At 63.1% G+C, this 57671-nt stretch carries 55 protein-coding genes and 4 tRNA genes (2 of these 59 running past the window's edge); 44 read left to right on the top strand and 15 right to left on the bottom strand.

Annotated features, from left to right (window positions below; genetic code table 11):
- Positions 1-3081, top strand: the 3' portion of a protein-coding gene (locus tag RE4_RS18000; protein WP_060939083.1) for an AfsR/SARP family transcriptional regulator. 168 nt of this gene lie to the left of the window's left edge; the window shows 3081 of its 3249 coding nt (coding positions 169-3249); its start codon lies off the left edge, out of view; the stop codon is at positions 3079-3081.
- Between the two features lie 21 nt (positions 3082-3102).
- Here the strand turns inward: RE4_RS18000 and RE4_RS17995 are convergent, their stop codons facing one another.
- Positions 3103-3930, bottom strand: a complete 828-nt coding sequence (locus RE4_RS17995) for an ABC transporter permease (RefSeq protein WP_003941848.1) — start codon at positions 3928-3930, stop codon at positions 3103-3105.
- On the bottom strand, positions 3927-4934 hold the full coding sequence (locus RE4_RS17990; RefSeq protein ID WP_003941960.1) for a daunorubicin resistance protein DrrA family ABC transporter ATP-binding protein: 1008 nt from the start codon (positions 4932-4934) through the stop codon (positions 3927-3929). The genes RE4_RS17995 and RE4_RS17990 overlap by 4 nt, the downstream gene beginning before the upstream one ends.
- Before the next feature lie 154 nt (positions 4935-5088).
- On the opposite strand from RE4_RS17990, the gene RE4_RS17985 reads away from it, so the two are divergent.
- A complete protein-coding gene (locus tag RE4_RS17985) occupies positions 5089-5982 on the top strand; it encodes a type IV toxin-antitoxin system AbiEi family antitoxin domain-containing protein (protein WP_060939064.1) in 894 nt (297 codons plus the stop codon).
- A 54-nt stretch (positions 5983-6036) separates the two neighbouring features.
- Here RE4_RS17985 and menE read toward each other — a convergent pair whose 3' ends face one another.
- The 5 genes from menE to RE4_RS17960 are packed head-to-tail and all read right to left on the bottom strand — an operon-like array spanning position 6037 to position 9348.
- Entirely contained in the window at positions 6037-7176 is a 1140-nt protein-coding gene (gene menE / locus RE4_RS17980) for an o-succinylbenzoate--CoA ligase (RefSeq protein WP_060939063.1), read from the bottom strand.
- Positions 7173-7475, bottom strand: coding sequence for a DUF3349 domain-containing protein (locus RE4_RS17975; protein ID WP_019744336.1), 303 nt, complete (start codon positions 7473-7475; stop codon positions 7173-7175). Before RE4_RS17975 ends, menE begins: the two co-directional genes overlap by 4 nt.
- A 4-nt stretch (positions 7476-7479) precedes the next feature.
- Positions 7480-7815, bottom strand: coding sequence for a DUF3349 domain-containing protein (locus RE4_RS17970; protein WP_019744335.1), 336 nt, complete (start codon positions 7813-7815; stop codon positions 7480-7482).
- 54 nt (positions 7816-7869) lie between these two features.
- A complete protein-coding gene (locus RE4_RS17965) occupies positions 7870-8133 on the bottom strand; it encodes a membrane protein (RefSeq protein WP_019744334.1) in 264 nt (87 codons plus the stop codon).
- Positions 8134-8148: 15 nt separating this feature from the next.
- Positions 8149-9348 (bottom strand): inorganic phosphate transporter, encoded by a 1200-nt coding sequence (locus RE4_RS17960; protein ID WP_019744333.1) that lies wholly within the window; start codon positions 9346-9348, stop codon positions 8149-8151.
- 284 nt (positions 9349-9632) lie between these two features.
- On the opposite strand from RE4_RS17960, the gene RE4_RS17955 reads away from it, so the two are divergent.
- The 5 genes from RE4_RS17955 to RE4_RS17935 are packed head-to-tail and all read left to right on the top strand — an operon-like array spanning position 9633 to position 15228.
- Positions 9633-11057 carry an ABC transporter substrate-binding protein gene (locus tag RE4_RS17955; protein ID WP_060939062.1) on the top strand — a complete coding sequence of 475 codons (1425 nt, stop codon included), beginning with the start codon at positions 9633-9635 and terminating at the stop codon, positions 11055-11057.
- A gap of 59 nt (positions 11058-11116) precedes the next feature.
- The gene (locus RE4_RS17950; RefSeq protein ID WP_046378220.1) at positions 11117-13375 is read left to right on the top strand and encodes an ABC transporter permease; all 2259 of its coding nucleotides are present in this window, start codon (positions 11117-11119) and stop codon (positions 13373-13375) included.
- Positions 13368-14111 (top strand): ABC transporter ATP-binding protein, encoded by a 744-nt coding sequence (locus tag RE4_RS17945; protein ID WP_007728482.1) that lies wholly within the window; start codon positions 13368-13370, stop codon positions 14109-14111. The genes RE4_RS17950 and RE4_RS17945 overlap by 8 nt, the downstream gene beginning before the upstream one ends.
- The gene (locus tag RE4_RS17940) at positions 14108-14866 is read left to right on the top strand and encodes an ABC transporter ATP-binding protein (RefSeq protein WP_046378221.1); all 759 of its coding nucleotides are present in this window, start codon (positions 14108-14110) and stop codon (positions 14864-14866) included. The genes RE4_RS17945 and RE4_RS17940 overlap by 4 nt, the downstream gene beginning before the upstream one ends.
- A 2-nt stretch (positions 14867-14868) precedes the next feature.
- Complete coding sequence (locus RE4_RS17935; protein ID WP_003942018.1) at positions 14869-15228, top strand: hypothetical protein; 360 nt, start codon at positions 14869-14871, stop codon at positions 15226-15228.
- An 80-nt stretch (positions 15229-15308) separates the two neighbouring features.
- Here the strand turns inward: RE4_RS17935 and RE4_RS17930 are convergent, their stop codons facing one another.
- Both RE4_RS17930 and RE4_RS17925 read right to left on the bottom strand, forming a co-directional pair.
- Positions 15309-15698: a VOC family protein gene (locus RE4_RS17930; RefSeq protein WP_019744328.1), complete on the bottom strand. Its 390-nt coding sequence runs from the start codon at positions 15696-15698 to the stop codon at positions 15309-15311.
- Between the two features lie 28 nt (positions 15699-15726).
- The gene (locus tag RE4_RS17925; RefSeq protein ID WP_024487301.1) at positions 15727-16620 is read right to left on the bottom strand and encodes a 1,4-dihydroxy-2-naphthoyl-CoA synthase; all 894 of its coding nucleotides are present in this window, start codon (positions 16618-16620) and stop codon (positions 15727-15729) included.
- Positions 16621-16703: 83 nt separating this feature from the next.
- Between RE4_RS17925 and RE4_RS17920 the strand changes: the two genes are divergently transcribed.
- From RE4_RS17920 to RE4_RS17910, 3 genes are read left to right on the top strand one after another with little or no spacing between them, the layout of a single operon-like run.
- Positions 16704-17348, top strand: coding sequence for a PaaI family thioesterase (locus RE4_RS17920; protein ID WP_024487302.1), 645 nt, complete (start codon positions 16704-16706; stop codon positions 17346-17348).
- A gap of 1 nt (position 17349) precedes the next feature.
- Positions 17350-18345, top strand: coding sequence for an o-succinylbenzoate synthase (locus RE4_RS17915; protein ID WP_060939061.1), 996 nt, complete (start codon positions 17350-17352; stop codon positions 18343-18345).
- 48 nt (positions 18346-18393) lie between these two features.
- Entirely contained in the window at positions 18394-18840 is a 447-nt protein-coding gene (locus RE4_RS17910) for a DUF6918 family protein (protein WP_003941973.1), read from the top strand.
- Between the two features lie 66 nt (positions 18841-18906).
- Here the strand turns inward: RE4_RS17910 and RE4_RS17905 are convergent, their stop codons facing one another.
- Together RE4_RS17905 and RE4_RS17900 are read right to left on the bottom strand one after the other, a co-directional pair.
- Positions 18907-19734, bottom strand: a complete 828-nt coding sequence (locus tag RE4_RS17905; RefSeq protein ID WP_020968957.1) for a siderophore-interacting protein — start codon at positions 19732-19734, stop codon at positions 18907-18909.
- A gap of 58 nt (positions 19735-19792) precedes the next feature.
- Entirely contained in the window at positions 19793-20395 is a 603-nt protein-coding gene (locus RE4_RS17900; protein ID WP_060939082.1) for a flavin reductase family protein, read from the bottom strand.
- A gap of 68 nt (positions 20396-20463) precedes the next feature.
- Between RE4_RS17900 and menD the strand changes: the two genes are divergently transcribed.
- The 4 genes from menD (at position 20464) to RE4_RS17880 (ending at position 24467) form a co-directional block, all read left to right on the top strand.
- On the top strand, positions 20464-22077 hold the full coding sequence (menD, locus tag RE4_RS17895) for a 2-succinyl-5-enolpyruvyl-6-hydroxy-3-cyclohexene-1-carboxylic-acid synthase (protein WP_060939060.1): 1614 nt from the start codon (positions 20464-20466) through the stop codon (positions 22075-22077).
- Entirely contained in the window at positions 22074-22517 is a 444-nt protein-coding gene (locus RE4_RS17890; protein WP_020968960.1) for a DUF3592 domain-containing protein, read from the top strand. Before menD ends, RE4_RS17890 begins: the two co-directional genes overlap by 4 nt.
- A gap of 68 nt (positions 22518-22585) precedes the next feature.
- Positions 22586-23731, top strand: coding sequence for a glycosyltransferase family 4 protein (locus tag RE4_RS17885; RefSeq protein ID WP_024487303.1), 1146 nt, complete (start codon positions 22586-22588; stop codon positions 23729-23731).
- 37 nt (positions 23732-23768) lie between these two features.
- Complete coding sequence (locus RE4_RS17880) at positions 23769-24467, top strand: demethylmenaquinone methyltransferase (protein ID WP_003941879.1); 699 nt, start codon at positions 23769-23771, stop codon at positions 24465-24467.
- Positions 24468-24523: 56 nt separating this feature from the next.
- Here RE4_RS17880 and RE4_RS17875 read toward each other — a convergent pair whose 3' ends face one another.
- On the bottom strand, positions 24524-25786 hold the full coding sequence (locus RE4_RS17875; protein ID WP_021343459.1) for a geranylgeranyl reductase family protein: 1263 nt from the start codon (positions 25784-25786) through the stop codon (positions 24524-24526).
- A 104-nt stretch (positions 25787-25890) separates the two neighbouring features.
- On the opposite strand from RE4_RS17875, the gene RE4_RS17870 reads away from it, so the two are divergent.
- Positions 25891-26940 (top strand): polyprenyl synthetase family protein, encoded by a 1050-nt coding sequence (locus RE4_RS17870; RefSeq protein WP_020906817.1) that lies wholly within the window; start codon positions 25891-25893, stop codon positions 26938-26940.
- Positions 26941-27075: 135 nt separating this feature from the next.
- Positions 27076-27939 carry a zinc metalloprotease HtpX gene (gene htpX / locus RE4_RS17865; RefSeq protein WP_007728460.1) on the top strand — a complete coding sequence of 288 codons (864 nt, stop codon included), beginning with the start codon at positions 27076-27078 and terminating at the stop codon, positions 27937-27939.
- A 70-nt stretch (positions 27940-28009) separates the two neighbouring features.
- On the opposite strand, the gene RE4_RS17860 is transcribed toward htpX, so the two are convergent.
- Entirely contained in the window at positions 28010-28501 is a 492-nt protein-coding gene (locus RE4_RS17860; protein WP_003941854.1) for a YajQ family cyclic di-GMP-binding protein, read from the bottom strand.
- 224 nt (positions 28502-28725) lie between these two features.
- On the opposite strand from RE4_RS17860, the gene RE4_RS17855 reads away from it, so the two are divergent.
- The 27 genes from RE4_RS17855 (at position 28726) to RE4_RS17725 (ending at position 55972) form a co-directional block, all read left to right on the top strand.
- Positions 28726-28808 (top strand) — tRNA-Tyr (locus RE4_RS17855).
- Between the two features lie 312 nt (positions 28809-29120).
- Positions 29121-29193, top strand: a tRNA-Thr gene (locus RE4_RS17850).
- A gap of 45 nt (positions 29194-29238) precedes the next feature.
- A tRNA-Met gene (locus tag RE4_RS17845) sits at positions 29239-29311 on the top strand.
- A gap of 61 nt (positions 29312-29372) precedes the next feature.
- Entirely contained in the window at positions 29373-29540 is a 168-nt protein-coding gene (rpmG, locus tag RE4_RS17840; protein ID WP_003941903.1) for a 50S ribosomal protein L33, read from the top strand.
- 86 nt (positions 29541-29626) lie between these two features.
- Positions 29627-30181, top strand: coding sequence for a (3R)-hydroxyacyl-ACP dehydratase subunit HadA (gene hadA, locus RE4_RS17835; protein ID WP_019744315.1), 555 nt, complete (start codon positions 29627-29629; stop codon positions 30179-30181).
- On the top strand, positions 30168-30593 hold the full coding sequence (gene hadB, locus RE4_RS17830) for a (3R)-hydroxyacyl-ACP dehydratase subunit HadB (RefSeq protein WP_003941909.1): 426 nt from the start codon (positions 30168-30170) through the stop codon (positions 30591-30593). Before hadA ends, hadB begins: the two co-directional genes overlap by 14 nt.
- Before the next feature lie 173 nt (positions 30594-30766).
- A tRNA-Trp gene (locus RE4_RS17825) sits at positions 30767-30839 on the top strand.
- A gap of 31 nt (positions 30840-30870) precedes the next feature.
- Entirely contained in the window at positions 30871-31374 is a 504-nt protein-coding gene (secE, locus tag RE4_RS17820; protein ID WP_020968963.1) for a preprotein translocase subunit SecE, read from the top strand.
- Between the two features lie 84 nt (positions 31375-31458).
- Complete coding sequence (nusG, locus tag RE4_RS17815; RefSeq protein WP_003942049.1) at positions 31459-32295, top strand: transcription termination/antitermination protein NusG; 837 nt, start codon at positions 31459-31461, stop codon at positions 32293-32295.
- 66 nt (positions 32296-32361) lie between these two features.
- Positions 32362-32796 carry a 50S ribosomal protein L11 gene (gene rplK / locus RE4_RS17810; protein WP_003941896.1) on the top strand — a complete coding sequence of 145 codons (435 nt, stop codon included), beginning with the start codon at positions 32362-32364 and terminating at the stop codon, positions 32794-32796.
- A 109-nt stretch (positions 32797-32905) separates the two neighbouring features.
- A complete protein-coding gene (rplA, locus tag RE4_RS17805; RefSeq protein WP_003941982.1) occupies positions 32906-33625 on the top strand; it encodes a 50S ribosomal protein L1 in 720 nt (239 codons plus the stop codon).
- A gap of 135 nt (positions 33626-33760) precedes the next feature.
- Entirely contained in the window at positions 33761-34453 is a 693-nt protein-coding gene (locus RE4_RS17800; protein ID WP_060939059.1) for a hypothetical protein, read from the top strand.
- A gap of 453 nt (positions 34454-34906) precedes the next feature.
- Positions 34907-35491, top strand: coding sequence for a 50S ribosomal protein L10 (gene rplJ / locus RE4_RS17795; RefSeq protein WP_003942074.1), 585 nt, complete (start codon positions 34907-34909; stop codon positions 35489-35491).
- Between the two features lie 78 nt (positions 35492-35569).
- Positions 35570-35956 (top strand): 50S ribosomal protein L7/L12, encoded by a 387-nt coding sequence (gene rplL / locus RE4_RS17790; protein ID WP_003941857.1) that lies wholly within the window; start codon positions 35570-35572, stop codon positions 35954-35956.
- A 259-nt stretch (positions 35957-36215) separates the two neighbouring features.
- A complete protein-coding gene (locus RE4_RS17785; protein ID WP_024487305.1) occupies positions 36216-37337 on the top strand; it encodes an ABC transporter ATP-binding protein in 1122 nt (373 codons plus the stop codon).
- Between the two features lie 9 nt (positions 37338-37346).
- Positions 37347-38141 (top strand): MlaE family ABC transporter permease, encoded by a 795-nt coding sequence (locus tag RE4_RS17780; protein WP_003942038.1) that lies wholly within the window; start codon positions 37347-37349, stop codon positions 38139-38141.
- A gap of 5 nt (positions 38142-38146) precedes the next feature.
- Positions 38147-39007: an MlaE family ABC transporter permease gene (locus tag RE4_RS17775; protein WP_003941894.1), complete on the top strand. Its 861-nt coding sequence runs from the start codon at positions 38147-38149 to the stop codon at positions 39005-39007.
- Positions 39004-40365, top strand: coding sequence for an MCE family protein (locus RE4_RS17770; RefSeq protein WP_060939058.1), 1362 nt, complete (start codon positions 39004-39006; stop codon positions 40363-40365). Before RE4_RS17775 ends, RE4_RS17770 begins: the two co-directional genes overlap by 4 nt.
- A complete protein-coding gene (locus tag RE4_RS17765; protein ID WP_019744310.1) occupies positions 40362-41441 on the top strand; it encodes an MCE family protein in 1080 nt (359 codons plus the stop codon). The genes RE4_RS17770 and RE4_RS17765 overlap by 4 nt, the downstream gene beginning before the upstream one ends.
- Positions 41438-42433 (top strand): MCE family protein, encoded by a 996-nt coding sequence (locus tag RE4_RS17760; RefSeq protein WP_003942053.1) that lies wholly within the window; start codon positions 41438-41440, stop codon positions 42431-42433. Before RE4_RS17765 ends, RE4_RS17760 begins: the two co-directional genes overlap by 4 nt.
- The gene (locus tag RE4_RS17755) at positions 42433-43686 is read left to right on the top strand and encodes an MCE family protein (protein ID WP_003941941.1); all 1254 of its coding nucleotides are present in this window, start codon (positions 42433-42435) and stop codon (positions 43684-43686) included. The genes RE4_RS17760 and RE4_RS17755 overlap by 1 nt, the downstream gene beginning before the upstream one ends.
- On the top strand, positions 43683-44960 hold the full coding sequence (locus tag RE4_RS17750; protein ID WP_020906821.1) for an MCE family protein: 1278 nt from the start codon (positions 43683-43685) through the stop codon (positions 44958-44960). The genes RE4_RS17755 and RE4_RS17750 overlap by 4 nt, the downstream gene beginning before the upstream one ends.
- Positions 44957-46204 carry an MCE family protein gene (locus RE4_RS17745; RefSeq protein WP_019744308.1) on the top strand — a complete coding sequence of 416 codons (1248 nt, stop codon included), beginning with the start codon at positions 44957-44959 and terminating at the stop codon, positions 46202-46204. Before RE4_RS17750 ends, RE4_RS17745 begins: the two co-directional genes overlap by 4 nt.
- 99 nt (positions 46205-46303) lie before the next feature.
- The gene (locus RE4_RS17740; protein WP_060939057.1) at positions 46304-47032 is read left to right on the top strand and encodes a hypothetical protein; all 729 of its coding nucleotides are present in this window, start codon (positions 46304-46306) and stop codon (positions 47030-47032) included.
- Positions 47033-47077: 45 nt separating this feature from the next.
- Complete coding sequence (locus RE4_RS17735) at positions 47078-47941, top strand: energy transducer TonB (RefSeq protein ID WP_046378227.1); 864 nt, start codon at positions 47078-47080, stop codon at positions 47939-47941.
- Positions 47942-48391: 450 nt separating this feature from the next.
- Entirely contained in the window at positions 48392-51898 is a 3507-nt protein-coding gene (gene rpoB, locus RE4_RS17730; protein WP_019744305.1) for a DNA-directed RNA polymerase subunit beta, read from the top strand.
- Between the two features lie 117 nt (positions 51899-52015).
- Positions 52016-55972, top strand: coding sequence for a DNA-directed RNA polymerase subunit beta' (locus RE4_RS17725; protein ID WP_019744304.1), 3957 nt, complete (start codon positions 52016-52018; stop codon positions 55970-55972).
- 95 nt (positions 55973-56067) lie between these two features.
- Here the strand turns inward: RE4_RS17725 and RE4_RS17720 are convergent, their stop codons facing one another.
- Complete coding sequence (locus RE4_RS17720) at positions 56068-56454, bottom strand: glyoxalase superfamily protein (RefSeq protein WP_060939056.1); 387 nt, start codon at positions 56452-56454, stop codon at positions 56068-56070.
- 88 nt (positions 56455-56542) lie between these two features.
- Here RE4_RS17720 and RE4_RS17715 point away from each other — a divergent pair, with 88 nt between their 5' ends.
- The gene (locus RE4_RS17715) at positions 56543-57550 is read left to right on the top strand and encodes an LLM class flavin-dependent oxidoreductase (protein WP_060939055.1); all 1008 of its coding nucleotides are present in this window, start codon (positions 56543-56545) and stop codon (positions 57548-57550) included.
- A 13-nt stretch (positions 57551-57563) separates the two neighbouring features.
- Here RE4_RS17715 and RE4_RS17710 read toward each other — a convergent pair whose 3' ends face one another.
- Positions 57564-57671, bottom strand: the final stretch of a protein-coding gene (locus RE4_RS17710; protein WP_007728426.1) for a SixA phosphatase family protein. Its footprint extends 390 nt past the window's final position; the window shows 108 of its 498 coding nt (coding positions 391-498); its start codon lies beyond the right edge, outside the window; its stop codon occupies positions 57564-57566.

Genomic DNA, 57671 nt, shown 5'->3' with positions numbered 1-57671 from the left:
CCCCGTACCGCGCAGATCCTGATCGACGACGTCTGGGGGCTGGAGCCGCCGCGCTCACCGATGAACGCCCTCCACACTCAGGTCTCGCGCCTGCGATCTGCACTTCCGGACGGGGCGCTCGAAGTCACGGCGGCCGGATACCGGCTCACTCTCGCTCGGGAGCGTGTCGACCTGGCCCGGGCAGCGGACGCCGCCCGTCGTCTGCGCGCCGGCGGCGCCGACGCGTCCGAAGCACTCGCCGTCACGACCGCGGCGCTGCGCCTGTGGCGCGGTACCCCCGGGAGCGACGTGGTCGGCGACGTCGCAGATCGCCTGGCGCTCGACGCGGGCCGCGTGTACGACGAACTGGAGTCCGTGCAGATCGACGCGTTGCTCACGTTGGGGGAGTACGCGGCCGCCATTCCACTGGTGCGCGGACGCCATCTGTCGAGCCCGTTCGACGACACAGCGGCCGAAACGTTGATGCGTGCGCTCGCCGGAGCCGGCCGAGTCAACGAGGCACTCGAAGTGTTCGCGGAGTTCCGCAATCACCTCGCCAATCGCCTGGGCGCTGATCCGTCACCCGCACTGGTGGCTCTGAACGCGGAACTTCTCGGGGCACCTGCGGCAACACCGCGAGCTGCGCGGGCGATCGGTCTACGCGCTGCCCCCAACACCTTGCTCGGTCGCGACAGCGACATCGACCAGATCGAATCCTTGCTGGCTCGCTCACGTGTGGTCACCATTCTCGGACCTGGTGGCGCCGGAAAAACCCGTCTCGCACACGAATTGGGCCTACGCGGATCCGTGAACCAGCCTGGCGTCGCGGTGGTACTCGTGGAGTTGGCGTCGTTGCGCAGCAGCGAAGATGTCATCGCGGCCATCGGCGGCACCCTCGGAATCAGCGAATCCGATCTGGCGCCAGGCAAATTGACCGTCGGCCGGACGCATTCGGCGCGAGAGCGACTCAAAGAGGCGTTGTCCGCCGGTCCGATGTTGCTCATCCTCGACAATTGCGAGCACGTGATCGGCGCGTGTTCGGAGATCGTGGCCGAGATGATCGCGGCCGGTCGTCAGCTGACGGTACTGACCACCAGTCGTTCGCCGCTCATGATCAGTGCCGAGGCGGTGTACCCGTTGCCGCCGTTGGCGATCGACGACGGAACCGGCTCGGCAGTCGAACTCTTCTCGGCGAGAGCACGTGCGGTGCGGCCGTCCGTTCATCTGGACGTCGACGCGGTCGTCAAGCTGTGTACGACGCTCGACGGACTCCCGTTGGCGATCGAGCTCGCGGCTGCCCGGGTCCGCACGATGAGCGTCGACGAAATCGGTTCGAGACTGCGAGATCGGTTCGCGTTGTTGCGCTCCGATGATCCGACGTCTCCGGATCGGCATCGCACGCTGCACGCGGTGATCGATTGGAGCTGGAATCTGTTGGGCAGCGGGGATCAGATTGCGCTGCGTCGATTGTGCCGATTCCCGGCAGGTTTCACGCTTTCCTCGGCGCAGGCCGTTGCCGGGTGGGGAGAGTTGAACGATGTGGCCGGCGCTGTCGAAGCGCTGGTCAATCAGTCACTTCTTTCCGTCAGCGACGGGCAGGGTGAGCTTCGGTACTACATGCTCGAGACGGTCCGCGAATACGGCGAGGAGCAGCTCGCCGCGTCCGGAGAGGGGCCGGAAGTGATCCGGCGCCTGGATGTCTGGGCAATCGCGATCGCAGAGGACGCCGTCGTGCGTGCACGCACGGATCAGTTGCGCCTGATTGCCGACCTCGACGCCGAGCACGACAACCTTCTCGCTGTTCTTCGCTGGGCTGTCGAGCGCGGCGACGCGGTCACCGTAGCCAACGTCTTTCCTGTCCTCGCGATTCTGTGGGCCGTACGAGGATCGAATTCGGAAGTCTCGAACTGGGCGTCGAAGATCGTCGGGGCGACCGCGGACAACGATCTACGCGATGTAAATGCAGAATTGGTGGGCGCGACGTTCATTCTGGTGGCGATGCATCTGTTTTTCGCGGAGACCGATCGAAACCATGCCCGCGCGCGGGTTCGTCTTCGAAAGCTGTTGCGTGATCGCGATGATCTCGGTCCGTTGTTCGCATTTCTGATCAAGCTGACCACGAGTGGGATCGCCAACCACAGACTTGCGCGTTTGGTTGCGGAAGGCGTTCGCAGTTCCGACCCCGAGACCCGAATGGCTGCGCTGTCCGCGCGTTCGAATATGCGCGAGAACATCGGGGATCTGCGGGGCGCATTGCTGGACGGGGAAGCGTTGTTCGACTACGCGACCAATGCCGGTGACGAGTGGGGCCTTGCGATGGCGGCCCAGCATGTCGGGTCGGTCCACAGCCAATCCGCGCGATATGGCGAGGCCATCGAGTTCTACGCGATTGCGGCGGCGTCGATGGAACGCCTCGGTGCACGTGACGAGGCGATGCAGCTCATCTGCTTTCAAGCCGGAGCAATGATCGCATCCGGTGACACCGCCGGCGGGCGAACACTTCTCGATCGGGCACGCCCGGCCTTGGCGCACTCGGGTGGGACCGGTGCCATCGAAACCGATCAACGGCGCGCGGCGCTGATGGCGAGCATCGCCGAGGCGGATCTCGCCGACGGCCGAATCGACGAAGGGTTGGCCAGGTATCGAGAAGCACTGGAGTTGTTGGGCTCTGCGATCGAGAACATCTTCGGTGATCCCTTCGTCGTTCTGCTCGGTGCTGCGGCCGTGTGTGCTCACGTCGTTCACGGCCGACATGAACTCGTGGCAAGTCGTGTTCTGCAGATGAAGGATTCGAGTGCTCTCAAGTTCGATCCCAAGGGTTATGCGGACCTGCCGCTCGCGGGTTCCTTGGCGTCGGCGATCGGGTCGTTCGATCTTGTCACGGGCAACATCGATCGAGGGGTCGAACTGATGGCTCTGTCGTTGAAAATGCCGGGGAGACAGGACTTCGTCTCGCTCCACCATGCGCGTCTCTCCGACTTCGCTGTCGGTGTGGTGGGAGTCGACAGGTGGTCTGTGGAAACCGAGAAGGTGTCGGGCTACTCACGCAGAGCGGTCCGCGAAGCAGTGTTGGCTGCGCTTCGCGGACCGGTGCTGGATTAGAGCTGGACGATGTTGCGGGACTTATGTCTTGCGCATGTACATCCGGACGGTCAGGGGCGCCATGACGGCAACGATCACCGCGGCGCCGACCAACGACCACACGACGTGGATACCGAAGTGACCGTCGTTGGCCAGCTCGCGAACCGCGGTCACCAAGTGTGAGACCGGATTGACGTTCACGAACTTCTGAAGCCAACTCGGCATGGTGGCAGGATCGACGAACGCATTCGACAGGAACGTCAGCGGGAACAGCACGAGCATCGAAACACCCTGCACCGTGGACGCTTTGTTCATCAGCACGCCCATGAGGGCGAAGATCCAGCTGATGGAGAACGCGCACACCATGACCAGGATCGCGGCAGACAGAATGCCGACCACGCCGCCTGCGGGGCGGTATCCCATCGCGAAACCGACGATGAACGTGATGGTCGTTGCGATGCCGTAGCGCACGACATCGGCGAGCAATGCGCCGGACAGCGGGGCGATACGAGCGATGGGAAGGGATTTGAAGCGGTCGAACACGCCCTTGTCCATGTCCTCACGAAGCTGAGTGCCCGTGACGATGGAACCGGTGATGACGGTCTGGACGAGGATGCCGGGGATGATCGTCGGCAGATATGCCGTCACGTCACCGGCGATCGCGCCGCCGAAGATGTACGTGAACATCAACGTGAAGATGATCGGCTGGATGACGACGTCGAACAGTTGCTCGGGGTTGTGCTTGATCTTGAGAATTCCGCGGTACGCCATCGTGAACGTGTTCGCGAAGCTCTGCTGCAGGCTGATGCGGCGGGGTGCGGCATCCGGCTGGGCTATCGGCGACCGGGGTTTGGTGAGGGTGGTTGTCATGCGACGCTCCGATCGGAGTCGTTGTCGGACTGGGCGTCGTTGCGTCCACCGTCTTCGGGCTGGTGCCCGGTAATGGTCAGGAACACTTCGTCCAGGCTGGGTTTCTGTACGTTGATCTCGTCGACGGCAATTCCTTGCTCACGCAGGCGGATCAACAGGTCTGCGGTGATCGACGGGTCGCTCAGTGGTGCGGTGATCCGCCCGACTTCGGGGGTGACACCCACCTCGACGCTCAGCGCAGCCGCGATGAGCGAGCGAGCTTCCTCGGTTCGGTCACGGTCGACCAACTTGAGCTGGAGGGAGGAGATCCCGACCGAAGCCTTAAGTTCGTCGGCGGTGCCGTTCGCGATCACGCGACCTCGGTCGATCACTGCGATGCGATCGGCCAACTGATCGGCCTCGTCGAGGTACTGCGTGGTGAGCAACACCGTCGAGCCCTCGGCGACGAGTCGCCGGATGGTCACCCACATCTGGGCGCGGGTGCGCGGATCGAGGCCGGTGGTGGGCTCGTCGAGGAACAGGAGCGGCGGGCGAGCGATCAGACTGGCCGCCAGATCCAGGCGCCGACGCATACCGCCGGAGAAGTTCTTCAGCGGCTTGGTTGCGGCCTCGACCAGGTCGAACTCCTCGAGGAGTTCGAGGGACTTGGTGCGCGCATCGCGGCGGCTCAGGCCGAGCAACCGGGAGAAGATCACGAGGTTCTCGGTCGCGGTCAGGTCCTCGTCGACGGAGGCGTACTGCCCGGTGACGCCGATCAGGGAGCGGACCGCGGTGGGTTCACGGCTGACGTCGTGACCGAAGATGCGCGCCTCACCGCCGTCGGGGCGAAGGAGGGTGGCGAGCATGCGGACAGTGGTGGTCTTGCCGGCGCCGTTCGGCCCGAGGACGCCGAACACCGAGCCGGTGGGGACGGTGAGGCTGACGCCGTCGACCGCGCGGTGCTCGCCGAACTTCTTGACGAGTCCGTCGGCCTCGATGGCAAGAGGCGAAGCTGTGTGGTTCATGGGATGAAGCTTGGCAGATCGATCTTGCATGGACCTTGCGTGGAACTTGCGGTTACTTGCACAGCGCGCGAGGTCGGTGCTCCACAACCGGCAAACAATCCCCAGACGGATCTTGCTTGTCGGTGTGCGGGCGCGGCGGCATCACGCTCGCTGCATGGAGATTCTCACGCGGGCACAGGCTCACCGCGACGGCACCAGCGACGCGCAGTTGCAGCGAGCGGTCAGGCGCGGCGAGCTGCACCGAATCGCAGCGGGGATCTACATGCGAGCCGATCACTTCCGCGAACTCGATGCGAGAGCACGCCACCGCTGCGCTGTCATGGTAGCCACCGAAAGCTGTGGACCAGGCGCAATCGTGAGCCACGCTTCGGCAGCGGTCATGCACGGATTGGATTGCGGCGGATTGCGATTGGGCACCGTGCACATGACGCGTAACCGGTGCTCGGGTGGGCGGAAGAGTCAAACCTTGCATCTTCATCCGGCAGTGGTCCCGGCCGAGGAGGTCGTGCTGATCGACGGCGTCGCAACCACGTCGCTTGCGCGAACGTTCGTCGACCTCGCACGGACGACGCCGTTCGAGACCGCCGTGGTGATCGGTGATTGCGCCCTGCGACGTGGGATGAGGCGTGAGGACGTCGACGCTTCGCTCGATCATGCGCGCGGACGGCTGGGGATGAGTCGTGCGCGAGTGGCGGCGGAGTTCATCGAACCGGGTGCCGAGAGCCCAGGGGAGTCCATCAGCCGCGTACGCATGCGCGCCGACGGATGGCCGAAGCCGACCCTGCAGCACGAGATCCGTCACGGTGGCAGGTTCATCGGACGAGTCGACTTCTTCTGGAAAGAGCACGGTGTGGTGGGCGAGTTCGACGGGATGGTCAAGTACCGCGGCGACAATCCGGGTAGGGCGGTAGAGCGCGAGAAACTGCGGGAGGACGCGATCCGGGACGCGGGGTTCGAGGTGTTCCGATGGGTTTGGGCGGATCTTCGCGACTTCGAACGCGTCCACGAAAGGTTCGAGCGGGCTTGCCTCCGCGGAGCCGCGCGCTGATTGTGCAGCCGCGGCGCTGATCAGGCCTGCGGCTGAACAATCGTGCTGCGGCTGCTAGCTGAACCGAGCCACCAGAGCGGCGCGGTCGAGCTTGCCCGGCCCCCGGAGCGGCAGTGCGTCCACGACGAACAGCTCGCGCGGCGCTGCGGTGACGTCGAGTGTCCGCTGAGCATGTGTGCGTAGTTCATCGAGCGTGGGAGCTTCGCCCTCGGGTACGACCACGGCCACCACCCGCTGCCCCAGCCGCTGGTCCTCGACGCCGATCACCGCGCACTCGCGAACGGCGGGGTGATCTGCCAACGCGGCCTCGACCACCTGCGGTACGACGGTCAGCCCGCCGGTGGAGATTGCCTCGTCCAACCGGCCGCTGATGCGCAGGACTCCGTCGACCACAGCTCCGGCGTCGTCGGTCCGGAACCATCCGGGTTCGGCGAAAGCGGGGTGGTCGGGAAGCCCGCGGTACCCGGACGCGAGCATCGGTCCGCCCAGCAGTACTCGCCCGTCGTCGATACGAATCTGCGCTCCGGACAACGGGATTCCGTCGTAGACGCAACCGCCGGAGGTTTCACTCATCCCGTAGGTGCGGACGACGGTGATGCCCGCTTCGGTTGCCTGCGCGAGTACCGGCGCGGGAGTCGCAGCGCCGCCGAGCAGAACCGCGTCGAGTGACGCCAGCGCCTCGACCGCGGCGCGATCACCGAGCGCCTTGACCAACTGCGTCGGCACCAAGGAGGTGTAGCGGCGCGGTCCGCTCATCGCGGCGACGGCGCCCGGAAGCGCTGCCGGGTCGAAACCCGCACTGACGTCGACGATCACCGGTTGTGTTCCGGCGAGGACACTGCGCAACAGAACTTGCATCCCGGCGATGTGGTGCGGGGGGAGAACCAGCAACCAGGATCCGGTGCCGCCGAGGCGTTCATGGGTCGCGTCGCCGCTGGCTCGCAGTGCGCTCGCGGTGAGCATCGCGCCCTTCGGGGTTCCGGTGGTCCCCGACGTGGCGACCACCAGCGAGACGCCGTCGTCGATGGGCTGATCGGGGTGCAGAGCGTCGCTCAGTCGGGCCGTCTCGCGTGCGTCGGCAGCCGGGACGGGGAGTACGGCGTCGTGGTCGCCGCCCAGGATCTGCGCGACGGCAGGCAATACCTCGAAAGCCGCCTCGCCCTGCGGAACCGCGAGTGTGCGAAGAACGTTCACCGGATGTCCGGCCCGGCAAGGGGCCAACCGCCGTCAGCCAGATGGCTTCGCACGCGGTCGACATCGGTTTCGAGAGGCATCTCGTTGGTGATCTTCGTGATGAGGACCTGGATGTCGGTCTTCTCGATGGGCAGATCGCCGTCCTCGATCAACGCGTCGGCGACGGCGTCGACCTCGGCCTCGGAGAGTCTGCGAGTGAGGAGTGCGAAGAGCGGGATGTAGTCCTGCTCGGGGACGCCATTGGGATAGCCGGCCCGCAACCAGCCGACTATCGACGTGAGGAAGGGCGGAAGAGCCATGACGTCAGCTCACATCTCGAACTTCGTTGTCGGCGTCCACGTCTTCGATAACCGGCCACCCACCTGCGCGCAGTCTTTCGGTGACACGATCGACGTCGTCCTCGGACGGCTCCTCGTTGAGGATCCCCTCGATGATGGCGCGAATCGTGTCGTAGTCGACGTGGCGGTCCGGTACCTCGTGCGCGGACTCGATGGACATCGAAACGACCTGCTCGATCTCCTCGTCGGTCAGACGTCGACGGAGAACCGCGAGCAGGGCGAAATGATCCTTGTCCGGGATGCCCTCGGGGTACCCGGCGCGTAGCCAGTCGAGCACGCTGCGCAATGAATACTTGCTCAAATCCTCGGCCTCATTTTCGTTTCGGTGGTTTCAGTGGTGTGCCGCGACGACCACTCAGAAGACGTGGATTCCGAACGTGCTGGCCAAGAAGTTCTTCATCAACAACAGAATTCCGGCGAAGATCGTGACGAGCACGATCGCAAAACAGAGGTACGCACCCATTTTACCCAGGGTGGTCGGTCCTTCGGTGCCGTCGGGATTCGGCAGGCTCAGCGACTTGAGGCCGAATGCGAAGATCGCCGGCAGTCCCGCTCCGAAGAGCAGTCCTACTGCCACTACCTGCCAGAGCGAATCGAGGGTATCGGTGAGTAGATGCATTCTCTTGCGCCCCTTTCAGGAGTTGCGGGTGGCTTCGGTGGACGGCGTGGGTTCGGCTGCCGGGATCTCGGCAATTGCCGCATCTGAATTCTCGTCCCATTCGGCGGTGACGTTCGCCGCGTCCACGGGTTCCTTACGCGAGCGTATGTACATGAAGATCGCGAAGGCGATGAGCGCGGCGAAGACGACGAGCACGCCGGCGAGTCCGCCGACCAGATGCGCAAGAGCCCAGCAGATAGCTCCGACGACGGCAGCCGACGGCAATGTGATCAGCCAGGCTGCGGCCATCCGGCCGGCGACACCCCAACGGACCTCGGCGCCCTTGCGACCGATACCCGTACCGAGGATCGAGCCGGTGGCGACGTGGGTGGTCGAGAGGGGGAGTCCGAGGTGGCTCGACGTGAGGATGATGGCGGCGGACGACGCTTCGGCTGCCAGACCCTGCGGCGCGGCAATCTCGACAAGACCCTTGCCCAGGGTGCGGATGATGCGCCAACCGCCGAGGTAGGTGCCGAGGGCGATCGCGACGGCACAGGTGAATTTCACCCAGAACGGCATCTCGGTCTCGGCGGTGATGGTGCCGTGAGCGACCAGGGCCAAAAAGATGACGCCCATCGTCTTCTGGGCGTCGTTGGTGCCGTGTGCAAGTGAGATCAGGGAGGCGGTGCCGATCTGGCCGAAACGGAAACCGCGCTCGCGCTCGTCTTCCTTGACGGATGCGGTGATGCGGTACACGAGCTTGGTGCCGACGCCCGCGACCAGAGCAGCGACGACCGGCGCGAGGATCGCGGGGACGACGACCTTGGTCAGCACTCCGCCCCACTCGACTCCGCCCATACCGATGGAGGCGATCGCGGCGCCGATCAATCCGCCGAACAGCGCGTGCGAGGAGCTCGACGGCAATCCGAGAAGCCAGGTCGCCAGGTTCCAGATGATTCCGCCGACAAGACCGGCGAACACGATCAGCAGCAGATCCTGCCCACTGACCGCGCCGAGGTTGACGACACCTTTGGCTACCGTCGCGGCGACCTCGACGGACAGGAACGCACCGACCAGGTTCAGGATCGCGGAAAGTGTGACCGCAACTTTGGGCTTGAGTGCACCGGTCGCGATGGATGTGGCCATTGCGTTACCCGTGTCGTGAAAACCATTCGTGAAATCGAACGCGAGGGCGGTGACAACTACCACCAGGAGGATTACGAGCTCTGCGGTCACAACGTGAATTGTGCGTATCGAACGCGTAAAAGTACAGCGAACGGGATGCGAACAGGGCCTCCGTGGAGTACGTCCCCGCGCGTGGGCTGCGGCGCTGCCGTTCGCGATGTGTTCAGCGCCACGAAATCCGAACCCTGTGTGGGACCTCACTTTTTGGTCTCACTCACCGGGAAGGCACATTCGGACCGTTTTAAACGCTGATTACCTACGGGCACCGAGCGCACCGGAGCAGGGGTTTCACCTCTGTATCTCGGTGTCTGTCAGTGAGAAGGAGAGCTCCGACCGTGAAGCCCAACAAGTCCACGAAGCTGATCGTGGCACTCGCAGCGACCGCCGTTCTGGCATCAGCCTGCGCATCGAATCGTGGTGACGATCCCTACGCCGTCGCTGTCGGCGGATCAGGCGCCAGCGCCGATCTTGCGTCGAGCACATCCGACGCGAAGTTCGGCACCCTCGATTCGCCGTGCGGCGAAGGCGATGCCACCGGCGCAACCGATCAAGGCGTCAGCGACACCGAGATCAAGATCGGGTTCGGTGACGACCGCGGGTACGTGAAATCTCCCGGGTTGAACAAGGAAATGAGCGATGCGGTGAACGCGCTCATCTCGTGGTGCAACGATCAAGGCGGTATCAACGGCCGCAAGGTTGTCGGTACCGACTACGACGCCGCGATGACGCAGGCCAACTCGGTCATGCAGGAAGCGTGCGCGAGTCAGTTCATGATGGTCGGCTACGGCTTCGCGATGGATCAGACCGCCGAGCAGACGCGTGTCGCGTGCAACCTGGTGTCAGTGCCAGGCTTCACCGTCTCGCCGGACGCCGCGAACGGACCCATGACGTTCCAGGGAGTTCCGTTCCCCGTCGACTACGCGAACGGTTCGCAGTGGTTCCAGATGGCCGAGATGCATCCCGATCTGGTGAACGACTTCGACGTCGTCAACAGCACGATGCCCACGATCATCAGCTCCACCACGAAGATTCGTTCGATCGCCGAGGCAGCGGGCTTCAAGCTCAAGGATTGCGGCGTCACACTCAACTACGAGGGCGAATCGAGCTACGTGCCGTTTGCCGAGAAGTACAAGGAGTGCGGTGCGAAGGGAATCTGGACGTCACGATCGGCAAGCCCGTCGGAGCTGAACTTCGTGAAGGCCCTCGACCAGGTCGGGATCGATCCCATCTTCTTCGGTGAAGCCACCTGGTACGGCGCGACCGTCTCCGATTGGAACAAGGACACCGGACTGCTCGACAACCTCAACGCGGGCATGACCTTCCAGATGCTCGAGAACGCGGACAAGGTGCCTGCAGTGAAGAAGTACGTGGATCTGGTTTCCGAGCAGGGTGGCAAGACTGCGCTTCTCGGTATGCAGGCGGCGTCGTCGTTCCTGCTGTGGGCGGCCGCCGCGGACGAGTGCGGCAGCGATCTGACGCGTCAGTGCATGGTCGACGAACTCTCGAACATTCACGAGTGGGACGGCGGCGGATTGCATGCCGCCACCGATCCCGGCAAGAACATGCCGGCCACCTGCGGACTCATGACCTCGCTGAAGGGCAGTACCTACTCGCAGGCGTTCCCGTCCACCGCGGGCGAATTCAAGTGCGACCCCAAGTACCTCGTCGCGACCGACAAGAGCACCTGGGGAACCGAGCTCGGCGCTGACCGCGTCTCGACGAAGTACCAGAACGCCAACGTCATCAAGCCGCAGTCCTGATTCTTCCGACTCGGGCGGCGAGCGCCAACCGCCGCCGAGTCCCTAACGAGGGTTCAGCCATGAACACTTTTGTCACTTTCACGATCCTGGGCCTGGTCCTGGGGTCGGTGTACGCGATCGCCGCCTCCGGGCTGGTGCTCACGTACAACACGTCAGGCATCTTCAACTTCGCGCACGGTGCACAGGCAATGCTCGGTGCGTTCATCTACTGGCAGTTGCGCTACGGCTGGGAACTTCCCACGGTTGTCGCCTTGCTGATCTCGTTGGTCCTGGTCGGTCCGCTGATGGGTCTCGGCCTCTACGTCCTGATCATGAAGGGGCTACGCGATACCGCCGAGGTCACCAAAATCGTTGTGACGGTATCGATCCTGCTCGGAATGCTCTCGATCTCGCACTGGTTCTGGCATCCCGAGACCGCCCGAACGATGCAGATGTTCTTCGGTGACCAGTCCAAGATCACGGTGTTCGGCGCGAGCATCCGCTACCACGAGCTGATCTGCATCCTCGTTGCGATCGCTATCGCCGTCGGTCTGCGTATTCTATTCACGCGCACCCGTGCCGGTGTTGCGATGCGCGGCGTCGTCGACGATCCGGAACTACTGCGCCTCAACGGCCACAATCCGGAGCGTCTCGCGGCACTGTCCTGGGCGATGGGTTCGACGCTCGCAGTCCTGGCCGGCATCCTGATCACCCCGATCAGTGGCGGCACACTCGAGGCGAACATGTTGACGCTCTTGGTGATCGACGCGTTTGCCGCGGCCATGTTCGGCCGGTTGCGCAGCATCCCACGCACGTTTGTCGGCGCCGTGGTTCTCGGGCTTGCCGGTACGTACGTATTGGCGTACTTCCCGACCAGTTGGAGTTGGACGTCGAATTTCCGTGTCTCCCTGCCGATGATCGCGCTGTTCGTCGTACTCATCGTCCTACCTCAGGACCGCCTGCGCGGCGCGGTCACTCGCACTCGCGAGCGGTACCACGTTCCGAGCGTACGCAAGGCCGTCGTCTGGGGCGTGGCACTGATCGTCATCGTGTACCTGATCCGTCTGCTGATGGTGACGTCGGCGGTCACGACACTGACCATCGGAATGACTTTCGCGATCATCGCACTCTCGCTCACACTCCTCACCGGCTACGCGGGTGAATTGAACTTGGCGCCGGTATCTTTCGGCGCTATCGCGACCATCGTGGCCTTCCACTTCGGGATCTCAGGTTCCGGGTTGGCTGCGCACCTCAACCTGTGGGGCATCGTCGTCGGAGTCCTCGTCACCGCAGTGATCGGTGGCCTCGTCGCCCTGCCGGCGCTGCGGCTCAGAGGGCTGTATCTCGCGCTTGCGACCATGGCATTCGGAGTGTTCCTCTCCAACATGGTCCTTCGTGACACCACCGAACACGAGATGTTCGGCATGAAGTATTCGCTGTTCAAAGACGGCAACATCGCCCTCCCGCCGCTGAAGATCGGCCCGCTCGATCTGAGCGACGAAACGGTGTTCCTGATGACCGTGACCGCGCTGTTCTCGGTACTCGGCGTCGGCGTCATCGCGTTGCGTAACAGCGGCTACGGGCGCCGTCTCGCTGCGATGAAGGACAGCCCGGCCGGTTCGGCCATGCTCGGCCAGAGCCTGGTTCGGCTCAAGCTGAGCGTCTTCATGATCTCTTCGGGGATCGCCGGTCTCGGCGGCATTCTGATGTCGAGCGCGATGGGTTCCGTCTCGGGCGAGAGCTTTGCCATCATGGTCAGCCTCTCGCTGCTCATGCTGACCGTCGTCGCGGGCATCGGATACGTCACCGGCGCGCTGTTCGGTGGGCTCATGGCCGGAATCGGCTTTGCCGTCATCATGGTCTCGTTCACCAATCTGGCTTCGGCGCAACCGGAGTTGGAGGGAATGTGGCTGCTGCTGGGCAACATCGCGGCCGTCAGCCCGGCCCTGATCGGCATCGGTGTCGGCGCGAACCCCAGTGGCACCGTGCACAGCGTGATCGAGGGCTACCGTCGGCTCACCGATGCCAGGCCGGTTCTGATCGGCGGCGCCGCAGTCGTTCTGCTGACCTACGTCCTTGCTCTGACCGGCGTACTCGGCAACTGGTGGTTCGCATCCATCACGATCGCGGTGGTGTTCATGCTGCCCGTGATCGGCGAGATGGTCATGCCCCGTGCGGTTCTCACTCCGGAAGAATTGGCAGCCAAGGCGACAGTCGTTCCCGAAGACGTCGGGATCGACGTCCCGTACAGCCCCGAGATCCGTGACGAGATCGACCGCGAACTGGGGATTCCTCAGTACCAGGGCGGCTCGCCGAAGGAGTTGACCGCCCATGTCTGACACACCTCTTCTCGAAACACGCGGTGTGAGCGTTCGTTTCGGTGGGCACGTCGCGGTCAAGGACGTTTCGCTCACCGTGCAACCCGGAACCGTGACGGGACTCATCGGACCGAATGGTGCGGGCAAGACGACGCTCTTCAACACCATCACCGGGCTGCAGAAACCCACGTCAGGTCAGGTGTTCCTCGGCGGCGTCGACGTGACGAAGCTACCGCCGCACAAGCGGGCAGGTCGCGGGCTTGCACGTACCTTCCAGCGGCTCGAACTGTTCGTCTCGCTGTCGGTGCGTGACAACCTGCGTGTCGCCGGAGACATCCACAAGGCGAACGGCCGCAACAAGATCGACGTGGACAGCGAGACGGATCGTCTGCTGGAGCTGACCGGGCTGACGGATGTCGCGGACAAGGACGTCGCGGACATCCCCACCGGACGCGCCCGCGTTGTCGAAGTTGCACGGGCGCTCATGACCGACCCGCGAGTGCTGCTGCTCGACGAACCGGCCTCGGGCCAGACCGAGCAGGAAACCGAGGTCTTTGCCGAGATGCTCACCGAGCTGGCGGCGGGTGGACTTGGAATCTGTCTGGTGGAGCACGACATTCCGCTGGTGATGAAGGTGTGCTCGACCATTCACGTGCTCGACTACGGCGCAGTCCTCGCCTCGGGCGATCCGGAGAAGATCCGGACGGATCCGGAAGTGATCGCGGCCTACATCGGGACCGAGGAGGAGGCGGTATGACTTCAGCGAAAATTGGCAAGGCGAAAATCGACGAGGGCATACGCAGCCCCGACCGCTCCGAACCGTTGCTCGAACTGTCCGGTGTCCGTGCCGGTTACGGATCCATCGAGGTTCTGCACGGGGTGGATCTGGTACTCGAACCGGGCGCAGTGGTGGCGCTGCTCGGGCCCAACGGCGGCGGCAAGACGTCGACGCTCAAGATCTGCTCAGGCGTCCTGCCGGTCACCCGCGGCGAGTTCCGGCTCGCGGGCCAGGTCGTGAACGGCGTCGAGCCTTCGGAGTTGGCGAGGCTGGGCGTCTGCTCCATCCCCGAGGGGCGCGGGATCTTCGCAAACCTGACCGTGCGCGAAAATCTGTGGATCGCCACGGGAACGGGCGTCGGGTTGGCCGAACTCGAAGAGGTTGCGTACAGCAGGTTCCCGATCCTGGGGGAGCGGCGCGGGCAGTTGGCCGGATCGATGTCCGGCGGCGAGCAGCAGATGCTGGCGCTGTCACGGGCGCTCGGCACTCACCCGACGGTGCTCCTGCTCGACGAGCTGTCGATGGGTCTCGCACCGCGAATCGTCTCGCAGATGTACGACGTCGTCGGCTCGCTTGCAGCCGAAGGCATTTCCATTCTCGTCGCCGAGCAGTTCGCACGAGCGGTGCTGCCCATCGCGACCTCGGCCGCACTCATGTTGCAGGGACGCGTCGTGAAGACCGGCGATCCCCTCGACATCGAAAACGAACTTTCTACCAGTTATCTAGGAGGATGACGATGACTACTCTCGCCGAAGATCGCCGTGAGGAATTCAAGAAGAACATCGCAGAGTTGAAGCTGGACAAGAAGCAGGCAGGCGGCGACGCTGCGACGCGCATCGCCGGCCTGGTGCTCATGGTCGTCGGTGTGGTCGGCGCCTTCGTCGTCTACATCTCTTCGCTGACGCTCTCGGACCTGCGGGATCTGGTGTCGTACCAGATCCTCACCGTGGTTTTCCTCGCCCTGACAGTGGTCGGTGCCGCACTCTTCCTGGCCGCATCGGTGGCAAAGGTGCTGCGGCTGTGGTTGGTTCGCCAACTGCTCGAGGGTCAGGCCCAGACAGATCAGATCTCTCAGGCGCTGAGCACGCGCAACTGATCTCTGCGAAGAACCGACAGATGCCCGCCACGAAAGTCGTGGCGGGCATCTGTCACTGCTCGGCTACAGTGGTGTCTCGACTACGCGGACGGTGGCCGGGAATCGCGTCGGATGGGATGGTCCTCCGGGATCTGCACCATCACGATCGGTGTCCCGTCCGGGTCGGCGATCCACATCTCGTGCAGACCCCACGGTTCTTGCCTGGCCTCGCGGGCGATCTTGACTCCGGCGAGAACCAGTTCGGTCTGAGCGGCAGTGAGGTCACGGACCTGCAGCCAGATCGCGCCGCGAAAGCCACCTTCGCCGGTGCCGCCGTGCGCAGCGACTTCGATCAGCCCTTGGCCGGCGAAGAAGACTGTGCCGCCGGGATATTCACGAGCGATCGCCAGACCGAGGGTGTCTCGGTAGAAGCTCAGCGTTCGTTCGTACTCGCTCGGGCGCAATATCGTACGGCTACTCAGAATCTCCACGTCCGACCTCCCTCTCGCACCTACTGTCTCAGAAGTACCAGGGATATGGTGACCAATCGGGATCACGCTTTTCGAGGAACGAGTCGCGACCCTCGACGGCCTCGTCGGTCATGTACGCCAAACGTGTTGCCTCACCGGCGAACAGCTGCTGGCCGACCAACCCGTCGTCCTGCAGGTTGAACGCGTACTTGAGCATCCGCTGTGCCTGCGGCGACTTGCCGTTGATCTTGCCTGCCCAGTCGATCGCGACGTTTTCGAGTTCCGCGTGGTCGACAACCTTGTTGACCGCGCCCATCTGATGCATTTCCTCGGCGGTGTACGTCTCACCCAGGAAGAAGATCTCGCGAGCGAACTTCTGGCCCACCATCTTTGCCAGATAGGCGCTGCCGTAGCCGCCGTCGAAGCTTCCGACGTCGGCGTCGGTCTGCTTGAACCGTGCGTGCTCGCGGCTGGCGAGCGTCAGGTCGCACACCACGTGCAGGCTGTGACCGCCGCCCGCAGCCCAACCGTTGACCAGGCAGATCACGACCTTCGGCATGAAGCGGATCAGGCGCTGGACCTCGAGGATGTGAAGGCGTCCGGCGCGTGCTTTGTCGACGGTGTCCGCCGTTTCACCTTCGGCGTACTGGTAGCCACTGCGGCCACGGATGCGCTGGTCTCCGCCCGAGCAGAACGCCCAGCCGCCGTCCTTCTCGCTCGGTCCGTTGCCGGTGAGCAGGACCGCTCCCACGTCGGAGGTCATACGGGCGTGATCGAGCGCGCGGTACAACTCGTCGACGGTGTGCGGGCGGAACGCATTACGTACTTCCGGTCGGTCGAAGGCGACGCGAACGGTGCCTTGACTGACGTGCCGGTGGTACGTGATGTCGGTGAGGTTCTCGAATCCGGGAACAGGGCGCCAGAGCTGCGGGTTGAAGGTCACCTCAGTCACGATAGAGGCACGCCTCGCGTGTCTAACGGATGCCTGAGGTAGAACACGTTCCCGGGCGCGCTAACGTGCAGGTCATGAGCGAACAAACCGCAGACGGCACGGAGATCGTCACAGACGGTGAGAAGCGGGGCGGATTTCCACGGTTCCGGCACACTCCTGCAGGTCCGGACTTCGGCCGCTTCGTCGAAGCGATGCGCAGGTTGCAGGACCTTGCCGTCTCGACCAATGTTCCCGACGACGTACTCGCTGACATCGCTACGCAGGCCGAGGAGCTTGCCGATCGGTTGACTCCGTACGAGGTGCCGGAGGGCAAGTCGCCCGCGGGCTCGAACATCCAACTGCCCGGACGCGGCAGCCTCCTCATGCTCCCGTGGATGGTCGAGAAGTTCGACACCGAAGGAGTCCGCAGTACCGGCGTCTTCCGCCGCTACCACCTGGGCGGCAACGGTGCCGCTCACGGCGGCGTCCTGCCCTTGCTGTTCGACGACGTCTTCGGGATGACGGTCCACGCGGGTGGTCGTCCGATTTCCCGGACCGGCTACCTCCACATCAACTACCGTGCGATCACTCCGCTCAACACGCAACTGGTGATCGAAGGGAAGGTGGATCGGGTCGAGGGTCGCAAGACCTTTGTCAGCGCACGCCTGACCGACCTCGACGGCAAGCTCCTCGCCGACGGTGAGGCGCTCATGATCGAACTGCTTCCAGGACAGCCCTGAGATGTTCCCCTCGTTCGACGATCTGATCTCGGACGCCGTGGTGCTCGCGCTGCCGATGCGAGTTCGCTTTCGCGGCATCACGACTCGTGAGGCTCTGCTCGTTCGTGGCCCGGCCGGGTGGGGAGAATTCGCACCGTTCGTCGAGTACGACGACGACGAGGCGTCGCAGTGGTTGCTCGCCGGGATCGAGGCGGCGTGGCTGGGTCCGCCGCCTGCGCTTCGTCACGCCGTTCCCGTCAACGCCACCGTGCCGGCGATCGACGCCTCTACCGTTCCGCAATTGTTGGAGCGCTTCCCCGGGGCCCGGACCGCCAAGGTCAAGGTCGCCGAGAAGGGGCAGTCGTTGGCGCAGGACGTCGCCCGGGTGAACGAGGTGCGTCGGCACATCCCGAACGTGCGCGTCGACGCCAACGGCGGGTGGAGTGTGGACGAGGCGATCACGGCTTTGCGAGCGATCACCGAAGACGGTGAACTCGAATATGCGGAGCAGCCGTGTGCAAGCGTCGAGGAACTGGTCAGCGTCCGCGCCGCGGGGACCGGTGTGCGGATCGCTGCAGACGAGAGCATTCGCCGTGCCGAGGACCCGTTGCGCGTCGTACGAGCCGGGGGAGCGGACGTAGCCGTCGTGAAGGTGCCCCCGCTGGGCGGAATGCGTGCTGTGGTGGCGCTGTCGGCGCAGCTGGCGGACTACGGGGTGCCGGTGGTGGTATCGAGTGCGCTGGACACGGCTGTGGGGATGTCCGCGGGACTGGCGGCCGCGGCAGCCTTGCCCAGGCTTCCGTTTGCCTGCGGCCTCGGCACGGGCGGCCTGTTCGTCCGGGATATCGCGGTCACCGGAGCAGCCGTCGACGGCGCTTTGTCCGTTGGTGCCGTCGAGCCTGATCCGGTTCTGCTCGAGACGCTGGCCGCGCCCGCGGACCGGCGCGACTGGTGGTTGGAGAGGGCCAGGCGCTGCCATCGGATACTCGGCAGTAGAGACCTGCCGAATTTCGTATAGTCTCGGGCGCGACCTGATGAACATCAGTGAAGAATGAAGGGATCGAAAGTGGTTGCAGCTCTGAACGAAACCCTGCTCGAGGAATCACGGGTTCCCGCGGTCGTCGCGGACGTGCAGACCTTGATCGACGCAGAGGTTTCGGATAAGTCGGGGGCCTCAGGGCTGGCTCTCAAGGGTGGCTACGGCGCGGTCAAGAAGGTGAGCCCGTCCATCGTGCCGGACGCCGTCACCGCGCTTCTGCCGGCTTTCGTGGCAAAGCTCGAGCCGTACTGGCAGGAATTCTCGGCTTCCGGTGAAGGCAGCTTCGCCGATTTCATCAGCGCCCGCGGTGACGCGGTTGCCGATTCCCTCCTCGAGGTGACGGACGAGCGTATCGAAGGTAGCGACAAGGCCGTCGTCAAGTCGATGTACTCGAAGCTGCGCGGTTCGGCCAAGAAGCATGTGACTGCAGCTCTGCCGCGTCTGGGCGATGTGATCCAGAAGCACGCTGCATAAGCGAACGTAAGACAACGAGCGGCCCGGGAGTTTCTCCCGGGCCGCTCGTTTTTTTGCATTCGTTTGTCAGTGAGCCGAATGTCCGTGGCGCCAGAAGCCGGTGAAGGTGATGTCCGTCTTGGCGAACTTTCGGTCGTTCACGAGATGCCGACGCAGCCCGGTGGTGAGTGCCTGTTCGCCGGCGACAAACGTGTAGGACGGCCCCTCGGGCAGTTCGGCGGCGCGGACGGTCTCGAGGGTCAGAACACCCGGCGTTGCGTGTTCGTCCTCGCGAACGAGCCAATGCACGTTGACGTTCGCCAACTCCGGAATGTCTTGCTTGTCTTCGATGTTCGGAATCTCGACGAAGACCTCGGCACGCAGGTCTGCCGGCGCGGTTTCCAGAATGCCGATGATCGCCGGAAGTGCGCTCTCGTCGCCGACGAGCAGTTGCCACTTGGCCTCGGGTGTGGGGTTGTAGATGCAGCCTTCGTCGAGGAGGGCGACATTGTCGCCGGTCGACGCGGTGTCCGCCCACGCGGATGCCGGGCCGATGTCGCCGTGATAGGCGAAGTCGATGTCGATCTCCGTGGTCTCACCGAAGAGACCGGATCCGGCAGCACGGTAGGCGCGAATCGTGTAGTTGCGCACGACCGGTCGCGTGTCCTTGGACATCAACAGGTACTGCGCGTACCAGAGATTGCTTGCCGCGCTCGGCAACCGGAGTTCGCTCTGGCCGACCTGCGGGATGAACATGCGGAACCACTGATCGGCACCCATCGGTGCGATGGTGGACAGCTCTTCGCCGGCAATGGTCACTCGGATGAAGCTCGGGCTGATTCGTTTGTTCGCCACGACCTGCGCCGACACGATGCTGCGTGAGGCCGGTTTCACGAACTTGGCGCGCTTGGCCATGACTGGTTGCTCCCTGATTAGCTGTTACTCGTACCTAATCAGGTAACCCTAACCTGATTTACGGCCGGTGTGGAGTGGTGGGTCTGTCCTTTTCGACGACTTCGGGAGGAAGACCCCACTGCGCTCGGCCAAGTCGGCTCATCGGTGCGATTGCCGCGAAGTCCGGTAACCCGTCGTCGGCGACAGCCTCGGGACGTACTGCGACCGCGACCACATTTCCCATCACGACAAATGAATTACCGACCTCGATGACCTGGTGAAGCGTGCATTCGATGGCGATCGGGGAGTCGGCGACCCGGACGGGGCGAACCCGCTCGCTCGGTTCGCTACGGATGTTCAACTCGAGAAATTCGTCGGCCTCGGCGTCGTAGAAGGCGGAACTCTGGTTCACCACGTCGGCAAGCCTGGCAGTCGCCAGGTTGATCACGAATTCGCCGGTCGCTTCGATGTTGCGCAGACTGTCCTTGCGTCCGACCGACGTGAACTGCACGATCGGCGGCGCCGAACTTGCCACGGTGAAAAAGCTGTACGGAGCCAGATTGCCGACGCCGTCCGCCGACAGGGTGGACACCCAGGCAATCGGCCGGGGGACCACCGAAGCGGTGAGTAACTGATAGAACCGGCGGGGTTCGAGCTCGGCTGGATCGAAGAGTGTGCGCACCCACACATAATGCCGCTGTCCCCGCCCCTGGGCATGCTTGCACCCGAACATCTGACACTCTTGAAGGCGTGAATCCGTCCACTGCACAAGCCACAGCCGTCGTCGACGAACTGGTTCGTGGTGGCGTGCGTGAAGTCGTGCTGTGTCCAGGCTCTCGCAACGCGCCCCTCGCATTTGCCCTCCAGGCCGCCGATCTCGACGGCCGGTTGCGTCTGCACATGCGGATCGACGAGCGGACAGCAGGCTTTCTGGCACTCGGACTGGCAATCGCCGGGAAACGACCGGTCCCCATCGTGATGACTTCCGGGACCGCCGTCGCGAATCTCGGACCCGCTGTCCTCGAGGCCAACTACGCGCGAGTGCCGCTGGTGGTCCTGAGCGCCAACCGGCCGTACGAGATGCTCGGCACCGGCGCCAACCAGACCGTCGAGCAACTCGGGCTCTTCGGCAGTCAAGTCCGGGCCACCATCAGCCTGGGCCTGGCGGAGGACGATTCGACGCAGAACAGCCAGTGGCGCTCGGCTGTATGCCGGGTCCTCGCCGCTGCCCGCGGAACCCGATCCGGAAATGCGGGTCCGGTGCATTTCGACATACCACTTCGTGAGCCGCTGGTGCCGGACGTGCACGTGCAGGGACCGGTCCCGGAGGGCCGTCCCGGCGGTGCGGCCTGGACCACCACCCAGAACGCGACGCTCGATGTTCCGGTCGATCTGGACCTCACCGCAGATACGGTGGTCATTTCCGGACACGGCAGCGCACTTCGGCCTGAGCTGGCCGGCCTGCCGACTGTGGCCGAGCCGACGGCTCCGATGCACGGGATCGCACTGCATCCACTCGCGCTCTCGCAACTCAAGCCCAAGCAGGCGATCATCACCGGCCGCCCGACGTTGCATCGTCAGGTCTCGAAGGTGCTGGCCGACCCGAGCGTCGACGTCTACGCGCTGACTACCGGGCCGCGCTGGCCCGACGTATCCGGCAACGTGCTCGCCACCGGAACCAGGGCAGTGGTCACCGGGACGCCCGATCCCGCCTGGATCGCACGCTGCGCCGCGCTGACCGAACACGCCGAAACTGCCGTCCGCAAGCAACTCGACGCCCACCCCAAAGCCACCGGCCTGCACGTGGCAGCTGCCGTGATGGATGCACTCGCGGACGGCGACCAGCTTCTGCTCGGCGCGTCCAACCCCGTTCGCGACGCGGCCCTCGTGAGCTATCCCAAGCCCGCCGTGCGGGTGCTGTCCAATCGCGGGGTCGCAGGTATCGACGGCACCGTCTCGGCGGCGGTCGGTGCCGCACTGGCATACGAGGGCGGCCGGACCGTCGCTCTCATGGGCGACCTGACCTTCCTGCACGACGCGTCCGGGCTGCTGATCGGGACCGGTGAGCCGAGGCCGAGCGACCTCACCATCGTCGTGGCCAACGACGACGGCGGCGGCATCTTCGAACTCCTCGAACAAGGCGACCCACAGTATGCCGGCGTCTTCGAGCGGGTGTTCGGAACACCGCACGGCATGGACCTCGCTGCGCTGTGCGCGGCCTACCGCGTGCCGCACGCAGCCGTCACCGTCGACGCCCTGGCAACGACGCTGGCGCAACCCGCAAACGGCATTCGTGTGCTCGAAGTCGCAACAGATCGCAGTGGACTGCGCGAACTCCACGCTTCCGTGCGGGCACAGCTGTGACGCAAACGGTTCTGCGGCGCTTCCGCATCGGCGTACTCGTGGTTGCGGTCGGCATTTCGGTGCTCGCGGTGATCCTGGTTCTCGGTGCCTGGCGCAACGATCGGACCATCGAATCGAACATGGGGACCGCAACCGCCGAGGTGCTCTCGGCAGGCTCGCTACGTTCGGCGATCAGCTTCGTGACACCAGACGGCGCGAATCACAACCCTGAACTCGGCGTGCTCTACCCCACCAATCTGACTGTGGGACAACGCATCGAGGTGGAGTACTCCAAAGCCGACCCTGATTTGGTCCGGGTAGCGGGACGCAACGCGACGGTGGCGCTGATCCCGGCGGGATCGGTGATCGTCGTGACGTGGCTCCTGGCTGGACCGTCGATCTGGTACCTGCGCAAGCGGGAAGCGGGAGCTCCGGGATCGGCGCCGGTCGCCTCGAGTTAGTTCGCGCTTCGCCGGAACTTCACACGAACATGACGTGGACTTTTCCTGGCCCTGTCACCGTTCTCGGTGTGAGAGTAGCCATCGTTGCGGAGTCATTCCTGCCCAACATGAACGGCGTCACCAACTCGGTACTACGCGTGCTCGAACACCTCGATCGCACTGGCCACGACGCCATGGTCATTGCGCCGGACACTGTCGGATCCGACACCTCTGCCGCCACCGAACACGAAGGTGTTCAGGTGGTTCGGGTGCCCGCCGTCATGGTGCCCAAAGTCAGTTCACTCCCCGTCGGCCTGCCACAACCGCGTCTGACGACGGCCGTGCGGACCTTCGCGCCCGACGTCGTCCATCTGGCGTCGCCGTTCCTGCTCGGCGCCGGGGGAGTGGCCGTCGCCAAGCGGCTCGCGATACCCACCGTCGCGGTTTACCAGACCGACGTCGCCGGATTTGCCGAAAGCTACGGTCTCGGCGTCACCAGTCGCGCCGCGTGGGCGTGGACCCGTCGAATCCACAAGAGCTGCAACAGGACCCTTGCGCCGTCCACGTCGGCAGTCGACGCCCTCGAAGAGCACGGCATTCCGCGCGTGCACCGATGGGCCCGCGGCGTCGACGCACAACGATTCGCGCCTTCGCGTCGTAGCTCGGCGTTGCGGCAGTCCTGGATCGGCGACAGCGACCAGTTGGTGGTCGGCTTCGTCGGTCGCCTCGCGCCCGAAAAGCACGTCGAGCGACTGGCCGTGCTGGCTGCCGATCCCAGCGTGCAGATCGTGATCGTCGGAGACGGCCCGGATCGCGAGAACCTACGACGACTGATGCCGGATGCGATTTTCACCGGACAACTCGGCGGTACCGCGCTGGCCGACGCCTATGCGAGCCTGGACGTATTCGTTCACCCCGGCGAGCACGAAACTTTCTGCCAGGCGGTTCAGGAAGCCCTCGCGAGCGGTGTACCTGTCGTCGGACCGGACGCCGGTGGACCACGTGACCTGATCTCGCATTGCCGCAACGGCTACCTCCTGCCGACGGACAGGTTCACCGAACTCCTGCCAAGCGCCGTCGACGCACTTCGTCAGCGTGATCTGCGGGTGCAGTTCGGCTCCGCGGCGAGGCGCTCGGTGCTGCACCGGACCTGGCCGGCAATCTGCGAAGAGTTGCTCCGTCACTACGAGGACGTGCAGGGCCTCGGGCGGCGAACGGGTGCCAGAGCAGCCTGAACGCCTTCGCTGCCCGAGGGTTGGTAGCGTTTCGGGTGTGGCCACTACACACGGAACCCGAGCAACTCTCGAGAAGCAACCGCACGAAGTCGCGTCGATGTTCGACGACGTCGCGGAGCGATACGACCTCACCAACACCGTGCTGTCCTTCGGCCAGGACAAGGGTTGGCGCAAGGCCACCCGCGAAGCCCTCGACCTCAAGCCGGGCGAGAAGGTACTCGACCTCGCCGCCGGAACCGGAGTCTCGACCGTCGAACTGGGGCGCTCCGGTGCCTGGTGCGTCGCCACCGACTTCTCCAAGGGAATGCTCAAGGCCGGAATCTCGCGCAAAGTTCCGATGGTCGCAGGTGACGCGATGTACCTGCCCTATGCCGACAACGTGTTCGATGCCGCGACGATTTCCTTCGGCCTGCGCAACGTCTCCGACTTCGAAGCCGGACTGCGCGAGATCGCCCGCGTCACCAAGCCGGGCGGCCGCCTCGTCGTCAGTGAGTTCTCGACGCCCGTCTTCGGGCCCTTCCGCACGGTCTACATGGAGTACCTCATGAAGGCGCTCCCGCAGGTCGCACGCACCGTCAGCAGCAACCCCGACGCCTACGTCTACCTCGCGGAATCGATCCGCGCCTGGCCGACCCAGGAAGAGCTGGCACGCAAGATCGAGGCTGCCGGGTGGAAGAACGTCAAGTGGCGCAACCTCACCGGCGGCATCGTGGCGCTGCATTACGCCACTGCCTGACCCTGCTGTGCGCCTTTATTAACCGCGGGCGGTTAATAAAGGCGCACAGCACTTGCTCAGCCGAACAGCGGTCGGGAGTCGATCTTTCTCGACGCGGCCCCCGACGCACGCCATGCCTTCGCCGTCAGATCGGCGTCGGCGTCGGTGACGAGGTTCCCCATCACCCGAACGGCGACCGTCATCAGTGCCCGTGAGCGCATCGCAATCGGGCCCGAGGCGGGCAGGAATTGCGGAACCGTCAGCAGGCCTGCGAGCCGGCGCGCGACCGAGAATGCCTGCCCGTAATGCTCCCGAAGCACGGTCGGCCACAGCTCCGTGAGGTCGTCGGCGCCGAGCTGTTCGACCACCAGACGTCCGCCTTCGAGGCCGTAGTCGATGCCCTCACCGTTGAGCGGGTTCACGCACGCTGCGGCGTCGCCGATCACGGCCCAGTTGCGTCCGGCGATGTTGGAGACGGCGCCGCCCATGGGTAGCAAAGCCGAAGCGACGGAATGTATCTCGCTGCTCCACTGCCACTCACTTCGGCGCTGGTCGGTGTACAAGTCGAGCAAGGGACGTAGGGCACCCGGCGCCGGGCGCTTGGACGTCGCCAGTGTCCCGACGCCGATGTTCACCTCGCCGGTGCCGAGCGGGAAGATCCAGCCGTACCCCGCCTGCAACGTGCCCTCGGCGTCCCGCAGCTCCAGATGCGAGGTGATCCACGGGTCGGCGCTGCGCGGCGTCGCGACATACGCGCGTGCCGCGACGCCGTACGCGGTGTCCCGGTGCCACTGCCGTCCCAGCTTCTTGCCGAGCGTCGAGCGAACGCCGTCCGCGATGATCAGCGTCCGGCAACGAAGAGTGCTGCGTCCCGAGGGGCCGGCGAGTACGACGGCGGCTACTCGATCACCGTCGAGTTCGACGTCGACGGCCTTGGTGCCCTCGACCATGACCGCGCCGGATTCGACGGCGCACCGGCGAATGGCGTCGTCGAGTTCGGTCCGGGGGATCGCACTGCCGATCGGCGGGAACGACGTCCCCGGCCACTCGAGTTCGAGTTCTTGTCCGAAGCCGGACAACCGCAGGCCCTTGTTCGTCGTATGTGACCGAACCCACTCGCCGAGGCCGAGGAGATCCAGTTCGGCTACGGCGCGCGGAGTGAGTCCATCACCACAAGTCTTGTCTCGCGGGAACACGGCAGCGTCCACCAGCACGACGTCTCGGCCGCTGCGGGCGGCCCAAGCCGCGGCCGAAGAACCCGCGGGACCTGCGCCGATGACCACAATGTCGGTTTCGGTCGGAAGCGAATCGACGACGGGGGACTGCTCTTCTACGGACACACTCACATCTTCCCAGGCTCGCGATCGCCACCGTGGCGAGGCCGTCCCGAGTGCGAACCGCTAGGTTCACTACCGTGGGAACCGAGCCGTCACTGACGACAGGAATGGGTACTGACATCGTGAGCACCGAAAAGACTGCTGCCGACGCAACCGCATCGAGCACCGTCGTTGCAGGCATCGACCTGGGCGACGAACAGCTCGCCGCAGTAGTGCGTGGTGGACTCTCCGATGTCGAGGAGTTGTTGGTCAGCGAGCTGTCCGACGGCGAAGACTTCCTCACCGAGGCCGCGCTGCATCTCGCGCGAGCCGGGGGGAAGCGCTTCCGTCCGTTGTTCACGATCCTGACCGCGCAACTCGGACCGGTGCCGAACGATCCGTCGATCATCACCGCAGCGACTGTCACCGAACTCGTTCACCTGGCGACGCTCTATCACGACGACGTCATGGACGAGGCGTCCATGCGGCGCGGAGCACCCAGCGCCAACGCCCGCTGGGGAAACAGCGTGGCGATCCTGGCCGGCGACTATCTGTTCGCGCACGCATCACGCCTGGTATCGACGCTCGGACCTGAAGCCGTTCGGATCATCGCCGAAACCTTTGCAGAGCTGGTCACCGGCCAGATGCGCGAGACGATCGGCGTCAAGAAGGAACAGGATCCGGTCGAGCATTACCTCAAGGTCGTGTGGGAGAAGACCGGTTCGCTCATCGCTGCATCCGGACGATTCGGCGGCACCTTCTCCGGCGCCGACGCAGCTCACATCGAGCGTCTCGAGCGCCTGGGTGACGCCGTCGGCACCGCGTTCCAGATCTCCGACGACATCATCGACATCTCGTCCGTATCGGCGCAGTCCGGAAAGACTCCGGGCACCGACCTGCGCGAGGGTGTCCACACCCTGCCCGTCCTGTACGCGTTCCGCGAAGAAGGAGCCGACGCAGATCGCCTGCGGGAGCTGCTCGCGGGCCCGGTCACCGAAGACGCACTGGTAGAAGAAGCTCTCGAACTGCTCGAGCGTTCGCCTGGCATGGTCAAGGCGAAGGCAAAGCTGGGCGAGTACGCAGTCTCGGCAAAGGCCCAGTTGGCCGAGCTCCCGCAGGGACCGGCGAATGAAGCGCTCGTGCGCCTCGTGGACTACACGATCGAACGAGTCGGCTGACACACCTGGGGTGGAACCCTGACGACCCTGGGTGGGAACCCTGATGACCCTGTCCTTCGTTGACTGAACAGAACCGGTGCATACGCCGGGAGTTCGGGTGAGCCTTCGGCTCCAGCGAGGCAAGAGGTGAGCAGTTTGCACGGCTACGCGAACGGTGCGAAGACATTCGGGTTGTTGGTGGGGATGTCGGCGCTGATCGTCTTCATCGGTTCGCTGTTCAACAGCCCGTTCCTTCTGTGGGGATCCGTTCTGTTTGCCGTCGGCATGAATGCCTACGTGTACTTCAACAGCGACAAGCTGGCGCTTCGATCGATGCGCGCCCAGCCCATCACCGAGGTCGAGGCACCGGCGATCTACCGGATCGTGCGCGAACTCGCCACGACGGCGCACCAACCGATGCCCAGGCTGTACGTCAGCCCCACGAACGCCCCGAACGCGTTTGCCACCGGTCGTAGCCCTCGGCACGCCGCGGTGTGCGTGACCAGCGGCATCATGCAGATCCTGAACGAACGCGAACTGCGCGCCGTACTCGGGCACGAACTCTCTCACGTCTACAACCGGGACATTTTGATCTCGTCCGTGGCCGGCGCGATGGCCAGCGTCATCTCGGGCCTGGCCAACTTCGCGATGTACGCGAGCATCTTCGGTGGCCGAGGGAACGGGCAGGGAAGTAATCCGATCGCCTTGCTGCTCGTCTCCCTACTGGGACCGATCGCGGCAACCGTGGTCAAGCTGGCCGTCTCGCGCTCTCGCGAGTATCAGGCTGATCAATCGGGAGCCGAGCTCACCGGTGACCCATTGGCGTTGGCGTCGGCGCTGCGCAAGCTCGAGTCGGGCGTGGCCGCCGCGCCGTTGCCGCCTGAGCCCAAGCTCGCGGCGCAGTCCCACCTGATGATTGCCAACCCCTTCAGAGCGGGGGACAAGGTGAGCAAGCTGTTCTCGACACATCCGCCCATGGCGGATCGTATCGAGCGTTTGGAGAAGATGGCCGGGATGTAGGGCCTTCGGCCCCTGTGCGCGGTTAGGTAGTCCCAGGACTCCTTAACCGCGCACAGGGGCGCAGCCCCTACTACCGGTAGTTCACGAACTGCAGGGCGATCCCGAAGTCCTCACCCTTGAGCAGGGAGATGACGCCCTGGAGGTCGTCGCGCTTCTTGCTGCTCACACGAAGTTCCTCACCCTGGATCTGCGCCTTGACGCCCTTGGGGCCCTCGTCGCGAATCTTCTTGGTGATCTTCTTCGCGTTCTCGCTGCTGATGCCCTGGACCAAGGTTCCGGACAGCTTGTAGATCTTTCCGGACTGCGCCGGCTCGCCGGCATCGAATGCCTTCAGCGAGATGTCACGACGGATCAACTTCTCCTTGAACACGTCGAGGGCGGCAAGCAGTCGCTCCTCGGTGTCGGCGTTCAACGTGATCGTCTCTTCACCAGACCACTCGATCGACGCTCCCGTGTTTCGGAAGTCGAAACGCGTGGTCAACTCCTTGGCAGCCTGATGCAGGGCGTTGTCCACCTCTTGACGGTCAACCTTGCTCACCACGTCGAAGGACGAATCAGCCACTTCACACTCCCGCTTTCCGGTAGTTCACGAACATCGAGTTCTGCCCACCTTCCATACCGGTGGACACCTCGACGTTATCGGGTCGGCACCGCCCGTTACCACCCGGTTTGCAAAATGGGGGTGTGTTCGTTGTATTCTTCTCACCGCACCGAGGAAGCCGTTTTCGGCCGCCGCACGTCGCGATATACTTGCGAATGCGCCGGATCGAAGCCTGGTGCAAGCACGGCAGATTGCCCGAGCGGCCAATGGGAGCGGACTGTAAATCCGTCGGCTTATGCCTACGTAGGTTCGAATCCTACATCTGCCACACCAAGTCAGCCCCGATTCTCTTTACGAGAGTCGGGGCTGACTTTTTTTGTGCTTGTTCCGAGGTCGGGTGCGCGTTGGTGACGCCGGCGTCGGCTGCGGCTCAGGGGCCTCGGGAGTGCTTCTGGGGATGGCTTCGGGGGAGTGCGGGGTCAAGTTGTTTCCCGCAAAGCCCTCGCCAGCGGCCCCGATCGGTGCAACAATGGGCTCCGGCACCATTTTTGCCCCGATGACCAGCGGATTTGGTGCTGGCGCTCGTTCGTGTGTAATCTTTCGGAGGCTTCAAGAGAGCGGCAACGCACTCCTGAGCCACGCCCCCTTAGCTCAGTCGGTAGAGCGTTTCCATGGTAAGGAAAAGGTCAACGGTTCGATTCCGTTAGGGGGCTCGCTGGATTGTGGTGCCGTGCTTTCCGCGCGACACTCGACACCGAGGCGGTGTAGCTCAGTTGGTAGAGCAAACGACTCATAATCGTTGCGTCGCCGGTTCAAGTCCGGTCACCGCTACACAATATGCATGATCCACCCTGATTGTTCGTAATCAGATACACCCGAAAGAAGGCATCCCGTGGCCTCCTCGACCGACGTTCGGCCCAAGATCACCTTGGCCTGCGAGGTATGCAAGCACCGCAACTACATCACCAAGAAGAATCGGCGCAACGACCCCGATCGCCTGGAGCTCAAGAAGTTCTGCCCCAACTGCGGAACTCACCAGTCGCATCGCGAGTCGAAGTAGTAAGTCCTTAACAGGACGACGATTTTCGCGGAAGACCCTCTCGGGGCCTGCGTCTTCGGGTCCTAGCTAGAAGAGAGTCTCACCGCGTGACAGATTTGCAAGAGAACCAGGCAGCGGCCGAGGTCCCTACGGACCCGGCCGCTCATGCCGTCCAGATGGTCGGTCACCACTATCGTGTCGAAGACTTCTACGAGGTCGGACGCGAGAAGGTGCGCGAGTTCGCTCGCGCCGTCCAGGACGCGCATCCTGCGCACTACGACGAATCGGCAGCCAAAGGCCTCGGATACGACGGCCTGATTGCTCCCATTACGTTCGTCGCCATCGTGGGTGCCATTGCTCAGCGACGTCTGTTCGAAGAGATCGTCACAGGCTACGACTTGAGTCAGATTCTTCAGACCGATCAGCGACTGGTGCTGCACAAGCCCATGCAGGTCGGTGACCGACTCTTCTGCGATGTTTTCCTGGATTCGTTCAGGCAGGCCGCAGGTAGCGACATCATCGTGACCAAGAACATCATCACCGATCAGAACGACGAAGCAGTTGTCACCACGTGGACAACGCTTGTTGCTCGAACGGGTGGGGAAGTGGACGAGAACATCGCCCACGCAGTCAAGGACGTGATGATGCATGTCGCTTCGTAAATTTTCCGACGTGAGTGTCGGCGAACTTCTCCCCGAGAAGTCCGTCACCCTGACGCGTGGAAACCTCGCCAACTACGCGGGTGTTTCGGGAGATCCCAATCCGATTCACTTCAGTGACGAGGTCGCACGACTTGCCGGCTTGCCGGACGTCGTCGCGCACGGCATGCTCTCCATGGGCATCGGTGCCGGCTACGTCACCGAATGGCTGGGGGATCCGGGCGCAGTGACCGAGTACAACGTACGGTTCACGAGCCCGGTGATCGTGGCAGCCGACAAGGCTGCCGAGATCGAGTTCACCGCCAAGGTGAAGTCGATCGACGAAGAAAGCAAGACCGCAGTACTGGCAATCGTGGCCAAGTCCGAAGGTAAGAAGATCTTCGGTCGTGCCACCGCCACGGTCCGTCTAGCCTGATCGCAGGGCGGATTGTGTTTGTTCCGGGGCTTTGAAGTACACTGAGATTTCTGGGATTCCTCAGCGCTGCGCGCTGCCCTGAATGTTGCGAGACATTCACCTCGGGTAGCGCGTATGTTGTGTGATCGCAGAACGGTTGATTCAGGCAGGGTCCACCTGTCGATGTCAACCAAAGGGGCGTAGCTCAACTGGCAGAGCAGCGGTCTCCAAAACCGCAGGTTGCAGGTTCAAGTCCTGTCGCCCCTGCCCCCGGATGCCAGCGACTGAGAGGAACGACGTGAGCGAGGAGCGCGCCAAGCGCGACGCCGACACTTCGGATGCGGAGACTTCAACGTCTGCCGATTCGACCGGTGTCGACGACACTGCAGCTGACGCGACTACGCGTTCCGATCTGTCGTTGGACAAGGACGGTGCCGAGAAAGCTCCCTCCGCATCCAGTGGGGTTTCCAACAAGCCGACCGGCAAGCGCGCTGCACGCGGCGCCTCGGTCAGCGCGTCCACCGTGAAGACTCCGGCCCGGACGGCATCCCGGACATCTTCGGCCAAGCCGACTGCAACGAACCCCGGCAAGAAGCCCAAGGCGAAGAAGGACAACATCTTCAAGCGCCTGCGCAAATTCTTCCGCGAGGTCATCGCAGAACTCCGTAAGGTCATCTGGCCGAACCGCAAGCAGATGATCACCTACACCAGCGTCGTGCTGACGTTCGTGGTCTTCATGGTCGCTTTCATCAGCGGCGTCGATATCGCTGTGATCAAGGGTGTCACCTGGCTGTTCGGCTGATCGCCGTAGCAGTCGGGCGTCTTTGCCTGCGAGCGCGACAAGACCCGACCCGGGTCCGAGTAACGAGAGGAAGCGAGTGCCCCAGTGAGCACCCCCGAGAACGACACGAATGAGGCTTTGGCCGAAGAGCGTGTTTCTGCCGAGGCGGCAGCCGAAGTAGACGTCGTGGTTGCCGAAGGCACCGATGCAGACGTTGCCGAAGGCACTGATGCAGACGCTGCAGCGACCGAGGACGTCATCTCCGACGATGCCGAGAACTCCGACGAGGCCGCTCCCGCCGCCGAGCTCGAGGTCGAGGATCCCGTTGCCGAACTCAAGGCTGCGCTGCGTCGCGCCCCGGGTGACTGGTACGTCATCCACTCGTACGCCGGTTACGAGAACAAGGTCAAGACCAACCTCGAGACTCGCGTTCAGAACCTCGACGTCGGTGACTACATCTTCCAGGTGGAAGTTCCCACCGAAGAGGTCACCGAGATCAAGAACGGCCAGCGCAAGCAGGTCAATCGCAAGGTTCTGCCCGGATACATCCTCGTTCGCATGGAGCTCAACGACGAGTCGTGGGGCGCAGTGCGCAACACGCCTGGCGTCACCGGTTTTGTCGGTGCCACGTCGCGTCCCTCGCCGCTGACCCTCAACGAGGTCGTCAAGTTCCTGCTCCCGCAGCAGGAGCAGAAGAAGCAGCAGGCTGCAGCGGCCGCCGTCGCAGCAGGCGAGGCACCGTCCGAGTCCTTCGGCAAGCCCCTCATCGAGGTCGACTTCGAGGTCGGCGAGTCGGTCACCGTCATGGACGGCCCGTTCGCAACCCTTCCGGCCAGCATCAGCGAGGTCAACGGCGAGCAGCAGAAGCTCAAGGTTCTCGTGTCGATCTTCGGTCGTGAAACCCCGGTTGAGCTCAACTTCAACCAGGTCGCGAAGATCTGACCACCCCAAAACTTGCAATTTGTTCGACGCAAGACACACACCCAAGCTAGAAACTAGGAACTAGAGATGCCCCCAAAGAAGAAGAAGCTCGCCGGGCTCATCAAGCTGCAGATCCAGGCAGGTCAGGCTAACCCTGCACCTCCCGTGGGTCCCGCGCTCGGTCAGCACGGCGTGAACATCATGGAGTTCTGCAAGGCCTACAACGCGGCGACTGAGTCCCAGCGCGGCAACGTTGTGCCGGTCGAGATCTCGGTCTACGAAGACCGGACCTTCGATTTCAAGCTGAAGACCCCTCCCGCCGCCAAGCTGCTCCTCAAGGCAGCCGGCGTCGCCAAGGGCTCCGGCGAACCGCACAAGACCAAGGTTGCCTCGGTGACCATGGATCAGGTGCGCGAAATCGCGAAGACCAAGGCTGAAGACCTCAATGCCAATGACATCGAGCAGGCCGCGAAGATCATCGCCGGCACCGCTCGTTCCATGGGCATCACGGTCCAGGGCTAATAGTCCGCTCCACAGCACTACGTGGGAGGGCCGGCCAGGCCCCGACCACAACTGAACCATTCACCACTGCACAGGTAATTCGCTGCAGTGATAAGTAAGGACAGAACAAATGGCAAAGCGCAGCAAGGCGTACCTCGCCGCCGCTGAGAAGATCGACGCAGACAAGCTCTACAGCCCGCTTCAGGCTGCAAAGCTCGCCAAGGAGACGTCGTCCACCAAGATGGATGCAACCGTTGAGGTTGCAGTTCGTCTGGGCGTCGACCCCCGTAAGGCTGACCAGATGGTCCGCGGAACGGTCAACCTGCCCCACGGCACCGGTAAGACCGCTCGCGTCATCGTGTTCGCTGTTGGCGAGAAGGCAGCAGAAGCCGAGGCTGCAGGCGCTGACGTAGTCGGTGCAGAAGACCTGATCGAGCGCATCCAGGGTGGATGGGTCGATTTCGACGCCGCAATCGCGACTCCTGATCAGATGGCCAAGGTCGGCCGCATCGCCCGTGTCCTCGGACCGCGTGGCCTGATGCCGAACCCGAAGACGGGCACCGTCACGGCGGATGTCACCAAGGCTGTCAACGACATCAAGGGCGGAAAGATCAACTTCCGCGTCGACAAGCAGGCCAACCTGCACTTCGTCATCGGCAAGGCATCGTTCGACGATGAGAAGCTGGTGGAGAACTACGGCGCAGCCCTGGACGAGATCCTGCGTGCGAAGCCCTCGTCGGCCAAGGGTCGCTACGTGAAGAAGATCACGGTCTCGACCACCACCGGTCCGGGCATCCCGGTGGATCCGAACCGTACTCGCAACCTCCTCGAGGATGCTGCAGACGCGTAAGCAGTCCGCATACGAACAAGAAGGCCGGCAGGGATCACTCCCTGCCGGCCTTCTTGTCTGTTTCGGGAGAGGGTGATCCCTGCCGGTGGTATCGGTCCAACGGTGGTATCGATCCAACGGTGGCATCATCGGGGTATGCACGAAGCGTTCCAGTTCCTCGGAAACTTTTGGTGGCTGATCTTCGTTTTCGGCGGCACCATCGGTGGGGCGCTGAAAGGTGTCGCGGTTGCCAACGAAAGGCGGATCGAGCGCCGGCAAGAGCGCTTCCGGCTCAAGCAGGAGACCAAGGTCGCCATCGCGCAGGCCAACGCACAACATCACGCCGACGAAGAAACACAGCGCCGAGAGCTGGCCAAGGCCATCGAGCAGCACGATGCGGTCGACGCCCGATGGTTCTCGTGCGAGCTCGATCCGGTCACACTGCTCGACACTCCGATGATGACGGACATGCGTGAGCCTTTGACGGCCGATTTTCATCGAGCCAAATATCTAGCCGATCTGCTCCGTCCAGGCAATCCGGAGACGATGATCGGCAACCAGCAGGCACAAACCGAGTACCGCGAGGCGGTGCACGCTTACTCGATCGCCTTCGAGATCGCGGAAGCGGAGGCGAAGCGTCGCCGACGGGGCGGATTCACCCTCGACGAACAAGAGCGCCTGGTAAGGGCGCAACGTCTGCTGCGCCTGGCCATGGACGATGGCGCGACGCCACAGGAACGTCAGAGTGCGTATCGGAAGGCTCACAAGGAACTCGACGGGCTGCTGGTGCTGCCGGACCGAGCTCGGGCAGAGATCGAACACAAGATCGCCAGGGCCATCGGTGCTTGAAGAAACCGGGTGCTTGAAGAAACCGGTTGCTTGAAGAACCCAGCTGCGTGACGAGGCCGATTTGGTTATGCAGCGAGTAGTCAGGTAGTCTTCGACGCGGAGTTCAGTGCTGGATATGAACTTCACCCCAAAATCATGTTCTACCCAAGACCGTTGGTGATTGCACTCAGTAATGAGTGTGGTTGAAAGTCCGGGAGTGCCCGGCGGCCCACGTAGGTGAACGAGGTAGGGGGATAGCTTGATGTAGTGGTTCTACAGTTTGCCTGGTTATGCACTGCTTTGCGTTGCATCGTTACGCTGATTCGTAAGCCTCTTCTTCATGTTTCCTCTGTACGCCCCGTGCGCTTGCGCCGGGGCGTTTTGCATGTCGCGGACTGTGTCTTCTCGGGTTCACCCCGATGAGGTGCAGCGGTTCCTGAGTGGGACAACGACTGTCACGAGAGGAGGCGAAGTATGGCAAAGCCTGAGAAGGTTTCCGCAGTTGCGGAAATCACCGAGCAGTTCAAGGGTTCGACCGCCGCTGTGGTCACGGAATACCGTGGCCTTTCGGTTGGCAACATCACGACACTGCGACGCGCTCTCGGAGAAGGTGCCACCTACTCCGTCGCCAAGAACACCCTGGTCAAGCGTGCCGCCGCAGAGGCTGGCATCGAGGGCCTTGATGACCTGTTCGTTGGTCCGACCGCCATTGCATTCATCAAGGGCGAACCGGTCGACGCTGCGAAGGCTCTGAAGAACTTCGCTAAGGACAACAAGGCGCTCATCATCAAGGGCGGCTACATGGACGGCGCTGCGCTGTCCGTGGAAGAGGTCAACAAGATCGCGGATCTCGAATCCCGCGAAATCCTGTTGGCAAAGCTTGCCGGCGCGATGAAGGGCAACTTGGCAAAGGCCGCAGGCCTGTTCAATGCTCCCGCTTCGCAGATGGCCCGTTTGGCCGCTGCCCTGCAGGAGAAGAAGGCCGCAGAAGGCGGAGCCGCAGAGGCCCCCGCAGAGGCTGCCACCGAGGCTCCGGCCGAGGCCGAAGCCGAAAGCTGATCCGCACCCGCGCATCACTGCTATAACCCCGCCCGGTCGCGGATCAGCGACATGGGACTTACAGGAAGGACCGCCACAATGGCGAAGCTCAGCACCGAAGAGTTGTTGGACCAGTTCAAGGAGCTCACCCTCCTCGAGCTCTCGGAGTTCGTTAAGGCATTCGAGGAGACCTTCGAGGTCACCGCTGCTGCTCCCGTCGCCGTCGCCGCTGCAGGCGCACCGGCTGCCGGCGCAGAAGCTGCTGAAGAGCAGGACGAGTTCGACGTCGTCCTCGAGTCGGCTGGCGACAAGAAGATCCAGGTCATCAAGGTCGTCCGTGAGGTCGTTTCCGGCCTCGGCCTGAAGGAAGCCAAGGACCTCGTCGAGAGCGCTCCGAAGGCTATCCTCGAGAAGGTTGCCAAGGACGCCGCAGAGGCTGCCAAGGAAAAGCTCGAAGCTGCCGGCGCAAAGATCGTCATCAAGTAAGACGGTTTTCCCGCTGCTCTTCGCGAGTAGTAACGAAGAGGGCCACTCCCCACGGGGAGCGGCCCTCTTTTTTTGAACTTTTTTCGCGGGTGATATGTCGGAATCCATGCAGGTGGGAGGGGTGCCCGAACTAGGCTGTGACCTGAATTATGCTTCTTCCCTACTCGTTAGTAGTATTCGCAGTCACGGGTACCACTCCCATGCGATAGAGTGACCCAACCCACACGGGTGCATGCATGCAACGGACGTCGCGGAGGTAATGGTGGGAGTCGAGGTAGCGGTACAAGGACTGACAAAGTCTTTCGGGTCGCAGAGGATTTGGCAGGACGTGTCGTTGACACTTCCCGCGGGTGAGGTCAGCGCACTGCTCGGGCCTTCGGGTACCGGTAAGTCGGTGTTCCTGAAGTCCCTGATCGGACTGCTCCGCCCTGAACAAGGCTCCATTGTCATCGACGGCACGGACATCCTGCAGTGCTCCTCCAAGGAGCTCTACGAGATCCGCAAGCTGTTCGGCGTTCTGTTCCAGGACGGCGCACTGTTCGGCTCGATGAACTTGTACGACAACATCGCATTCCCGCTTCGTGAGCACACCAAGAAGTCGGAATCCGATATCCGCAAGATCGTGATGGAGAAGCTCGATCTCACGGGTCTGGTCGGCGCCGAGGACAAGCTTCCCGGTGAGATCTCCGGCGGTATGCGCAAGCGTGCCGGTCTTGCGCGTGCACTCGTTCTCGATCCCGAGATCATCCTCGTCGACGAGCCTGACTCCGGTCTGGATCCGGTGCGTACGACGTACATCAGCCAGACGCTGATCGACATCAACGCCCAGTCGGACGCGACGATTCTGATCGTCTCGCACAACATCAACCTCGCACGCACGGTGCCGGACAACATCGGCATGCTCTTCCGTCGTCAGTTGGTGATGTTCGGTCCTCGTGAGGTGCTGCTCACCTCTGACGAGCCCGTCGTCAAGCAGTTCCTCAACGGAACGATGATCGGTCCGATCGGTATGTCGGAGGAAAAGGACGAGGCTCAGATGGCGCACGAGCAGGCGCTCGTCGACGCCGGTCACCACGCCGGTGGTGTCGACGACGTCGAGGGCATCGTGCCGCAGATGAAGGCCACCCCCGGAAACCCGGAGCGTCAGGCTGTTCGTCGTCGCCAGGAGCGCGTCCGCCAGATCATGCACACCCTCCCAGCTAACGCTCAGGCGGCAATTCAGGACAGCCTCGACGAGGTTGACGGAACTGGGCAGTACGCTCCCCAGTACGCCGACGCGAGCGGCTATCAGGGGGAGTGGAACGACAACTCGCAAGACACGCAGGTCATTCCTGCATACGAGGGCGATCCCTACGGAAACACGACACACGGGCAAGGGTAGGCATATCGGATGGGGGTTACCCGCAACTCGGTTCTGAGTCCGGTCAACGGAGCATTAACTCAGGCCGGAAACATCGTCGAACTGTTTGTCGACGTCGTCAGGAATACGTTCCGGCGTCCATTTCAGTTCCGTGAGTTCATCGAGCAGGCCTGGTTCATCGCCAGCGTGACAATTTTGCCGACGGCATTGGTAGCCATCCCTTTCGGCGCCGTCGTCTCACTGCAGACCGGTTCGCTGATCAAGCAGTTGGGTGCAGAATCGTTCACCGGCGCTGCCAGCGTCCTGGCGGTGATCCAGCAGGGTAGCCCTCTGGTGACAGCATTGTTGGTCGCCGGTGCGGCCGGATCGGCCGTGACGGCCGATCTCGGTTCTCGAACCATTCGCGAAGAGATCGACGCGATGGAAGTCCTCGGAATCAATCCGATTCAGCGACTGGTGGTTCCGCGTGTACTCGCGATGGTGCTGATCGCTGTGCTGCTCAACGGACTGGTGTCCGTAGTCGGTATCGCGGGTGGTTACTTCTTCAACGTGATCCTGCAGGGCGGTAACCCCGGTGCCTACATCTCGTCGTTCTCAGCTTTTGCGCAGCTACCGGACATTTGGAGCGGTGAGATCAAAGCCGCGGTGTTCGGTGTCATCGCCGGTGTGATCTCCGCGTACAAGGGACTCCACCCATCCGGTGGCCCGAAGGGCGTCGGTGAGGCGGTGAACCAGGCCGTCGTCATCACGTTCCTGCTGTTGTTCTTCGCCAATCTGATTCTGACGATGGTGTACCTCCAGATCGTGCCGGCGAAGGGATCTTGACCTAAATGACCATCGCACGAGGCCGCGGCGATCAGTTCCTGCTGAAGAGCCGCAAAGTTGCCAGAATTCCAGTGAACGCGTTGGACCGCGCGGGCGAGCAGATGTCGTTCTACGCGCGCGCCATCGCATGGACCCCGCGCACACTGCATCGGTACCGGAAGGAGACGCTTCGGCTGCTCGCCGAAGTAACCTTCGGTAGCGGCGCGCTCGCAGTCATCGGCGGAACGATCGGTGTCATCGCGATGATGTCGGGATTCACCGGTGTCGTCGTCGGTCTGCAGGGCTTCGCCGCTCTGGAGCAGTTGGGTAGCTCGGTCCTGACCGGCTTCCTGTCCGCATACGTCAACACCCGTGAGATCGCTCCGATCGTTGCGGCTCTTGCGCTCTCGGCCACGGTGGGTTGTGGTTTCACCGCTCAACTCGGCGCTATGCGAATCTCCGAAGAGATCGATGCACTGGAGGTCATGGCAGTTCCGTCAGTGCCGTTCCTGGTCACGACCCGCATGATCGCCGGCTTCGTCGCCGTCATCCCGCTGTACATCGTGGGTCTGCTTGCGGCGTACCTCGCGTCGCGAGTGATCAGTACCGTGTTCAACGGGCAGTCGACGGGCTCGTACGACCACTACTTCAATCTGTTCCTGCCACCGCAGGACGTGCTGTATTCGTTTGCGAAAGTCCTGGTCTTCGCCTTCGTGCTGATCCTGATCCACTGCTATTACGGGTTCCATGCCTCGGGTGGTCCCGCAGGCGTCGGCGTGGCCGTCGGCCGCGCTGTTCGCGCCGCAATCGTCACGATCGCCGTTCTCGACTTCTTCCTCAGCCTCGCAATCTGGGGCACCACGACGACAGTGAGGGTGGCCGGATGATCGAGGCTCCGTCAGTCCTGCGCCGCCGTGTGCTCGGACTCGTGTTCTTCGTGGTGTTGGCATTGTTCCTGGCCTTCACCATCGGAACCTTCAACAAGACGTTCAAGGACGTCGTGAAGATCGACCTCGTCACCGACACCGTCGGAAATGCATTGCCACCCAACGCGGACGTCAAGGTTCGTGGTCTGCTGGTCGGCGAGGTGCGATCCGCGTCGACAAAAGACGGCCAGGTCACCTCGGTCCTCGCGATCGAACCGGACAAGGCTGATCTGATTCCGTCGAACGTGACGGCACGTCTGCTCCCGAAGACGCTTTTCGGTGAGCGATACGTCTCCCTGATCATTCCGGAGGGAACCACCGCTGCGCCGATTTCCGCGGGAACGGTGATCCAGCAGGACAAGAGCGGAAACGCTGTCGAGGTCGGCGACGTTCTGGACGGACTGCTCCCACTTCTGCAGGCGATTCCGCCGCAGGATCTGGCGAACACTCTCGGTTCTCTCGCGCAGGGTCTGACGGGACGCGGCGCTGAGCTCGGTCTGACGGTCGATCGTCTCGAGGAGATCTTCCGCGGCGTCAACACCGAGCTGCCCGCGGTGCAAGAGGATCTGCGCAAGTTCGCGGACTTCTCCCAGACGTACTCGGACGCTGCGCCCGATCTGATCAACGCTCTCGACAATCTGCGGACCACGGGTAACACGGTGGTTCAGAAGCAGGACCAGTTGCGGACTCTGCTGGCGTCGCTCACCGTGACATCGTCGGACACCGCAGCCTTCCTCGAAGCGAACTCGTCCTCGATCATCACGCTCGCTGCGGATTCGAAGGAAGCTCTCCAGCTTCTGGCTCAGTACTCACCGACGTTCGGGTGCACGTTCAAGGGCTTCTCGGACACCGCCCCGGAAGCTGCCAAGATCCTGTCCACCGACGCGCCCAATCCTGGTGTGCGTGCGAGTATTCAGATCGTGAACCCCAAGGGTCGCTACCTGCCCAACCAGGACGAGCCACGGCTCGTCGACAACCGCGGCCCGGTTTGCTACGACAACGTCACCGAGCCAGGTCGTCCGTTCCCGCAGTACCCCGGTGGTTCGTACGGTGACGGTTCCTACCAGGTTCCTTCCCGCAATCCCGGTCCCGCCACCATGGAATTCCTGCCTGCACCCGAGGGCTCCGGACCTCAGTTGTTCTCGACCAACAACAGCGGCCCTGCTCAGCAGGCCGGCTACGCGGGCTCGAAACTCGAAGAGGATACGTTGAAGGTGATCTACGGACAGGCCAACGGTGTTGCGCCGGACGATGTTCCGGCGTGGACCACGATGGTCAGTGCTCCGGCATTTTCCGGTACGGAGGTGAGCGTCCAATGAGAGGACTCGCAGCTCCACTGACAAAGCTCATCATCTTCGTGGTGGTCACCGTCCTGGCAACAGGATTGCTGGCCGCCAGCATCGCCAACCTCGGCGGCGGCGGAGGCACCAAGTTCAACGCCGTCTTCTCCGACGTCACTTCGCTGAACGAGGGTGACGAGGTGCGCATCGCCGGTGTTCGTGTCGGACAGGTCGAGAAGATCGCGATCGTCAACGACAACCAGGCCGAGGTGCAGTTCTCGGTGTCCGACCGTGATTGGTTGCCTGCCAGTTCCATCGCCACGATCCGGTTCCGCAACCTGGTCGGGCAGCGATACATTTCGCTCTCGCAAGGTGAAGGCAGCCAGGGACAGAAGATCACCGGCGGCGATACCCTGCCGTTGGCGCAGACTCGCCCGGCAGTCAATCTCACGACGCTGTTCAACGGATTCAAGCCGCTCTTCACCACCCTGAGCGCTGACGACGTCAACAAGCTGTCCTACCAGATCATCCAGGTCTTCCAGGGGGAGTCCGGCACCATCAGCGAACTCGTCCGCAACACAGCGAGTTTGACCAACACCGTCGCGGACAAGGACGCCGTCATCGGGGCGGTGATCAAGAACCTCAACGACGTTCTCGACACCGTCAACGCGAACGACAAGAACCTCGATTCGCTGATCGTCAACACCCAGCAACTCGTCACCGGGTTGGCCAACGAGCGCGGTGTCGTCGGTTCGGCCGTCACCTCACTCGCCGGGTTGACCGATGCCACGGCAGATCTGCTCGAGCCGACGCGGCCGTCGATTCAGGGCTCGATCACGGCGCTCAACACGCTGGCGACCACACTCAACCGTCGTAGTGACGACGTGAACGCGGTGCTCGAGACCTTGCCGGTCAAGCTCGACAAGCTCGCTCGCGTAGCCAGTTACGGTTCCTGGTTCCAGTTCTACCTGTGCGGAATCGACATCGTTGCCGGTCCAGGACAGTCTGCCTCGCTGAATCTGCCCACCGGCCTGCCGACGGTCAATCAGCCGATTTACACCAACGCGGCCACGCGATGCACTCAAGACGGTATGAGGGAGTTGCAAGGTCGATGAGTAAACGTCGCAGTCCGGCAATGGCCGGAGCCATCGGTATCTTCGTGGTGCTGTTGGCCACTTTGTCCGCGTTCTTCCTCGATTCGCTTCCGTTCGTGGGAGCAGGCTCGTCCTACTCCGCCGAGTTCTCCGAAGCTGCGGGTCTCAAGCCTGGCAACGAGGTTCGTATCGCCGGCGTGAAGGTCGGCAAGGTCACTTCCGTCGATCTCGACGGTGACCGTGTTCTCGTCGACTTCAAGGTCAGTGACGCGTGGGTGGGAGATCAAACCTCTGCGTCCATTCAGATCAAGACGATTCTGGGACAGAAGTACCTCGCACTCGATCCGCGCGGAACCGACAACCTCGATCCCAAGGACCGGATTCCGCTCGAGCGCACCACCTCTCCGTACGACGTCGTTCAGGCCTTCTCGGCAGCGGCGGACACCGTCGGCGACATCGACACCGACCAGTTGGCGAAGAGCATGGAGACGTTGTCCCAGGCATTCTCCGAGACACCTGGCGATGTCCGCGCTTCGCTCGACGGTGTCAGCCGGCTGTCGCAGACGATCGCGAGCCGCGATCAGGACCTGCAGAAGCTCTTCGCCGCCACCGGGAAGACGTCGCAGATTCTTGCGGATCGCAACAAGGAATTCACCCAGCTGATCCGTGACGGCGGACTTCTGGTGCAGGAACTCAACAATCGCCAGCAAGCGATTTCGCAGCTGCTCACCGGAACTCAGCGCGTCTCTCAGCAGCTCACCGGTCTCGTTCGTGACAACGAGGCGGCAATCGGGCCGGCGCTGACGCAGCTCAACGGCGTCATCGACATCTTGAAGGCCAACAACGAGAACTTGGACAAGGCACTGAAGCTCTACGAACCCTTCATTCGCTTGTACGCCAACGTGGTCGGCAACGGCCGTTGGTTCGACCAGGTCGTCGTGAACCTCCTTCCGCCGGGTCTGCCGGATATTCCGGGCTACCGTGACCCCGTTCGTACGTTGGGAGGCAACTGATGGCTGATACTGCCGAAGCCGGAAGCGGCTCCAAGAAGCGCTCGGTCGCGATCATCGCCGCTGTTCTGATCGGGTTACTCGTAATCGGTGGCGCGCTGTGGTGGGTGTTCACTCGCGCCGGTACCACCAAGATCACCGCCTACTTCGACAAGTCGGTGGGTATCTACGACGGTTCCGACGTTCGTGTTCTCGGTGTCAAGGTCGGCACCGTCGAATCCGTCGAACCTCAGGGAGATCAGGTCAAGGTCGAGTTGCGCGTCGATCGTGGGATCGACATCCCCGCCGGTGCCAGTGCCGCTCAGATCACGCCTTCGGTGGTTGCCGACCGCTACATCCAGCTGACACCGGTCTTCACCGGCGGCGACAAGATGGCCAGCGGTGCAGTCATTCCTATCGAGAAGACGGCGACGCCCGTCGAGGTCGACCAGTTGTACTCCAGCATCGACGAACTCGCGTCGGCGCTCGGTCCTGAAGGTGCCAACAAGAACGGAGCACTGTCCGATTTCGTAGAGACAGGTGCGGCCAACCTCGAGGGCAACGGTGAAGCGTTGGGAGACAGCATCACCAACCTCTCGGATGCCGCACGGACGCTCAACGATTCGCGTGACAACATCTCGCTCACCATCAAGAACCTGGATACTTTCGTGGGCGCTCTCGCGGCCAACGATCAGCAGGTGCGCCAGTTCAACACTCAGTTGTCGGACCTGACCGGATTCTTGGCAGGTGAGCGCGACGATCTCGGTGCCGCTCTGAACCAGCTCTCGATTGCTCTCGGCGACGTCGCGAAGTTCGTGGCAGACAACCGTGATCAACTGGTCCAGACAACCGAGGGTCTCGTCGAACCGACACAGACATTGGCGAACAACAAGGAAGCCCTGGCCAACACGCTCACCATGCTTCCGTTGGCGATCTCCAACCTGGTCAACTCGTACGACGCCGAATCAGGTGTGCTGGCTTCACGTCTGGCGTTCCCTGATCTTCAGAACCCGGCCGGCGTGCTCTGCAAGTTGATGGACCTCGGCAAGCTGTTGCCCGGTGATCCTCGGTTCGAGGCATTGGGAAGGCAGATGCAACCGGCTATCGACCAGTGCGCAAACGTCGCGGCGATGACCGACGCAGCCAATCAGGCTGCAGGCCTGAACCTTCCCTTCGGCATCCTTGCCGGTTCCGAACGACAGATGCAGGTAGTTCCGGGCACTGTGCCCGGCGTCGTGTCACCGCGACTGACCAGTGGAAACGGGGAGGGCGAGTGAAGCGTTCATTGATAGTCGGCGCCGGACTGTGCGCCGTCCTGATCTCGGCAACAGCCTGCTCGTCCGAGGGAATCTACGCGGTTCCGCTTCCCGGCGGTCCCGATGTGGGTTCCGATCCGATGCACTTGACCATTCAGTTCGACGATGTCTTGGACCTTGTTCCGCAGTCCGCTGTGAAGGTCGACGGTGTTCCGGTCGGTCGAGTCGACGACGTGTCGGTCGGACCGGACGGATGGACCGCGGACGTCGGAATCATCCTCGACTCGTCGGTTGATCTACCCGCCAACGCAATTGCCGCGGTCGAGCAGACCAACCTGCTCGGCGAGAAGTTCATCCAGTTGTCGGCCCCGCCATCCGGACCGGACTCTGCGAAGCTGGCCGACGGAGACCTGATTCCGCTCGATCGCACTCGCCACGCCACGGAGATCGAGCAGGTTCTCGGCGCATTGTCGCTGCTGCTCAACGGCGGCGGTGTGGGCCAGTTGCAACCCATCGTCGAAGAACTCGGGGCCGCATTCGACGGTCGCGAGGGCAAGACGAGAAGTCTTCTGGAGCAGGCGAACACACTCATCGGTGGACTCAACGAACAGCGTGACGACATCACCCGCGCGCTCGACGGCCTGGATGTGCTCTCGACCCGCGTCAACGATCAGAACGAGAAGATCGGGAAGATTCTCGAGGAACTCCCCGTTGCGACACAGGTTCTCAACGAGCAGCGCCCGCAGCTGACGCAGATGCTTGCTCAGGTGGATCGACTCGGAACAGTGGGAACCGACGTCCTCACGCAGTCCAAGGACGATCTGATCGCTGATCTTCAGGCTCTGCGTCCAACGCTGCAGGCGCTCGCAGACTCCGGTGACGACTTCGTCGGGGCACTTCCTTTCCTTCCGACGTTCCCGTTCCCGGACGGTGTCGAGAAGATTGCGCAGGGTGGTTCCGTGAACCTCTTCCTGAGCGTCGACTTGCAGATCGGCAACACTCTCTCGGGTCTCGGTGTCGGACAGGGTGAACCGGAATACCGTCAGCCGAAGTTCGGCAATCCCAAGCCGGTAGTCGATCCGTCCAACCCGTACTACAACGGAAACGGACCGCGGCCGGGTTGGCCGACGGTGTCGCTGCTGCCGATCGCTCCGATCCTGCCGCAGATCCCCGTCGTCGCCGGTCTACCCGCCACCACCGCCGGTGACCCGGCAACACCGGCTCCGGCAGCGGACCCACTCAACCCCATCCAGGGAATGCTGGAACAGTTCGGAATCGGTGGTGATGGACAGTGAGATCAGCTCTGGTCAGATGGCAGCTCGTCGGCTTCGTGGTGGTCGCGCTTCTGGGTCTCATCTACGTCGGCGCCAAGTACGTGCGTCTGGACAACCTCATGGGGTTCGGTCAGTACACGGTCAAGACCGAATTGGCCACGTCCGGTGGAATTTTCACCAACGCCGAGGTGACGTATCGCGGTGTGCCGGTCGGTCGAGTGGGCGACATGTCGTTGACCGAGGACGGAATTCAGGTCGACCTGAAGATCGACAACAGTGCTCCGGAGATTCCCGCGTCGGCCCGTGCAGTCGTGGCCAACCGCTCCGCCATCGGTGAGCAGTACGTCGACCTTCAGCCCGATACCGATCAGGGACCGTTCCTCGCGGACGGCTCGGTGATCGCGGTGGGGGACACCACAACTCCGATCCCGATCGAGGATGTGCTGACCAGCGCCAACGGCTTGGTCAAGTCCGTGCCGGTCGACGCGCTCCACACCGTCGCCGTCGAACTCGGTGCCGCATTCAACGGCAAGGGCGAGGACATTCAGGTCCTGGCCGATTCGCTGTCCGGTCTCTCGCAGTCCGGGCTCGACACTCTGCCTCAGACGCTCGCGCTGATTCGGAACAGTGAGACGGTACTGACGACGCAGTCGGATCAGTCCTCCGCGATCAAGCAGTTCAGTACCGATCTCGATGCTGTCACGGCGCAGTTGCGGACCAGCGATCCGGACATCCGTCGCTTGATCGACAACGGCATCCCGGCCAGCGATCAGATCGGTGCCCTCATCAACGAGGCGGGCCCGAGCCTGACGACTGACCTGACCAATCTTGCCGCGACCACCAAGACGCTTGCACCCCGAACGATCGCGCTGCAGCCGTTCCTGATCTTCCTTCCCGGCCTGGCCGCTGCCGCACCGACGGTTGCTCCCGGCGACGGAACGGTCCATCAGGGCTTGGTGCTCGAGACCAACAATCCGCTCTCGTGCACGGTGGGTTACGAAGGCACCATGGCGATCCTGGACGAGATGAAGCGTCAGAATCCCAATTTCGACGACACCCAGCAGGACTTCCCGCTCAACACCGCCGCGTCGTGTGAGACGCCGCTGGGCAGCGAGACGGGCGTCCGCAGTGCCAACCGCGTGGTGTACGCCGATCCCGACACGATCCAGCCTTGGGACTTCAAGCCGAAGGTCGATCCGGACAAGTTGAACCTCAACCCGATCGCGACGCAGTTGGCGCCGTTGCTCGGAGTGACACCGAAGTAGACCGATCCGAATGTGGTCGAGTTTGTGCAGTTCAGGCTACTGAGTTGTGGCAGTTGACGATTCGCGGCCAGAGGCTGGGCAAAACAGGTAAGTAGGGTAGTGAGTGTGATTCAGAGAAACAGTTCCCCGCAGTCCGGCGGGCCCGAGCAAGTGGAATCGGGAGCGCCGACAACCGGTAGACCGAAGGGGCTGACAGCGTCTCTGATTGCGGTCGGTGTCTTGCTTCTGGCGGCAGTGGTTGCGCTCGGTGTGTTCGGCGTCCCGTACGTTCGGGCGCTCACCACCGACCGCACCACAGCCGAGATGCGTGACGACGCGCTGATCGGTGCGCAGCAAGTCGCGATCAACCTCAACAACGCGGATTCGGCCAATCTCGACCAGTCGATCGAGAACATGCGTTCTTCGGTGACCGGTGACGAGATGACGACGTATCTGCAGACCGTTCAGGATTCGATCACCGACGAGTTGCGTAACTCGGGTTCGAAGGCTGACACCGAAGTTGTGCAGTCCGCGCTGACCGAGCTCAATACCGATGACCGGACCGCCACGGCACTGGTCGTCGTTCGAGTCACCACGACCCAGGGCAACCAGTTCGTCAAGAATCAGCTCGGCATGCGGCTGGGCATGGTCGAGGTCGACGGGGTCTGGAAGGCGCAGTCCGCTGATCCGATCGGATCGCGGCTCGATCTCGGCTCGGGCACTCTGCCGGCTGCCGACGGCTCCCCGCCTGCTCCTGACGCAACGCCCGCACCCGGTTCGGGGACCGAAGCACCGGCATCCGGTGCTCCTGCACCGACAACCGAGGGTGGTGATTCCGGTGGCCAGTAGTTCGTCGAACCTGCACACCGACATCCCTCGAAGGAGAAGCGCGTAATGCCACCCAAACGTCGTACCGGCGGACCGTCCTCCCCTCAGAACCGTCGGCCGAAGATCGCTGGAAGCGCTCGTTCGCTCAACGTCCCCGCGGGGACGTCCGACTCGGACCCGGTCGAGCCCACGATCGAACAGCCGGAAGAAGAGACACAGGAGGCTGTGAAGCCGGAGGTTGCGAAGCCGGAGGTTGCGAAGCCGACGCTCACGAAGGCCGAGTCCGGAGACATCGAGCCGCCGAAGACGGAAACCGACGCTCCGGAATCCACACCAGGCCCCGATCTGACCAAACCGGCGAAAACCGACGCAGACGAGCCCAAGGCCCCTGCTACCCCGGAGACGGGCGCGGGGGAGTCGGCGACAACACCTACACAATCCAAGGCCGGTTGGCGCCTGGTCGCGATCCTGGGGGCCGCAGCGGTCATCGTCGCGATCCTCGCCGGCATCGCCTTCTTCAAAGTCGGCGCGAAGACGGACGACATCGCCTGGGTGGACGAAGGCGCCACGGCTGAGGTTCTTCGTGTGACGCCGTCGGCGTTGGCTGCAGTCTTCACGTTCTCTCCCGACACGTTCGACGCCGATTTCGACAAGGGTGTCCAGGGCCTGAACCAGTCGATGCGCGATCAGCTGACCCAGTACAAGGACACGCAGAAGGCCGGCGTCGAACAAACTCAGACGGCAACGACCGCTGATGTCCCGCTGATCGGGATCACACGACTCGAGAAGGACCGGGCACAGTTGCTCGCCCAACTGAACGTCAGCTCGACGCAGAACGGCGTGGCGGCAGACTCTCGCTCCGGAATGGTCATCGTGAGTCTGGAGAAGCAGGACGGAAACTGGCTGATCTCGGAGATTCGCGACCAGTAGCTCGGAGATTCGCGACCAGTACCAGCGCGAAGATCTGGACCGACGCACGATGTCGGTCCAGATTTTTCGTATGTGACGCCGTTGCTGGCTACACTTCCGGTGGCAGTGTTCGAATGCGCGTCACGAATGTTCGAATGCTGCGACACGCGCTCTCGCCCTTGACGGAGCGGTCCGCAAGGTCCACTCTGATCGGTGAACATGCACGGACGAGTGATCGGCAGTCTCACGTCAGTATCTGAATTCGACCCTCAGTTACACCCGACTCGACATTTCCAGAGTAAGGGTGTACTTTTGGACGTTGCGCTGGCTGCCTCCTGTCCACCCCTCGTCTCAACCGCTGCGAAGTCAAGTACTTCTTGCTTTCTGCGACGGGTTTCGTTCGGGTTGTAACCAGCGAAATTCGAAGCAGATACAGCGGCGGTCGCAACAGCACGGAGCGGCCCGCGTGAGGTGCTGGAAGGACGCATCTTGGCAGTCTCTAGCCAGACCAAGGCAGTTTCCGGAATCCCCGGAGCCCCGAAGAGGGTTTCGTTCGCGAAAGTTCGCGAACCCCTCGAAGTTCCCGGGCTTCTTGACGTACAGACAGATTCGTTCGAGTGGCTGATCGGCGCGCAGAGTTGGCGTGAACGAGCAGCGGCACTCGGCGACAATGCAGTGTCCGGTGGTCTCGAGGACATCCTCGCGGAGCTTTCTCCGATCGAGGATTTCAACGGCACTATGTCGCTGTCCTTCTCCGACCCTCGATTCGACGAGGTCAAGGCCTCGACGGACGAGTGCAAAGACAAGGACATGACCTACGCGGCGCCGTTGTTCGTCACCGCGGAGTTCATCAACAACAACACTGGTGAGATCAAGAGCCAGACGGTCTTCATGGGAGATTTCCCGATGATGACCGACAAGGGCACCTTCATCATCAACGGCACCGAGCGTGTGGTCGTCTCGCAGCTCGTGCGTTCCCCCGGTGTGTACTTCGACATGAGCGTCGACAAGAGCACCGAGAAGGATCTGCACAGCGTCAAGGTGATCCCGGGTCGCGGCGCATGGCTCGAGTTCGACGTCGACAAGCGCGACACCGTTGGTGTCCGTATCGACCGCAAGCGTCGTCAGCCTGTCACCGTTCTGCTCAAGGCACTCGGCTGGACCACCGAGCAGATCACGGAGCGCTTCGGCTTCTCCGAGATCCTCATGGCCACGCTGGAGAAGGACAACACCGCCGGCACCGATGAGGCGTTGCTCGACATCTACCGCAAGCTGCGTCCGGGCGAGCCCCCCACCAAGGAGAGCGCGCAGACCCTGCTGGAGAACCTGTTCTTCAAGGACAAGCGCTACGACCTCGCTCGCGTGGGTCGTTACAAGATCAACAAGAAGCTCGGCCTGAACGCGGGTCAGCCGATCGTTGCATCCACGCTCACCGAAGAAGACATCGTCGCCACCGTCGAGTACCTCGTGCGTCTGCACGCAGGTGACACCTCGATGACGGCTCCGGGCGGCGTCGAGGTTCCCGTCGAGGTCGACGACATCGACCACTTCGGCAACCGTCGTCTGCGTACCGTCGGCGAGCTCATCCAGAACCAGATCCGCGTGGGCCTGTCCCGCATGGAGCGTGTGGTTCGTGAGCGCATGACCACGCAGGACGTCGAGGCAATCACGCCTCAGACGCTGATCAACATCCGGCCCGTCGTCGCTGCGATCAGGGAGTTCTTCGGAACCTCCCAGCTGTCGCAGTTCATGGACCAGAACAACCCGCTGTCGGGGCTGACGCACAAGCGTCGTCTGTCCGCCCTCGGCCCGGGTGGTCTGTCCCGTGAGCGCGCCGGCCTCGAGGTTCGCGACGTTCACCCGTCGCACTACGGCCGCATGTGCCCGATCGAGACCCCGGAAGGCCCGAACATCGGCCTGATCGGTTCGCTGTCGGTCTACGCCCGCGTCAACCCGTTCGGTTTCATCGAGACCCCGTACCGTCGCGTCGTCGACGGACAGGTGACCGACGAGGTCGACTACCTGACCGCTGACGAAGAAGACCGCCACGTAGTCGCGCAGGCCAACTCGGCCATCGACCGCGAGGGTCGCTTCACCGACTCGAAGATTCTCGTCCGCCGTAAGGGTGGCGAGGTCGAGTTCGTCGCGTCCTCCGACATCGACTACATGGACGTTTCGCCGCGTCAGATGGTGTCCGTCGCAACCGCGATGATTCCGTTCCTCGAGCACGACGATGCAAACCGTGCCCTGATGGGCGCCAACATGCAGCGTCAGGCTGTCCCCCTGGTTCGCAGCGAGGCACCTCTCGTCGGAACCGGCATGGAGCTGCGTGCAGCTGTGGATGCCGGCGACGTCATCATCACCGAGAAGACCGGTGTCGTGGAGGAGATCTCCGCGGACTACGTCACGGTGATGGCTGACGACGGAAGCCGCAAGACGTACCGGATGCGCAAGTTCGCGCGTTCCAACCAGGGCACGTGCGCCAACCAGCGTCCGATCGTGGACGAGGGACAGCGTGTCGAGGCCGGCCAGGTTCTGGCCGACGGCCCTTGCACCGAGAACGGTGAGATGGCGCTGGGCAAGAACTTGCTCGTCGCGATCATGCCGTGGGAAGGCCACAACTACGAGGACGCGATCATTCTGTCGCAGCGTCTCGTGGAAGAGGACGTCCTGACCTCGATTCACATCGAGGAGCACGAGATCGATGCCCGCGACACCAAGCTCGGTGCCGAGGAAATCACTCGCGACATCCCGAACGTCTCCGACGAGGTCCTCGCCGACCTCGACGAGCGCGGCATCATCCGTATCGGTGCCGAGGTTCGTGACGGCGACGTGCTGGTCGGAAAGGTCACGCCGAAGGGCGAGACCGAGCTGACCCCCGAAGAGCGCCTCCTTCGCGCCATCTTTGGTGAGAAGGCTCGCGAGGTTCGTGACACGTCCCTCAAGGTTCCTCACGGTGAGACCGGCAAGGTCATCGGAATCCGCGTGTTCTCACGTGACGAAGACGACGATCTGCCTCCCGGTGTCAACGAGTTGGTCCGCGTCTACGTGGCACAGAAGCGCAAGATCCAGGACGGCGACAAGCTCGCCGGCCGCCACGGTAACAAGGGCGTCATCGGCAAGATCCTGCCGCAGGAAGACATGCCGTTCCTCTCGGACGGCACGCCTGTCGACATCATCTTGAACACGCACGGTGTCCCGCGTCGTATGAACATCGGTCAGGTCTTGGAGACCCACCTCGGGTGGATCGGCAAGACCGGCTGGAACATTCAGATCGCGTCCGACGGCACTCGTCCCGACTGGGCTGCGACCCTGCCGGAAGAGATGCTGTCCGCTCCGGCCGACTCGAACATCGCCACCCCGGTGTTCGACGGTGCGAAGGAAGACGAGCTCACCGGTCTCCTCGGCGCGACGCTGCCGAACCGTGACGGCGAGCAGATGGTCGGACCCGACGGAAAGGCCACCTTGTTCGACGGCCGCTCCGGCGAGCCGTTCCCGTACCCGGTCTCGGTCGGTTACATGTACATCATCAAGCTGCACCACTTGGTCGACGACAAGATCCACGCTCGTTCGACCGGTCCGTACTCGATGATCACGCAGCAGCCTCTCGGTGGTAAGGCCCAGTTCGGTGGCCAGCGCTTCGGTGAGATGGAGTGCTGGGCGATGCAGGCCTACGGCGCGGCTTACACGCTGCAGGAACTGCTGACCATCAAGTCGGACGACGTGGTCGGTCGAGTCAAGGTGTACGAAGCCATCGTCAAGGGCGAGAACATCCCCGAACCCGGCATCCCCGAGTCGTTCAAGGTGCTCCTCAAGGAGCTCCAGTCGCTCTGCCTCAACGTGGAGGTGCTGTCCTCGGACGGCGCGGCCATCACGATGGCGGACGGCGACGACGAGGACTTGGAGCGGGCCGCAGCGAACCTGGGCATCAACCTGTCCAGGAACGAAGCTGCGACGGTCGACGACCTCGCGAACTAGGTTTCGGTCCCCGGGTTGCTCTTGAAAGAGCGGCCCGGGGGCGTAGTTCACATTTGAATTGGCAGTCAGGTTGCCGGGTGACCGGCAACCGTAACCCCAACGGGGAAAGGAAGTTACGTGCTCGACGTCAACTTCTTCGATGAACTCCGCATTGGCTTGGCCAGTGCAGAGGACATCCGCAATTGGTCCTACGGCGAGGTCAAGAAGCCGGAGACCATCAACTACCGCACGCTCAAGCCCGAGAAGGACGGCCTCTTCTGCGAGAAGATCTTCGGCCCCACCCGGGACTGGGAGTGCTACTGCGGTAAGTACAAGCGTGTCCGCTTCAAGGGCATCATCTGTGAGCGCTGTGGCGTCGAGGTCACTCGCGCCAAGGTTCGTCGTGAGCGTATGGGTCACATCGAACTGGCCGCACCGGTCACGCACATCTGGTACTTCAAGGGTGTTCCGAGCCGTCTCGGTTACCTGCTCGACCTGGCTCCGAAGGATCTCGAAAAGATCATCTACTTCGCTGCCTACGTCATCGTCGGCGTCGACGAGGAGCTCCGTCACAACGAGCTGTCCACCCTCGAAGCCGAGATGCAGGTCGAGAAGAAGACCGTCGCAGATCAGCGCGACGCCGATCTCGAGGCACGTGCGCAGAAGCTCGAAGCCGACATCGCCGAGCTCGAGGCAGAGGGCGCGAAGTCCGATGTCCGCCGCAAGGTCAAGGACGGCGGCGAGCGCGAAATGCGTCAGCTCCGTGACCGCGCGCAGCGTGAGCTGGATCGTCTCGACGAGATCTGGACCACCTTCACCAAGCTGAGCGTCAAGCAGCTCATCATCGACGAGCTCCTGTACCGCGAGCTGGTCGACCGTTACGGCGAGTACTTCACGGGTGCGATGGGCGCAGAGTCCATCCAGATCCTGATGCAGAACTTCGACCTCGACGCCGAGGCGGAGTCTCTCCGCGAGACCATCCGCAGCGGCAAGGGCCAGAAGAAGCTGCGTGCACTCAAGCGCCTCAAGGTGGTTGCGGCATTCCAGACCAACGGCAACTCGCCGATGGGCATGGTTCTCAACGCTGTTCCGGTGATCCCGCCGGAGCTTCGCCCGATGGTTCAGCTCGACGGTGGACGTTTCGCGACGTCCGACCTCAACGACCTGTACCGCCGCGTCATCAACCGCAACAACCGCCTCAAGCGACTGATCGACCTCGGTGCTCCCGAGATCATCGTCAACAACGAGAAGCGGATGCTGCAGGAGTCGGTCGACGCCCTGTTCGACAACGGTCGTCGTGGACGTCCGGTCACCGGACCGGGTAACCGCCCGCTGAAGTCCCTGAGCGATCTGCTCAAGGGCAAGCAGGGTCGTTTCCGTCAGAACCTGCTCGGTAAGCGCGTCGACTACTCGGGTCGTTCCGTGATCGTCGTCGGTCCTCAGCTCAAGCTGCACCAGTGTGGTCTGCCCAAGCTGATGGCTCTCGAGCTGTTCAAGCCGTTCGTGATGAAGCGTCTGGTCGATCTCAACCACGCGCAGAACATCAAGTCGGCCAAGCGCATGGTCGAGCGCAAGCGCGTCCAGGTGTGGGACGTCCTCGAAGAGGTCATCGCCGAGCACCCTGTGCTGCTCAACCGTGCACCTACGCTGCACCGTCTGGGTATCCAGGCATTCGAGCCGCAGCTCGTCGAGGGCAAGGCCATTCAGCTCCACCCGCTGGTGTGTGAGGCCTTCAACGCCGACTTCGACGGTGACCAGATGGCTGTTCACCTCCCGCTGTCGGCAGAGGCTCAGGCCGAGGCACGCATCCTGATGCTGTCCTCGAACAACATCCTCTCGCCTGCTTCGGGTCGCCCGCTCGCCATGCCGCGTCTGGACATGGTCACGGGTCTGTTCCACCTGACCCGTCTCGACGAGGGTGTCACCGGTGAGCTCGTTGCTCCGACCAACGACGAGGCAGAGCAGGGCGTGTACTCCTCGCCCGCCGAGGCTCAGATGGCAGTCGACCGCGGCGCGCTCTCGGTTCAGGCTCAGATCAAGGTGCGTCTGACGCAGCAGCGTCCGCCGCGCGACCTCGAGAACGAACTGTTCCCCGAGGGCTGGAAATACGGTGACGGCTGGACCGCCACCACGACACTCGGCCGTGTGCTCTTCAACGAGCTGCTTCCGGCGGACTACCCGTTCGTCAACGAGCAGATGCCGAAGAAGCGCCAGGCGACGATCATCAACGATCTCGCCGAGCGGTACCCGATGATCGTGGTTGCTCAGACCGTCGACAAGCTCAAGGACGTCGGGTTCTACTGGGCCACCCGTTCGGGTGTCACGGTCTCGATTTCCGACGTGCTCGTGCCGCCGGAGAAGCCTGCCATCATCGAGGACTTCGAGGCTCAGGCCGACAAGATCGAGAAGCAGTACCAGCGTGGTGCTCTGGACAAGAAGGAGCGCAACAGCGCTCTGGTCACCATTTGGCAGGAAGCGACCGACAAGGTCGGCAAGGCCATGGAGGCTCACTTCCCCGACAGCAACCCGATCCCGATGATCGTGAAGTCCGGCGCAGCCGGCAACATGACTCAGGTTCGCTCGCTCGCCGGTATGAAGGGTCTGGTGACAAACCCGAAGGGTGAGTTCATCCCGCGTCCGATCAAGTCTTCCTTCAAGGAAGGCCTGACCGTTCTCGAGTACTTCATCAACACGCACGGTGCTCGTAAGGGTCTGGCCGATACCGCACTCCGCACCGCCGACTCGGGTTACCTGACCCGTCGTCTGGTGGACGTTTCGCAGGACGTCATCGTCCGCGAGGTCGACTGTGGAACAGAGCGCGGCATCGTCACCACGATCGCCGAGAAGCAGGCCGACGGCACGATGATCCGCGATGCTCACGTGGAGACCAGCACGTACGCCCGTACCTTGGCGGCCGATGCAGTCGACGCGAACGGCACCGTCATCGTCGAGCGTGGCCACGATCTCGGTGACCCCGCGATCGATGCTCTGCTCGAAGCCGGCATCACGACGGTCAAGGTCCGCTCGGTCCTGACCTGCACCACCGGCACCGGCGTTTGCGCCACTTGCTACGGCCGTTCGATGGCCACCGGCAAGCTGGTCGACATCGGTGAGGCTGTCGGTATCGTCGCCGCACAGTCGATCGGTGAGCCCGGTACCCAGCTGACCATGCGTACCTTCCACCAGGGTGGTGTCGCAGGAGATGACATCACCGGCGGTCTGCCGCGTGTCCAGGAGCTGTTCGAGGCACGTGTGCCCAAGGGCAAGGCTCCTATCGCGGACGTCACCGGTCGGGTACAGCTCGAAGACGGCGATCGTTTCTACAAGATCACCATCGTTCCGGACGACGGCGGCGAAGAGGTTGTCTACGACAAGCTCAGCAAGCGTCAGCGTCTGCGCGTCTTCAAGCATGCCGACGGTCGCGAAAGCCTCTTGGCTGACGGTGACCACGTCGAGGTCGGACAGCAGCTCATGGAAGGTGCTGCCGATCCCCACGAGGTCCTGCGAGTCATGGGTCCGCGTCAGGTTCAGATCCACTTGGTCAACGAGGTCCAGGAGGTGTACCGGAGCCAGGGTGTGTCGATCCACGACAAGCACATCGAGGTCATCGTGCGCCAGATGCTTCGTCGCGTGACGATCATCGATTCCGGTGCCACCGAGTTCCTGCCCGGTTCGCTCACCGAGCGCGCCGAGTTCGAGTCGGCAAACCGCCGCGTTGTCGCCGAGGGTGGCGAGCCCGCAGCCGGCCGTCCGGTGCTCATGGGTATCACGAAGGCGTCGCTCGCGACGGATTCGTGGCTGTCCGCGGCATCGTTCCAGGAGACCACTCGTGTCTTGACCGACGCGGCTATCAACTGCCGCTCGGACAAGCTGATCGGTCTGAAGGAAAATGTCATCATCGGCAAGCTGATCCCTGCCGGTACCGGTATCAACCGTTACCGCAACATCCAGGTTCAGCCCACCGAAGAGGCACGCGCCGCTGCTTACGCAGTGCCGTCGTACGACGACCAGTACTACAGCCCGGACGGCTTCGGCCAGAACACCGGTGCTGCAGTTCCGCTGGACGACTACGGCTTCAGCAACGACTACCGCTAGTCGGGTAGTCGCATGTGACGACTACCGCTAAGCGTTAGTTCGTAGAAAATCCCCCCACCTCGAAAGAGGTGGGGGGATTTTTCATCTCGCTCGCTTCAGGAGTTGCTGCCGCTGAGGTCCGGGATGACGATCTCCTGGACAGCCCACTTGTTGTCGTCGGGGTCGGCGAAGTAGATGAATCTGCCCCAAGCCTGGTCGTCGATCGGGCTGATGTCGATGCCGCGGCTCTTGAACTCGCGCTCGGCCTCTTCGATGTCCTTGACCACTACCTGCATGCCGACGACGGAACCGGGCTCGGCGTCGGTGATTCCCTTGCCGATGCAGATCGAGCAGGCCGAACCGGGTGGGGTCAGCTGGACGAAGCGCAGGTCCTCGCTGACCGTGTGATCGTGGTCGGCGTTGAAGCCGAGGCGGACGTAGAAGTCCTTGGCGCGGTCGATGTCGGTGACGGGAATGGCGACCAGTTCGAGCTTGATGTCCATGACGTGCCCTTCATGTGATGGTGGATTCCGGCGACAGGTCCAGTGTTGCGGGTATTGCGGTCAGAAACGGTCCTCATTAGGCGTCCGGATGAAACTTTCCGAATTCCTTGTTGCTCCGAGAGTGCTTCTCTCACTGCTCGACCGATCCCGAACCAGGAGCGGATACCCCGACTCCGCAGCTCTGACGCATTCCGTCGAACGCGCCGCGCACGCCGACGCTCTCGGCTACCACCGGTTCTGGGTGGCCGAGCATCACGCGGTGCCCGGGATCGGGAGCGGGTCGCCGGCAGTACTGCTTGCCGCGATCGGCGCGCATACGCGCGATATCAGACTCGGGAGCGGTGGGGTCATGCTGCCGAATCACCAACCGCTGATCGTCGCCGAGCAGTTCTTGATGCTGGAGGCTCTGTACCCGGGGCGAATCGATCTCGGCCTCGGCCGATCGCTGGGATTCACGGAGCCTGTTCGTCAGGCACTACGACGCAGCAAGGATGCTCCGGACACGTTTGCGTCAGATCTCGATGAGGTGAGGCGCTATGTGGACGGATCCGCGGCAGTGACGGCACGGCCGGCGTCGGAGACCGGGGTGCCGATCTTCGTACTCGCGACGCGTACAGGTTTGAAAGTGGCAGCGCAACTGGGGCTTCCGGTGGTCGTGGGTGGGCCGATACTCGGAATCGGGAGCACCGACCGGGTGGATGCATTGGACGAGTACCGCCGAGCTTTCCGGGCCACCGACGCTCATCCCGAACCCTATGTGGTGGTTTCTCTCGAAGTGGCGGTTGCCGATACCACCGACGCGGCGCGTGAGTTGCTGATCCCGGAGGCATACGCGCTCGCAGAATCGTCACGGACGGGGGAGTTTCCGCCGCTCGCGTCGCCGGACGGGATCAGGCGCGCCCCGCGCAGTGATCGAAATGCCAGGCGTATCGAGTCGTTCATGGCGTCGGCGCTGCACGGCACACCTGTCGAGGTGAAACAACAGCTTCACGATCTCGCCGAGCGGACCGGTGCCGACGAAGTGCTGGCGTCGACGTCGACGTACGACCGTGACGCGCTTGCACTTTCGGACCGCCTGCTACGTGAGGTGCTTTAGCGGTGTGGTTGATCTAACGGGGCACGTGAAACTCGAGCAGAGTGGCGACGGAGTCGTCGAGTTCGGTCCACGGCACCGGTACGGAGAGGACGGCGATCGCCGAAGTCGGGAACTTGTCGCG

Origin of the sequence: Rhodococcus erythropolis NBRC 15567 (assembly GCF_001552595.1) — a bacterium.
Lineage (GTDB): Bacteria > Actinomycetota > Actinomycetes > Mycobacteriales > Mycobacteriaceae > Rhodococcus_F > Rhodococcus_F erythropolis.
The sequence above is the reverse complement of the archived record's forward strand: the minus strand, read 5'-3'. Positions and strand labels throughout refer to the sequence as shown.

What these genes read in the sequence shown, in the direction of transcription:
- RE4_RS17995 (WP_003941848.1), bottom strand. Translation starts at nt 3,930, where the DNA reads ATGACAACCACCCTCACCAAACCCCGGTCGCCGATAGCCCAGCCGGAT.
- RE4_RS17990 (WP_003941960.1), bottom strand. Translation starts at nt 4,934, where the DNA reads ATGAACCACACAGCTTCGCCTCTTGCCATCGAGGCCGACGGACTCGTC.
- RE4_RS17985 (WP_060939064.1), top strand. Translation starts at nt 5,089, where the DNA reads ATGGAGATTCTCACGCGGGCACAGGCTCACCGCGACGGCACCAGCGAC.
- RE4_RS17975 (WP_019744336.1), bottom strand. Translation starts at nt 7,475, where the DNA reads ATGGCTCTTCCGCCCTTCCTCACGTCGATAGTCGGCTGGTTGCGGGCC.
- RE4_RS17965 (WP_019744334.1), bottom strand. Translation starts at nt 8,133, where the DNA reads ATGCATCTACTCACCGATACCCTCGATTCGCTCTGGCAGGTAGTGGCA.
- RE4_RS17950 (WP_046378220.1), top strand. Translation starts at nt 11,117, where the DNA reads ATGAACACTTTTGTCACTTTCACGATCCTGGGCCTGGTCCTGGGGTCG.
- RE4_RS17945 (WP_007728482.1), top strand. Translation starts at nt 13,368, where the DNA reads ATGTCTGACACACCTCTTCTCGAAACACGCGGTGTGAGCGTTCGTTTC.
- RE4_RS17940 (WP_046378221.1), top strand. Translation starts at nt 14,108, where the DNA reads ATGACTTCAGCGAAAATTGGCAAGGCGAAAATCGACGAGGGCATACGC.
- RE4_RS17935 (WP_003942018.1), top strand. Translation starts at nt 14,869, where the DNA reads ATGACTACTCTCGCCGAAGATCGCCGTGAGGAATTCAAGAAGAACATC.
- RE4_RS17920 (WP_024487302.1), top strand. Translation starts at nt 16,704, where the DNA reads ATGAGCGAACAAACCGCAGACGGCACGGAGATCGTCACAGACGGTGAG.
- RE4_RS17915 (WP_060939061.1), top strand. Translation starts at nt 17,350, where the DNA reads ATGTTCCCCTCGTTCGACGATCTGATCTCGGACGCCGTGGTGCTCGCG.
- RE4_RS17905 (WP_020968957.1), bottom strand. Translation starts at nt 19,734, where the DNA reads ATGGCCAAGCGCGCCAAGTTCGTGAAACCGGCCTCACGCAGCATCGTG.
- RE4_RS17870 (WP_020906817.1), top strand. Translation starts at nt 25,891, where the DNA reads ATGGGTACTGACATCGTGAGCACCGAAAAGACTGCTGCCGACGCAACC.
- hadB (WP_003941909.1), top strand. Translation starts at nt 30,168, where the DNA reads ATGTCGCTTCGTAAATTTTCCGACGTGAGTGTCGGCGAACTTCTCCCC.
- rplK (WP_003941896.1), top strand. Translation starts at nt 32,362, where the DNA reads ATGCCCCCAAAGAAGAAGAAGCTCGCCGGGCTCATCAAGCTGCAGATC.
- rplA (WP_003941982.1), top strand. Translation starts at nt 32,906, where the DNA reads ATGGCAAAGCGCAGCAAGGCGTACCTCGCCGCCGCTGAGAAGATCGAC.
- RE4_RS17800 (WP_060939059.1), top strand. Translation starts at nt 33,761, where the DNA reads ATGCACGAAGCGTTCCAGTTCCTCGGAAACTTTTGGTGGCTGATCTTC.
- rplJ (WP_003942074.1), top strand. Translation starts at nt 34,907, where the DNA reads ATGGCAAAGCCTGAGAAGGTTTCCGCAGTTGCGGAAATCACCGAGCAG.
- rplL (WP_003941857.1), top strand. Translation starts at nt 35,570, where the DNA reads ATGGCGAAGCTCAGCACCGAAGAGTTGTTGGACCAGTTCAAGGAGCTC.
- RE4_RS17785 (WP_024487305.1), top strand. Translation starts at nt 36,216, where the DNA reads ATGGTGGGAGTCGAGGTAGCGGTACAAGGACTGACAAAGTCTTTCGGG.
- RE4_RS17780 (WP_003942038.1), top strand. Translation starts at nt 37,347, where the DNA reads ATGGGGGTTACCCGCAACTCGGTTCTGAGTCCGGTCAACGGAGCATTA.
- RE4_RS17775 (WP_003941894.1), top strand. Translation starts at nt 38,147, where the DNA reads ATGACCATCGCACGAGGCCGCGGCGATCAGTTCCTGCTGAAGAGCCGC.
- RE4_RS17770 (WP_060939058.1), top strand. Translation starts at nt 39,004, where the DNA reads ATGATCGAGGCTCCGTCAGTCCTGCGCCGCCGTGTGCTCGGACTCGTG.
- RE4_RS17765 (WP_019744310.1), top strand. Translation starts at nt 40,362, where the DNA reads ATGAGAGGACTCGCAGCTCCACTGACAAAGCTCATCATCTTCGTGGTG.
- RE4_RS17760 (WP_003942053.1), top strand. Translation starts at nt 41,438, where the DNA reads ATGAGTAAACGTCGCAGTCCGGCAATGGCCGGAGCCATCGGTATCTTC.
- RE4_RS17755 (WP_003941941.1), top strand. Translation starts at nt 42,433, where the DNA reads ATGGCTGATACTGCCGAAGCCGGAAGCGGCTCCAAGAAGCGCTCGGTC.
- RE4_RS17735 (WP_046378227.1), top strand. Translation starts at nt 47,078, where the DNA reads ATGCCACCCAAACGTCGTACCGGCGGACCGTCCTCCCCTCAGAACCGT.
- RE4_RS17720 (WP_060939056.1), bottom strand. Translation starts at nt 56,454, where the DNA reads ATGGACATCAAGCTCGAACTGGTCGCCATTCCCGTCACCGACATCGAC.
- RE4_RS17715 (WP_060939055.1), top strand. Translation starts at nt 56,543, where the DNA reads ATGAAACTTTCCGAATTCCTTGTTGCTCCGAGAGTGCTTCTCTCACTG.